53 protein-coding genes and 2 pseudogenes (1 of these 55 running past the window's edge) are annotated in these 57,671 nt (G+C 45.7%); 19 read left to right on the top strand and 36 right to left on the bottom strand.

All coding sequences use genetic code 11. From position 1 onward, the window contains the following. From flgK to NA59_RS06575, 6 genes are all read right to left on the bottom strand, one after another. A protein-coding gene (flgK, locus tag NA59_RS06600; RefSeq protein WP_044409867.1) for a flagellar hook-associated protein FlgK crosses the window boundary here: on the bottom strand, positions 1 to 890 show its 5' portion. It extends 1,165 nt beyond the left edge of the window; 890 of the gene's 2,055 nt are visible here — the first part of the coding sequence; the start codon lies at positions 888 to 890; the stop codon falls past the left edge of the window. A gap of 26 nt (positions 891 to 916) precedes the next feature. Next, a complete protein-coding gene (locus NA59_RS06595; protein WP_044409858.1) occupies positions 917 to 1,369 on the bottom strand; it encodes a rod-binding protein in 453 nt (150 codons plus the stop codon). Between the two features lies 1 nt (position 1,370). Beyond that, positions 1,371 to 2,474 (bottom strand): flagellar basal body P-ring protein FlgI, encoded by a 1,104-nt coding sequence (locus tag NA59_RS06590; RefSeq protein WP_044409855.1) that lies wholly within the window; start codon positions 2,472 to 2,474, stop codon positions 1,371 to 1,373. Between the two features lie 192 nt (positions 2,475 to 2,666). Then, a complete protein-coding gene (locus NA59_RS06585; protein WP_052501508.1) occupies positions 2,667 to 3,368 on the bottom strand; it encodes a flagellar basal body L-ring protein FlgH in 702 nt (233 codons plus the stop codon). Positions 3,369 to 3,397: 29 nt separating this feature from the next. Further along, on the bottom strand, positions 3,398 to 4,189 hold the full coding sequence (flgG, locus tag NA59_RS06580) for a flagellar basal-body rod protein FlgG (protein ID WP_044409853.1): 792 nt from the start codon (positions 4,187 to 4,189) through the stop codon (positions 3,398 to 3,400). A gap of 12 nt (positions 4,190 to 4,201) precedes the next feature. Further along, positions 4,202 to 4,945, bottom strand: a complete 744-nt coding sequence (locus tag NA59_RS06575; protein WP_044409851.1) for a flagellar basal body rod protein FlgF — start codon at positions 4,943 to 4,945, stop codon at positions 4,202 to 4,204. A 236-nt stretch (positions 4,946 to 5,181) separates the two neighbouring features. On the opposite strand from NA59_RS06575, the gene rnd reads away from it, so the two are divergent. Both rnd and NA59_RS06565 read left to right on the top strand, forming a co-directional pair. After that, a complete protein-coding gene (gene rnd, locus NA59_RS06570) occupies positions 5,182 to 6,276 on the top strand; it encodes a ribonuclease D (protein ID WP_052501507.1) in 1,095 nt (364 codons plus the stop codon). A gap of 111 nt (positions 6,277 to 6,387) precedes the next feature. Further along, positions 6,388 to 7,674, top strand: a complete 1,287-nt coding sequence (locus NA59_RS06565) for a 6-phosphofructokinase (RefSeq protein WP_044409847.1) — start codon at positions 6,388 to 6,390, stop codon at positions 7,672 to 7,674. A 31-nt stretch (positions 7,675 to 7,705) separates the two neighbouring features. Here the strand turns inward: NA59_RS06565 and NA59_RS06560 are convergent, their stop codons facing one another. The 7 genes from NA59_RS06560 to NA59_RS06530 all read right to left on the bottom strand — a co-directional run bounded on the left by NA59_RS06560 (position 7,706) and on the right by NA59_RS06530 (position 15,855). Continuing rightward, a complete protein-coding gene (locus tag NA59_RS06560; protein ID WP_157792560.1) occupies positions 7,706 to 8,047 on the bottom strand; it encodes a hypothetical protein in 342 nt (113 codons plus the stop codon). Between the two features lie 53 nt (positions 8,048 to 8,100). After that, positions 8,101 to 8,820 (bottom strand): LPP20 family lipoprotein, encoded by a 720-nt coding sequence (locus tag NA59_RS14295; protein WP_044409842.1) that lies wholly within the window; start codon positions 8,818 to 8,820, stop codon positions 8,101 to 8,103. Positions 8,821 to 8,873: 53 nt separating this feature from the next. Further along, positions 8,874 to 9,947 carry a hypothetical protein gene (locus tag NA59_RS06550; protein ID WP_044409840.1) on the bottom strand — a complete coding sequence of 358 codons (1,074 nt, stop codon included), beginning with the start codon at positions 9,945 to 9,947 and terminating at the stop codon, positions 8,874 to 8,876. Positions 9,948 to 9,975: 28 nt separating this feature from the next. Next, positions 9,976 to 11,337 (bottom strand): type 1 periplasmic-binding domain-containing protein, encoded by a 1,362-nt coding sequence (locus tag NA59_RS06545; protein ID WP_044409837.1) that lies wholly within the window; start codon positions 11,335 to 11,337, stop codon positions 9,976 to 9,978. Positions 11,338 to 11,343: 6 nt separating this feature from the next. Continuing rightward, positions 11,344 to 14,001: an aminopeptidase N gene (pepN, locus tag NA59_RS06540; protein WP_044409833.1), complete on the bottom strand. Its 2,658-nt coding sequence runs from the start codon at positions 13,999 to 14,001 to the stop codon at positions 11,344 to 11,346. A gap of 77 nt (positions 14,002 to 14,078) precedes the next feature. Then, the gene (gene pal / locus NA59_RS06535) at positions 14,079 to 14,654 is read right to left on the bottom strand and encodes a peptidoglycan-associated lipoprotein Pal (RefSeq protein ID WP_044409831.1); all 576 of its coding nucleotides are present in this window, start codon (positions 14,652 to 14,654) and stop codon (positions 14,079 to 14,081) included. Positions 14,655 to 15,099: 445 nt separating this feature from the next. Continuing rightward, positions 15,100 to 15,855, bottom strand: a complete 756-nt coding sequence (locus tag NA59_RS06530) for a cyclic nucleotide-binding domain-containing protein (protein WP_044409828.1) — start codon at positions 15,853 to 15,855, stop codon at positions 15,100 to 15,102. Positions 15,856 to 16,456: 601 nt separating this feature from the next. Here NA59_RS06530 and NA59_RS06525 point away from each other — a divergent pair. Then, positions 16,457 to 17,677 carry a PfkB family carbohydrate kinase gene (locus NA59_RS06525; protein ID WP_044409823.1) on the top strand — a complete coding sequence of 407 codons (1,221 nt, stop codon included), beginning with the start codon at positions 16,457 to 16,459 and terminating at the stop codon, positions 17,675 to 17,677. Between the two features lie 2 nt (positions 17,678 to 17,679). Here the strand turns inward: NA59_RS06525 and rlmB are convergent, their stop codons facing one another. The 3 genes from rlmB to NA59_RS06510 form a co-directional block, all read right to left on the bottom strand. Then, positions 17,680 to 18,408, bottom strand: coding sequence for a 23S rRNA (guanosine(2251)-2'-O)-methyltransferase RlmB (rlmB, locus tag NA59_RS06520; RefSeq protein WP_044409822.1), 729 nt, complete (start codon positions 18,406 to 18,408; stop codon positions 17,680 to 17,682). Next, a complete protein-coding gene (rnr, locus tag NA59_RS06515; protein WP_044409820.1) occupies positions 18,405 to 20,735 on the bottom strand; it encodes a ribonuclease R in 2,331 nt (776 codons plus the stop codon). Before rnr ends, rlmB begins: the two co-directional genes overlap by 4 nt. Before the next feature lie 123 nt (positions 20,736 to 20,858). Then, positions 20,859 to 22,244, bottom strand: coding sequence for a dihydrolipoyl dehydrogenase (locus NA59_RS06510; RefSeq protein ID WP_044409816.1), 1,386 nt, complete (start codon positions 22,242 to 22,244; stop codon positions 20,859 to 20,861). Positions 22,245 to 22,363: 119 nt separating this feature from the next. Here NA59_RS06510 and NA59_RS06505 point away from each other — a divergent pair, with 119 nt between their 5' ends. From NA59_RS06505 to NA59_RS06470, 8 genes are all read left to right on the top strand, one after another. After that, entirely contained in the window at positions 22,364 to 23,338 is a 975-nt protein-coding gene (locus NA59_RS06505) for a class 1 fructose-bisphosphatase (protein WP_044409813.1), read from the top strand. Positions 23,339 to 23,423: 85 nt separating this feature from the next. Continuing rightward, entirely contained in the window at positions 23,424 to 23,948 is a 525-nt protein-coding gene (gene ppa, locus NA59_RS06500) for an inorganic diphosphatase (RefSeq protein WP_044409811.1), read from the top strand. A 161-nt stretch (positions 23,949 to 24,109) separates the two neighbouring features. Next, entirely contained in the window at positions 24,110 to 26,914 is a 2,805-nt protein-coding gene (ppc, locus tag NA59_RS06495; protein ID WP_407701050.1) for a phosphoenolpyruvate carboxylase, read from the top strand. 33 nt (positions 26,915 to 26,947) lie between these two features. Continuing rightward, on the top strand, positions 26,948 to 27,199 hold the full coding sequence (locus NA59_RS06490) for a 2Fe-2S iron-sulfur cluster-binding protein (RefSeq protein ID WP_044409808.1): 252 nt from the start codon (positions 26,948 to 26,950) through the stop codon (positions 27,197 to 27,199). A 220-nt stretch (positions 27,200 to 27,419) separates the two neighbouring features. Next, the gene (glnA, locus tag NA59_RS06485) at positions 27,420 to 28,829 is read left to right on the top strand and encodes a type I glutamate--ammonia ligase (protein WP_044409805.1); all 1,410 of its coding nucleotides are present in this window, start codon (positions 27,420 to 27,422) and stop codon (positions 28,827 to 28,829) included. 141 nt (positions 28,830 to 28,970) lie between these two features. Continuing rightward, complete coding sequence (msbA, locus tag NA59_RS06480) at positions 28,971 to 30,734, top strand: lipid A export permease/ATP-binding protein MsbA (RefSeq protein WP_044409803.1); 1,764 nt, start codon at positions 28,971 to 28,973, stop codon at positions 30,732 to 30,734. Then, positions 30,721 to 31,671 carry a lysophospholipid acyltransferase family protein gene (locus NA59_RS06475; RefSeq protein WP_232504047.1) on the top strand — a complete coding sequence of 317 codons (951 nt, stop codon included), beginning with the start codon at positions 30,721 to 30,723 and terminating at the stop codon, positions 31,669 to 31,671. The genes msbA and NA59_RS06475 overlap by 14 nt, the downstream gene beginning before the upstream one ends. Before the next feature lie 5 nt (positions 31,672 to 31,676). Then, on the top strand, positions 31,677 to 31,970 hold the full coding sequence (locus tag NA59_RS06470) for a hypothetical protein (protein ID WP_083944995.1): 294 nt from the start codon (positions 31,677 to 31,679) through the stop codon (positions 31,968 to 31,970). Positions 31,971 to 32,042: 72 nt separating this feature from the next. Here NA59_RS06470 and rplS read toward each other — a convergent pair whose 3' ends face one another. The 12 genes from rplS to NA59_RS06410 all read right to left on the bottom strand — a co-directional run bounded on the left by rplS (position 32,043) and on the right by NA59_RS06410 (position 41,793). Further along, complete coding sequence (rplS, locus tag NA59_RS06465) at positions 32,043 to 32,387, bottom strand: 50S ribosomal protein L19 (protein ID WP_044409799.1); 345 nt, start codon at positions 32,385 to 32,387, stop codon at positions 32,043 to 32,045. A 57-nt stretch (positions 32,388 to 32,444) separates the two neighbouring features. Then, the gene (gene trmD, locus NA59_RS06460) at positions 32,445 to 33,185 is read right to left on the bottom strand and encodes a tRNA (guanosine(37)-N1)-methyltransferase TrmD (RefSeq protein WP_044409797.1); all 741 of its coding nucleotides are present in this window, start codon (positions 33,183 to 33,185) and stop codon (positions 32,445 to 32,447) included. A 3-nt stretch (positions 33,186 to 33,188) separates the two neighbouring features. Beyond that, the gene (rimM, locus tag NA59_RS06455; protein ID WP_044409794.1) at positions 33,189 to 33,707 is read right to left on the bottom strand and encodes a ribosome maturation factor RimM; all 519 of its coding nucleotides are present in this window, start codon (positions 33,705 to 33,707) and stop codon (positions 33,189 to 33,191) included. Positions 33,708 to 33,723: 16 nt separating this feature from the next. Next, positions 33,724 to 33,960 carry a 30S ribosomal protein S16 gene (gene rpsP / locus NA59_RS06450; protein WP_044409790.1) on the bottom strand — a complete coding sequence of 79 codons (237 nt, stop codon included), beginning with the start codon at positions 33,958 to 33,960 and terminating at the stop codon, positions 33,724 to 33,726. A gap of 162 nt (positions 33,961 to 34,122) precedes the next feature. Continuing rightward, the gene (gene tgt / locus NA59_RS06445; protein ID WP_044409787.1) at positions 34,123 to 35,235 is read right to left on the bottom strand and encodes a tRNA guanosine(34) transglycosylase Tgt; all 1,113 of its coding nucleotides are present in this window, start codon (positions 35,233 to 35,235) and stop codon (positions 34,123 to 34,125) included. Then, complete coding sequence (gene queA / locus NA59_RS06440) at positions 35,235 to 36,275, bottom strand: tRNA preQ1(34) S-adenosylmethionine ribosyltransferase-isomerase QueA (protein ID WP_044409784.1); 1,041 nt, start codon at positions 36,273 to 36,275, stop codon at positions 35,235 to 35,237. Before queA ends, tgt begins: the two co-directional genes overlap by 1 nt. A 156-nt stretch (positions 36,276 to 36,431) precedes the next feature. Continuing rightward, a complete protein-coding gene (locus tag NA59_RS06435; RefSeq protein ID WP_044409781.1) occupies positions 36,432 to 38,048 on the bottom strand; it encodes a flagellar hook protein FlgE in 1,617 nt (538 codons plus the stop codon). 21 nt (positions 38,049 to 38,069) lie between these two features. Further along, entirely contained in the window at positions 38,070 to 38,744 is a 675-nt protein-coding gene (locus NA59_RS06430) for a flagellar hook assembly protein FlgD (RefSeq protein WP_044409779.1), read from the bottom strand. Between the two features lie 10 nt (positions 38,745 to 38,754). Further along, complete coding sequence (gene flgC, locus NA59_RS06425) at positions 38,755 to 39,168, bottom strand: flagellar basal body rod protein FlgC (RefSeq protein ID WP_044409776.1); 414 nt, start codon at positions 39,166 to 39,168, stop codon at positions 38,755 to 38,757. A 2-nt stretch (positions 39,169 to 39,170) separates the two neighbouring features. Further along, positions 39,171 to 39,572, bottom strand: a complete 402-nt coding sequence (gene flgB, locus NA59_RS06420; protein ID WP_044409773.1) for a flagellar basal body rod protein FlgB — start codon at positions 39,570 to 39,572, stop codon at positions 39,171 to 39,173. 69 nt (positions 39,573 to 39,641) lie between these two features. Further along, entirely contained in the window at positions 39,642 to 40,835 is a 1,194-nt protein-coding gene (locus tag NA59_RS06415; protein ID WP_044409771.1) for a flagellar assembly protein T N-terminal domain-containing protein, read from the bottom strand. 4 nt (positions 40,836 to 40,839) lie between these two features. Then, complete coding sequence (locus tag NA59_RS06410) at positions 40,840 to 41,793, bottom strand: chemotaxis protein (RefSeq protein ID WP_044409768.1); 954 nt, start codon at positions 41,791 to 41,793, stop codon at positions 40,840 to 40,842. Between the two features lie 32 nt (positions 41,794 to 41,825). On the opposite strand from NA59_RS06410, the gene flgA reads away from it, so the two are divergent. From flgA to NA59_RS06390, 4 genes are all read left to right on the top strand, one after another. Then, positions 41,826 to 42,560 carry a flagellar basal body P-ring formation chaperone FlgA gene (gene flgA, locus NA59_RS06405; RefSeq protein WP_052501506.1) on the top strand — a complete coding sequence of 245 codons (735 nt, stop codon included), beginning with the start codon at positions 41,826 to 41,828 and terminating at the stop codon, positions 42,558 to 42,560. A gap of 229 nt (positions 42,561 to 42,789) precedes the next feature. Then, on the top strand, positions 42,790 to 43,095 hold the full coding sequence (gene flgM / locus NA59_RS06400) for a flagellar biosynthesis anti-sigma factor FlgM (protein ID WP_044409764.1): 306 nt from the start codon (positions 42,790 to 42,792) through the stop codon (positions 43,093 to 43,095). 29 nt (positions 43,096 to 43,124) lie between these two features. Beyond that, a complete protein-coding gene (locus tag NA59_RS06395; protein WP_044409761.1) occupies positions 43,125 to 43,580 on the top strand; it encodes a flagella synthesis protein FlgN in 456 nt (151 codons plus the stop codon). A gap of 30 nt (positions 43,581 to 43,610) precedes the next feature. Continuing rightward, complete coding sequence (locus tag NA59_RS06390; RefSeq protein ID WP_044409759.1) at positions 43,611 to 44,180, top strand: PilZ domain-containing protein; 570 nt, start codon at positions 43,611 to 43,613, stop codon at positions 44,178 to 44,180. 132 nt (positions 44,181 to 44,312) lie between these two features. Here NA59_RS06390 and clpA read toward each other — a convergent pair whose 3' ends face one another. Genes clpA through NA59_RS06375 form a run of 3 tightly spaced genes read right to left on the bottom strand, consistent with a single transcriptional unit; the run spans position 44,313 to position 47,728 of the window. After that, positions 44,313 to 46,544 (bottom strand): ATP-dependent Clp protease ATP-binding subunit ClpA, encoded by a 2,232-nt coding sequence (clpA, locus tag NA59_RS06385; protein WP_044409757.1) that lies wholly within the window; start codon positions 46,542 to 46,544, stop codon positions 44,313 to 44,315. Positions 46,545 to 46,562: 18 nt separating this feature from the next. Further along, positions 46,563 to 46,877, bottom strand: a complete 315-nt coding sequence (gene clpS, locus NA59_RS06380; RefSeq protein ID WP_044409755.1) for an ATP-dependent Clp protease adapter ClpS — start codon at positions 46,875 to 46,877, stop codon at positions 46,563 to 46,565. Between the two features lie 41 nt (positions 46,878 to 46,918). Continuing rightward, the gene (locus NA59_RS06375; protein ID WP_044409752.1) at positions 46,919 to 47,728 is read right to left on the bottom strand and encodes a DnaJ domain-containing protein; all 810 of its coding nucleotides are present in this window, start codon (positions 47,726 to 47,728) and stop codon (positions 46,919 to 46,921) included. Between the two features lie 121 nt (positions 47,729 to 47,849). Between NA59_RS06375 and NA59_RS06370 the strand changes: the two genes are divergently transcribed. From NA59_RS06370 to hflD, 3 genes are read left to right on the top strand one after another with little or no spacing between them, the layout of a single operon-like run. Further along, positions 47,850 to 48,404 (top strand): pseudouridine synthase, encoded by a 555-nt coding sequence (locus NA59_RS06370; protein ID WP_044409749.1) that lies wholly within the window; start codon positions 47,850 to 47,852, stop codon positions 48,402 to 48,404. A 29-nt stretch (positions 48,405 to 48,433) separates the two neighbouring features. After that, complete coding sequence (gene mnmA / locus NA59_RS06365; RefSeq protein ID WP_044409746.1) at positions 48,434 to 49,546, top strand: tRNA 2-thiouridine(34) synthase MnmA; 1,113 nt, start codon at positions 48,434 to 48,436, stop codon at positions 49,544 to 49,546. An 8-nt stretch (positions 49,547 to 49,554) separates the two neighbouring features. Further along, entirely contained in the window at positions 49,555 to 50,226 is a 672-nt protein-coding gene (hflD, locus tag NA59_RS06360) for a high frequency lysogenization protein HflD (RefSeq protein ID WP_044409743.1), read from the top strand. A 123-nt stretch (positions 50,227 to 50,349) separates the two neighbouring features. On the opposite strand, the gene NA59_RS14290 is transcribed toward hflD, so the two are convergent. From NA59_RS14290 to NA59_RS06335, 5 genes and pseudogenes are all read right to left on the bottom strand, one after another. Beyond that, positions 50,350 to 53,001 carry an ATP-binding protein gene (locus NA59_RS14290; protein ID WP_052501505.1) on the bottom strand — a complete coding sequence of 884 codons (2,652 nt, stop codon included), beginning with the start codon at positions 52,999 to 53,001 and terminating at the stop codon, positions 50,350 to 50,352. A gap of 122 nt (positions 53,002 to 53,123) precedes the next feature. Further along, entirely contained in the window at positions 53,124 to 54,035 is a 912-nt protein-coding gene (locus NA59_RS06350) for a chemotaxis protein CheV (RefSeq protein ID WP_044409740.1), read from the bottom strand. A gap of 17 nt (positions 54,036 to 54,052) precedes the next feature. Next, on the bottom strand, positions 54,053 to 56,422 hold the full coding sequence (locus tag NA59_RS06345; protein ID WP_044409737.1) for a methyl-accepting chemotaxis protein: 2,370 nt from the start codon (positions 56,420 to 56,422) through the stop codon (positions 54,053 to 54,055). A 64-nt stretch (positions 56,423 to 56,486) separates the two neighbouring features. Continuing rightward, entirely contained in the window at positions 56,487 to 56,915 is a 429-nt protein-coding gene (locus NA59_RS06340; RefSeq protein ID WP_052501504.1) for a rhodanese-like domain-containing protein, read from the bottom strand. 68 nt (positions 56,916 to 56,983) lie between these two features. Beyond that, positions 56,984 to 57,358, bottom strand: a pseudogene (locus NA59_RS06335) (thioredoxin family protein); the annotation flags it as partial. A gap of 86 nt (positions 57,359 to 57,444) precedes the next feature. Here NA59_RS06335 and NA59_RS06330 point away from each other — a divergent pair. Continuing rightward, a pseudogene (locus NA59_RS06330) lies at positions 57,445 to 57,671 on the top strand (IS5/IS1182 family transposase); the annotation flags it as partial.

Below are 57,671 nucleotides of genomic sequence, written 5' to 3'. Positions count from 1 at the left end.
TTTTGGGCGCGGTCTAATACGTTTTTACGAAAATCGAGCACACCACCCAATTGACCGGGCCCAATTAAAAGGTCCGTAACCTGTCGCTTTTCGCCGTTAATGTTAATAAACATTTCTGTTCGGTTTTCATGTGCGTAATCACTTGGGGCGGCAATCAAACTGGTTAGATTATTATCTGTTAAGAGCGGAACACGGGCGTTAGCAGAGTAAATATCAATCGAACCATCGGGTTGATTAAAGGTTTTGACCCCAATTAAATTAGATAACTCCATTATCGACTGCTCACGCTTATCTAGCAAGTCGTTGGGCGGCTGAGTGCCTCGGCTTTCGGCTTTAGTGACTTCTTGGTTAATCATCTTGATTGTATTGAGATGATCATTAATCGTTTTGGTCATGTCTTGAATTTGCAGGTTGGTTTGCTGCTGGGTTTCGCCTAGAATGGTGGTCATGTTATTGATATGACCCGTCAAGCTCCGCGCTTGGTCGAGTACATGCTCACGATTCACCCGTGAGGTGGGCAGATCAGCAAGATTTTGCAGCGAGTCAAAATAGCGTTGCATGTATTCTTGCACGCCTTGATCATTACTGGCAACAATGCCTTCGACTTGCTTGGCATAGGCAATCGCTTCTTCATAGCCTTTGACCAACCCATTACTGGTGAGGAGCTGTTTTTGAATATGGTCAGCATACATACGCTCAACAGTGGTCACCTTAGAACCGCCGCCTAAAATGGTATGCCCGCCAATTACATTTGGCGAGTTACTTTCTAGTATCGCGCGCTGTCGGCTATAACCCTCTGTGCCCACATTGGCGACGTTATGGCTGGTGACTTCAAGCGCTTTTTTAAAGTTATTGGCGGCTATACTGCCAATCGTTAACATATCTGCCATGGTTTACTCTCTTGGCGAATAATGTGTTATTCGCTGCGTGTACTCAGCAAAGGGCGAGCCATTAAGGCTTGCTGGGTATTTATTGATTGTTGTAGCGGCTTAGCCTGTTCCGTCTGCTGCGCTTCCCGCCAACGATCATAGTCTTCTGGCTTGATCGTCGGGTGTTTCTGAGAAAGCTGCTCTACAATCATATCGGCCAAACCGAGCGAACCTTTAGAAGAGAGGTCTTGAGCGAGCTGTTTATCATACATATCGTAGTAAATATCGGCTTGACCGCCATCCAACCAGCCCTCATCGAACTTTACTTGACGGGAGTTTTTTAATATCTGCTCTAAAAACAATGCCTCAAACTGCTCCGCAACTGGACGCAGCACCGCTTCCTGATCTTCACGGGCTTGACGTTTTAGTTCGTTGAGCCCTTGTATATTGGTGTAAATGGTATGGTCTTGCGGACGCACTGCAAAATGATTGTCTAACATATTAAATCACCATCAGCTGGGCACGCAAGGCACCCGCTTGTTGTAGGGCTTCTAAGATGGCAACTAAGTCGCTGGGAGCGGCGCCGACTTTGTTGACCGCATCGACTAAGGAGTCCAAGGTCACCCCCGAGTCAAATTTAAACATTCTGCCATCGCCCTGCTGTTCGATATCAATATCGGCATTTTGTTGCATAGCCGCTTGCCCACCGGCAAAGGCACCCGGCTGCACCACTTCTTCACGCTCCGCAATTCTAACCGTCATCCCACCATGGGTGACAGCCGCAGGGCTCACGCGCACCGTTTGTCCAATCACAACCGTGCCGGTGCGTGAGTTAACGATCACGCGCGCTGCACTTTCGCCCTGTTCAACCTGTATATTTTCGAGTACCGATAAAAACGAGACTCGCTGATCCGGAATTCTAGGCGCAAGCACTTCAATAGACCCACCCCCGAGTGCGCGCGCCGCCCCTTCACCGAGTAGTTGGTTAATCGCTTCGGTCATATTGTTGGCCGTAGTAAAGTCGGCACGATGTAGATTTAACACCACAGTTGAACCTAAATCAAACCCGGTATTTACCGCGCGCTCAACAATTCCCCCATTCGGCACACGCCCAACACTAGGTACATTAACCGTGACTCTGGAACCATCACGCCCACTCGCGTCCATACCGCCCACAATCAAATTACCCTGTGCAAGCGCGTAAACTTGATTATCAACCCCTTTAAGCGGTGTCAATAACAAGGTACCGCCCTGCAGACTTTTTGCGTTACCCAACGAGGAGACGGTAATGTCAATGGCTTGACCCGGCTCTGCAAATGCCGGCAAGGTGGCGTGCACGGCCACGGCGGCGACATTTTTGGAGTTGGTTCTGACACCAGGCGGCACGTTAATACCAAACTTATTGAGCATGCTTATGAGACTTTGCTCTGCAAAGGGGGTATTATCACCCGACCCATTTAACCCCACCACTAAACCATAACCCACCAGCTGGTTATCGCGCACGCCGGCAACACTTGCCAAATCTTTTATGCGCGAGGTCGCGAGGGCAATACTGCTCCAGGTCATTAAAGCGATCAAAACAAATAGGGCTTTTTTGCTTAACATGCTGTCCTCAGAAAGTAAAATGGGAATGTATTTAAAATTAAAGCAGGTTATATGCCAAACCTAAAAAGAAAGCGCCCAGACTGTACAAAGCAGGCTGGGCGCTTAAGAAGAAAAAACCGACTTGCAAAAAGGAGAGTATAAAAACAAGCCGGGTCACGTTTTAGGCCTTTATTTGAAGTTCGTCAACTCCATTTAAAGCGGCCAAAACTTTGACAAAAAACGTGTCATCGCACCCGGTCTTGCGGTATCACCCGCAATGCCTGTGTCGCGATATATAAGGCGGACATCGGCCACCTTAGAAGAATCAATACTGTTATCGGGTTTAATATCTTGCGGACGCACAATACCCGCAAAACGAATCACTTCTTCACCATCATGTACCGTGATCCATTTTTCACCCCGTACCACCAGGTTACCGTTTGGAATCACCTCAATCACCGTCACCGCGACAGAACCGGATACAGAAGAGTTTTGTTTAATATCACTGTTACCTGAGAAACTGTTACTGGAACCATAGCCTATACCGCCGGTACCCAGTGCGCCCGCAATATCAGCCGGTCCACGCCCTAAAAAATTAAGCGGATTGGTAACACCAAAGTCAGCATTATTATTACGGTTAAAGCTGGCCTGATCATTTTTATTGGCGTTAAACTTTTCGGTTAAAACAATGGTAATAATATCGCCAACGCGATGCGCGCGCGCATCATCAAACAGGGTCATGGCTTGTGCACTCTGATAAAGTGACCCGTTAGCCGGCCTGGGTGCTTGCGCCAAATTCATTGGATAACTTGGCTCATAATTGAACGCTTCCAGCCGTTCCGGGGTGCTCGAGCAGCCTTGTAGCACCAATAACCCAACCAAGGACAAGCCAAATGCGATACGTCTTGTTTTCACTCGTCTAGCCTCCTCGTTATTTATCTCTTTTAAACGTTATTATTCAAGTATTGCATCATGCCGTCTGCCGCTGATACCGCTTTGGAATTCATTTCATAGGTGCGCTGCGCTTCAATCATGCCAATCAACTCTTCTACCGTATTGACATTAGAGGCTTCTAGCGCCCCTTGGATCACCGCGCCAGCATCCTCATTGTTCGGGTTATTTACCACCGGCGCACCACTGGCGATGGTTTCGTAATACATATTCTGCCCGACGGACTCTAAACCGGCAGGATTGATAAACATCGCAATCTCTAACTGACCGAGGTTAATCGGCGCGGCCACACCCGGCTCTTTAGCCAGAATCGTGCCATCTCGCCCAATTGCAATTTCGGTAACATTAGGCGGCACCTGAACATTGGGTTCTAGCAAATAACCTGATGATGTGACAATATCCCCGTTTTGATTCAGCTGAAATGAGCCGTCACGGGTATACATAATATTCCCCTCGGGATCAAGCACCCGAAAAAACCCTTTACCATCAATCGCCAAATCCAGCTGATTATCGGTAATCATCAAATTACCTTGTGTGTGAATCTTTTGCACACCAACCGCTTTAACCCCTACACCTAGCTGCAAGCCTGAAGGCAAGGTATTGGCCTCATCTTGCCCGGCTTGTGCGCCAGGCATGCGCACATTTTGATAAAGCAAATCATCAAATTCAGCCCGCCCCGCTTTATAACCATAAGTATTGGCATTCGCCAGGTTATTTGAAATGGCGGCCAAACGAAATTGCTGGGCTTCCAAACCGGTTTTCGCTACATAGAGTGCTCTATTCATCTCAGGTCCTCACTATCTAATTGATAGTAGTTTATCGGATGCACCGGCATGGTCTTTACTGGTTTTCATCATCTTGACTTGCATCTCATATTTTCGGGTTAATTCAATCATGGTCGTCAAGGCCTGAATGGTATTCACGTTACTGCCTTCTAGCGCACCACTGATAACACGAATATTGGTCTGCCCCAACTCCTCATTGCCTGGGCGCTGACGAATAAAGCCATCCAACCCCTTTTCAAGCTGACGATGATCTGGCTCAACCAATCGTAATTGATCGATCACCACCACTTCATTCGCCGGCGCACCGGCGGGTACAACGCTAATTGTGCCATCATGGCCGATTTCTAGATAATCAACCGGCGGCAAAACAATCGGCGCACCCGCTGCATTCAACATCGGATGACCATGCACATCTAACAACTGTCCGTCTGCCGCAATCTGCATACTCGCTGAACGAATATAAGCTTCATCCCCTGCCGGTGTCAGTATCGCCATGTAGCCATTTTCTTTGGTGGCGACATCCATAGCTCGCCCGGTTACCTTGATAGGCCCTGCGGTAAAATCTGTCGCGGGACGCTCATCCAGCGAATAGGTTCGCGTATGCCAACCTGGGCCTTCCATATGCTGCGCCCGAAATTGGTTAAAATCCTGTTTAAAGCCATCCGTGGTTGCATTGGCTAAATTGTTTGCATTATTCGCCTGCGACAGCATGGCCTCTTTCGCGCCACTCATCGAGACATATAGCATACGATCCATGCAACAGGACTCCTTTGTTTATTTAATGTTAGCGATAAGCAACTTAGTGAAACCAACCTTGTGTGTTAGCGATCTCATTGCTTGACGAAATTCTTAAAGCAACCACCATGCCAAAAAACCATTTAGATCAAAAAAGACACCCGAGCCTGCAAGCTTAACCTACCTCTCGCTTTTTTCTATCATCTTGCAATGTAAATCATCTTGCTTAAATACATCACAAAGCCTAAACTTGCGCTATGAACTATACAACCATTACGCATAGCGACGCACTGCTCAAGATCTGCGACCATTTGGCTAACCAGGCCTGGTTAGCTATTGACACTGAATTCATTAGAAAGGACACCTACTATCCTATTCTGGCACTGGTACAAATCTGCACAGCCGAAGATGAACTTATTTTAGTGGACCCGCTGCCGATCGATGACTTATCTCCCTTGTGGCAGCTGATGGCGAACCCGAAGATATGTAAAGTATTTCATTCAGCAAGGCAAGACATTGAAGTGCTTTTTCAATTAGGCCAAACCATGCCGCAAAACCTGTTCGACACTCAAATTGCGGGGGTGTTTTTAGGCTATGGCGATATGGCAGGCTTTGCACGCGTGGTTGAAGCTGAGTTTAGCGTGATACTAGACAAGAGCATGAGTCGCACTAATTGGCTCAAACGCCCGCTTTCAGAGGCACAAATCCAATATGCTTTGGATGATGTACGCTATCTAGCCCCTTGGTATCGCAAACTACAGAACACGCTAACGGATGAACAAAAGCAAGCACTCCATGACGACATTCAACAGATGTTGCAACCCAGCCTGTACACCATTGACCCCGACCAGGCCTGGTTGAAAGTTAAAGGCACCAAGGGCTTTAACGCTAAACGCTTAGGCCTGGTTAAAGCGCTTGCTGCTTGGCGTGAAGAACAAGCCGTTAGGCAAAATTTGCCGCGAAAGTGGGTCATTAATGATGAAGTGATTGTCAGCCTAGCCAAGCGACCGGTAAAAGAGATTGAAAGCTTGTATAAGGTACCGGGCATCAGTGCGTCTATCGTACGCCAGTATGGTAAACATTTAATTGAACAACTAGACCTGGCGTTTGCTCACCCCGAATATTGGCCTAAAAAAAATAACAGCGCGCCACCTCCCACACTGGATGAATTGGAATGGCTGCAACGCGCACAAGATTTTGCACAGCAAGTTGCTCAAGATAAAGGCATTTCGCCGCATAATCTATACAACAAAGCCGCCCTGCTGGCGCTGCTTCGGCAACAACCTAATGAGCTAGAGAGGGGTTGGCGAAAGCGCATACTCAGCGACCCACTCAAACAACATCTTAGCTAGGCGCCTGTCGGACGTGTACGTTCAACAGCCTCCAGATCCTACCAAAGTCATTTTTTGTTCATCTAGATATTTTATAATGCTTGAACATTTATTATAAACTGGAAAAAACCCATGATTAAATCAGCAAATAATGTGCTTTATGCACAAGCGGGCGGCGTATCGGCTGTTATTAATGCGAGTGCGGCGGCCGTGTTTGAAACGGTCAAACAACACCCTGGCGTATTTGGTAAAACCTATGCGGCACTGAATGGCATTAAGGGGTTGTTAGACGAGGCGCTTGTAGATATTGATTTACTTAACACGCCGGAAATTGAGCGGTTAAAGCACTTACCTGGTGCCGCCTTTCAGGCCTGTCGATTTGATCTTGAGTCAGAGGCGGCACGTCCAGATCAATATGCACGTATTTTGGCAATTTTTAGCCATTATCAAATTGGTTATTTTTTCTACAATGGCGGCAATGGCTCGATGTTGACCGCACAAAAAGTGGCCGACTATTGTTGCCGCCACGGCCACCCTGTAACCTGCATTGGCGTAGCCAAAACCATCGATAACGATTTGGCGCTGTCGCATTGTAGCCCTGGGTTTGGTAGCGCCGCTAAATATCTTGCCACTAGCTTTTTTGAAGCAACACTCGATATTCAATCCATGCACCCTACCTCAACCCGCTTCTTTGTTCTCGAAACCATGGGACGAAACACCGGCTGGCTATCATTAGCCCCCGCACTGGTAAAACAAGCCTTACCCGACTTACCGCTGATTATCTTGCCGGCTGAACGCCCTTTTCAGCGCGCCGCTTTCTTAAATAAAGTGGCCCAGCTGATTGAACAAAAAGGGTATTGCGTTTGCGCTGTCTCCGAAGGCATTAAAAATGAAGAGGGGCAATATATTTCCGTGGAAGGGATTGAGCATGCACATGGCCATACCTTTACTCAACTCGGCGGCGTCGGTGAAAAACTCGGGCATCTTGTAGCCAAAGCGCTTGGGGTTAAAACGCACAGCGCCAACCCAGACTATCTGCAACGTTCTGCCAGTCATCTGATTTCGCTCACCGATTGGCAAATGGCCTATGGTGCCGGCGAAGCGGCGGTTAAAGCCGCATTAAGAGGTGAACAAGGGGTGCTCCCAATTATTATTAAAACATCAGACGCTCCGTTTAGTTACACCTTTGAGTCTGTCGCCTTAGACACGGTTGCGGAGCTTGAAAAAACCGTACCCGATGCCTTTATAACCGAAGATGGCATGGGGGTAACACAAGCAGGCATTGACTATCTACTCCCCTTGATCCAAGGTGAATATCCGATTCCATTCAAAAACGGGATGGCCGACATTTCACCTTTAAAACTCAATACCTTGCCTAAACAGCTCGCAGCATTTAACCCCGATACATCACTAGAATAACCGCCTGCCAAAAGGGTGCGCACAGCACCCGCTAGGGATAAGTATAAAGTCGATCTGTAAAACGGTTGGAATACGTATTGGAGTAACTATTGGAATAGTGCGCCTGACCAGCAGGGATTGTATACCTGCCGGTTGATGAGGACGGCGATGTGTAATTCATTTGATCTTCTAACATATTTAGGCGAGATACAATCGACTTGATTCTCGCCTCATTGTCTTCAGACGTTTGTATTTGGTTCACTTGCTGGGCTTTAAGCTCATTCATTTGCCGCTCAAATTGCGACAATTTGGTTTCAAATACGTTCACTCTAGCTGAAATACTGCTAGCCTGGGCAACAGATTGCCAGCCAAAGCAGAGCGTTAACGATCCCATTATCACCACTTTAGCCAGCATGTATCACCTCTCGTTATGGATTAGCCACGCGGCTATCGATAACTGTCCGCGTCGTAACAATTGATACCCATGGTACAGGTTTCCATGGGTTCTAAAATCATTCGTCTTTGATTGTTGTTAGAGTATACAAAAACATCTTCAAAAAATCCACGATCAACGAACACTTCTAACACGGTTTCATAGTTATTATCGGCCATTGGCGTAATACTGACAATACGCGCACCGCGCACAACGGCATTTACACGTGCTCTAAAACTATCACTCTGTGCCGTTAAAGTCGCTACAGATGTATTACTGTCAATCTTAATACCGTAAATCTGCTCCGCTAACGAACGATAAGCATCCAACTTAGATGCACGAATGGCCATCAGTCTGCGCTGACCATCAGTAAAACCTTCAAAGCCGTTTTCAGCACCGTAACCCACACCGGTAATTTTAATCTTTTCCTGGGGAGCAGGTTCCTGTACCAAGATACGCGCGGGCATCATCTCTTGACGTATGACATCTTGCCTTACGACGCGCTGATCAGGTTTTGCGGCTTGGTCCGCCGCACGCTGCTGACGAATCAACTCGGCGGCCAAACGTTCAATATCTTTATCAGACAAGTTTAGCCCCGCCGTTTCTTGCTTACTCGCCATCAACGCACCATTTTGATTATAGCCGCTGTTTGCTTCATTCATTTTAGGGTTCTGTTCACAGCCCGCCAACGTGATGACACTCGCTAAGCTTAGTACCATTATTTGTTTTTTCATTCCTTGCTCCAGATCTACTCATTAAACTTTTAAAAATTTATCAAACATCCGGGCTAGGGGTACACACCGGACCCAGCAGGCTGATACATTAAACCTGTGGGCGCTTGATAACGATAATTATGCGTAGGCGCCGACTGAGGCCTTTCAATACCAGCGCTTTCTTTTTCATCTTTTTTTACTGACTTATCTGGCGTTGACACAGATAACTGCTGTTCAAGCATGTTTTTTTCAATATCCTTAACAGATTTAAGCACCGTCCCCTGCTGCTGCTGCAAACTCGTTACACGATTATTAACTTCGACAATACGGCGCTGAGCAAGCGCAAGACTTCTGGTTATACTATCGACTTTATCCTCTAAACCTTGAGATACTTGAGCCGCTACCTGAGGGCTAGGCGTAGGCACGGTGGCAACAGGTGCAGGCAAGATACCGCCACGTTCAACTACCTGCCCGCCTTGAGCACTTTGGTTAACAGCAATCATATCGGCACTCAATTGCTCAACTTGGAAACTTAAGGCATCTAATTTACGATTTAAATCTCGCAAGGCTTTTTCATTTGACTGTACGGCGATACGGGCAATTTCAGTTTCTTCTTTTATTTCTGTTACTTTTTCATTTAGTGCGGCATCAGTGCCAGAACTAAATGCGGCCATCGCCGCAAATACAATAGCTACAATCAGCAATATAATTAAGCCTACACCAAAACCTATTATCATTTTTTTAATAGCGTCCATTTCTTCCACCGTTAATTCATCTGTTGTCTGGGATGCTTGCGAGCGACGAGATATAAAATCGTCGGCATCATTATCACTCAAGGATTGCACAGCGGCAGCGGCCGCACCGGCGGCCACCGCTGGCGCTACCGCTGCCGCAGGAGAAGGGGTATCATCTAACCCCAGCATGGCATTTAATTCTTCGTCTTCAGCCGTTTCCTGCGACGACTCAGGCTCGCTATCCTCTGCGGGTGAGGTCACATCTGGCTCTAGCTGCTCCACATCAAGATCAAGATCAAGATCAGGTAGGTCGCCATCTTGCTCCGCCTCATCAAAATCAAATTCCGCTTCATCCAATAACGCATCGATGCTATCAAGATCATTCGGGTCAATGGTTGTGTTTGCTTCTGCCACGGGCACGTCCAATCAAATGTCTAAAAATCTAAGGGGTGATATAAATCTTTTCGAGCGCCACTGGCGTTAACTGACCCTTATCCAATAAAATTAAGCTCGGTAAAAACTGATAATGCCCAACAGCATTAACTGACATTTCACCCATTTCAGTCGTCACGCTATAGGGCAAAGGCTGCTCAGCGGTTTCCACTAGTTTTACCAATGCCTTGGCTAAAGCACGAAACAGACCAACTTCTGAATTTAGATTGTCTTGATCAGCTAATGAAACCCATTTCTGTGTTAAATGCGCGGGAAACAAAGCATAGGTGGATTGCCAGCTCGACTGCCTATTTCTAAAGTGCTCAACACTGGGGCTTTGAGTGGGTATCCATAGAAATGGCGATGTGCGTTGATAAAAATCCAGCAAGGGCTTTATTTGTAACGCTGATGACTGGGGCATCACACCAATCACCAGGCGCTTATCCGCACGCACATAAGGGGCGGTTTCAATCGTACGCCCTAATGTCGAATGTAACCAGTTTTGACGAACAACGGACTGATTGACACCCAACATCGCCGATACCGATCGATCGACCCCCTGCTCCAAATAAAAACGCTCTATCAACGCACCAGAAACACCACGTTGCTGATAAAAGGCCTCCACATCCTGCATCAACTGATTCGCTTGCGCTGAGCGGTCTGTTAGCCATGCAATACGCGTCACATCTAACCGGTCAAGGATTGGAGCCAAATACTGAATTTGAGAAAAACTATTCGAGGCTAAAGCACGCACATAAGGCAGGTGGGTGGCAAGAGGGGTAAAGCTGATCGCTGGGATTTGAGGGTCAAGCGCATAAAAGGGTTCGGCTTTGTGTTTTTCCAGTGGCCCAATAATGAGGCCTGGGTTAAATAACTTAACCAACGCCCAAAGCGCTTGCACATCCTCATATAAATCGGTATCAATAAGGTGAACACGTCGCCCACTAAATTCGCGCTCAAAGACCTCAGCCATCACACGCGACGCATCCGAAATGGCTGATGACAACGGCAGCAATAATACAATATCACGCGCATACCGCGCGCTACGAAACTGGGACTGCTCTACCTGCTCTACCGCCAAGGCTTCAAGCTCTCGATTCAAAAAGTTCCATCTCGCTTGAAACTCAGCCGGCACAACTTGATTTGATAATTCATGCATATTAATTAAAAACCGACCGCGCTCCCCATTGCGTAGCGCGATTTCGGTTCTTAACAATAAAATTTCAAAATCTAACACCGCGAGCCGCTGTTCTACTGATCGCTCAGTATCGGCAAAGCTTGCCATAGGCAAGCAAGCAAGGTTAAAAGCCAAGACGCCAAGCACCAGAGCTGGCATAAAACATCGCTGTTTAAGCAACAGGATTAGGTTCATAATCGCCTATTCCAATAATGACTTCTCCAATAGCTCATAGACATCTTTTGACTTAACCTTCTCTTTAAGCATGTGAAGTTCAGCCAGCATCAACGCTTGACGCACGGCATCAAAGCGGCGCCACTGGGTCAAGGGAGTTAACATTCTGGCGGCAACCTGTGGATTAATGGTATCCAGCGCCAGCACCACCTGTGATAACCAAGCATAAGCCGCGCCATCTTGACGATGAAACCCAGCATGATTCAGTTTTGAAAACACCCCAACCAAACTTCTTACTCTATTGGGGTTCTTTAAACTAAATTTCTCGTGCTTCATTAACAACAGGATTTGCTCAAAGTTATCGGCACGTTGTGCGCTTGCTTGAATACTAAACCATTTATCCAATACCAGTGGCTCATTCTGCCAGCGCTGATAAAAATCCGCTAAGGCTTGGTTTGCTAATGGGTGGTTATGGTGTGAAAGCCCTGCCAGTGCAGCCTGCACATCGGTCATATTGGCTTGAGCTTGATATTGTGCATACGCACAGGCTAACATTGCCTCATCCTCGATCAACACTAAATACCCTAAACAAGTATTTTTCATTAAGCGTCGCGCAATGGCTTGCTTGTTATAGCTATAGGCCTCATCGGTATGACAGTGCTGATACACACGATGCAACAAGACTTGATAGCGTGAAGCAAGGCAAATCTTCATTTGTTGATAGGCTTGCGTCAGGGCTTCTATATTCACCTGCTGATATTGCTCAATAAGATAGTTCATATCCGGCAAGGTCAATGCATAAGCCTGTAACGCCAAATCCGTCTGATCGTCTGCCATCACCTGAGCCAACAAATCACCAAACACCTCTGCATAGGCAAGACCTAAGCGATAAGGCTTGTCAGCGGCCATGGCGTCAACATTCCGCATTAGATCGATCAGCGCTAAGCGCTGTGCCGCCTCCCACTTATTAAAGCTATCCGTGTCATGACGCGCTAAAAAGGCCAGATCGGGTTCCTGGTATGCATAATCCAACTTCACTGGGGCACTAAAATCACGCAGTAACGACAAATAGGGTTGTGCACTCAGGCCTGTAAACTCAAATACTTGCACAGACTCAGACACCTGTAAAACATAACTCATCTCATCTTCTTTAACACGCGTTTGCGTTACCGCTGTCAAGGTAGGCTTGATGGGGTCACCCGCCGGGTTCAAGAATCCAATTTTAAGGGGTATCAACAAGGGTTCAAACGCATCTTGCTGGGCTAAAGACTGGGTGCAGGTTAATTGCAATAAACCTTGGTCTTCATCAAATTTTGTTTCAACCCTTAAGGTCGGGGTCCCCGCTTGCGTGTACCAAGCTTGCATTTGCTGAAGATCAACCTGGTTAGCATCGGCCATGGCTTGACGAAAATCTTCAACCGTAACCGCCTGCCCATCATGTCGCGCAAAATATAAGTCCATGCCTTTACGAAAACCGTCACGTCCCAACAGTGTTTGATAAAGCCGCACGACTTCAGCCCCTTTTTCATACACGGTAAGGGTATAAAAATTGTTCATTTCAATATAGGATTGGGGTTGAATAGGGTGCGCCATCGGCCCAGCATCTTCAGCAAACTGGTAGCTACGTAAACGCCGAACGTCCTCAATCCGTTTAACCGCAGGTGATAAACGTTCTGCGGTAAACTCCTGATCACGAAAAACGGTTAAACCTTCTTTCAAGGTAAGCTGAAACCAATCTCGACAGGTTACGCGATTGCCCGTCCAGTTATGGAAGTATTCATGCGCAATAACCGCTTCTACACCTTCATAATCAACATCGGTGGCGGTCTGAGGGTCAGCAAGCACAAATTTTGAATTAAACACATTCAAGCCCTTGTTTTCCATCGCCCCCATATTAAAGTCATCAACCGCCACAATCATATAGATATCGAGGTCATACACTAACCCAAATCGCTGTTCATCCCAATGCATTGCCTGCATCAATGAGTCCATCGCATGTCGACATTTCGGCAAATGCCGTCTATCGGTATAGATTCGCAACACAATGTCTCGCCCATCTGCGGCATGATAGCTATCCTCTAGATACACTAAATTACCGGCCACTAACGCAAATAAATAACAGGGTTTTTTAAATGGATCCTGCCAAACGGCATAATGCTTGCCATCGAGCAAGTCACCCGACTCAACCAAGTTACCATTCGAGAGTAAAACCGGATAACCCTGTTTGTCAGCGATGATTTTAGTCCGGTAGATACTCAATACATCAGGACGATCTAAAAAGTACGTAATACGCCGAAAGCCTTCTGCTTCACATTGGGTACAAAAATGACCCGATGATAAATACAAGCCCTCAAGTGCGGTGTTTTGAATAGGGTGGATTCGAGTCACGATCTCTAACTCAAAATCCATAGCTTCAGGTAGTAGTTGTAAGTATTCGTCTGTTTGTTCATAATCAGCCAGCGTCAACACCTTGCCATTCAGACGAACCGAAACAAGCTCAAGCCCTTCGCCATTCAACTTCAATGGCTCCCTACTGCTCTTTGTCGTTGTAGGTTGGCGTGTTATTTTCATTGTGTTAGTTACAAGGGTGTTTTCAGGCGCAAGCTCAAAACACACATCGACTCGCTCAATCAAAAAATCACTGGGTTTATAATCTTTTAAATAATTTACCGCTACTTGCTCCATGCCCTTCTCCTGGCGTTCCGCTAAAAATAAAAAAGCCCTCTAAATGAGGGCTTCTATCACGCTATGATTCACAACAATTAGTAAACAAACTCGGCACGACGATTTTTGCTCCAAGCTTCATTATTGCTTAGCTCGACTAAAGGCATGTCTTTGCCAAAGCTAATAACATTTAAACGATTTGGGTTGACACCTTCCGCGACTAATGCATCTTTTACCGCATTACCACGACGCTCACCTAGCGCAAGGTTATATTCACGAGTACCGCGCTCATCACAATGGCCCTCAATAGTTAAGCGTGCCTGGGGGTTTAACTCAAGGTAACGTGCATGTTTTTTAATCACTTCGGCAAACTCTGTTTTCAATTCTGAACGGTCAAAATCAAAATGTACACGCAATCCTTGTAAGCTCGCAAACAGTGCCGCTATTTCATCTTCCTTGGCCACCGTTTCGTCAACTTGCGTTACGGCTACTGGTTTTGCTGTCACCGTGGACCCGGCTGGCACAACAGCGGTAGAAGCCCCTGTTGTGGTTTGTGTTGATGTGGCGCTACTCACTACTTCCGCATCATCGGAGGTAGGGGTTGAACTACAACCTACTGCGAACACACCCATTGCCGCAACCAATAAAAAATTCTTAACACGAAACAAAGACATCACCCACTCCTTAGGTTTGATAAATTAACTGTTTGATTATAACAAAATTTAATTTAAATATTTTATAAATTCGCATGTTGCTAACGCAACACATGGGTACTCAACAAGCGAAAACAAAAAAACCCGACGCAAAGGCCGGGTCAAGCGGGCTACATTAGAAAACCACATAAAGCAGCTCTCCATCACTCAAACAACATTAAAACATAGCTTCACTTGTATCATCTTGATTAAAATCAATAAAAATGCAAAAAATAGGAAAATGATGGATATCCATGGATACCCCTGCAAATACCCGTCATTGGGAAGCGCCTAGCGACGCGGCAATCGCTCAAGGGCGTGCGTAGTCTGCAAGGGATTGCCACAGCCTTCGGCCTCGCAATAACGCGTAATTTTTTATATTATTTAGATGCGTTTACCCTGAGCCTACACGCCTGTGACGCGTGGTTTAGGCTTGTTTAACATCCAATACATCCGGTAAGCTTAAAACCTTTTCATCAGCCAATCTTGCCAAAGCCGCCATATCTAAAATCTGAATATCTTTTCGTCGCCAAGCAACAATATTTAACTCCATGAGCTTGGACAAGATACGAGAAAAAGTTTCAGGCGTTAGACCTAAAAACATCGCGACTTCTCGATGTAGCACACCAAATCTGAATTCAGTATGTTTGTAACCTCGACTCAAAAATCGGCGTGATAAATACCAAACAAAATAAGCCACTCGCTGATCGGCGTTACGTTTGGACAAAATCTCGGAGTGAATGCGCCCATCATTTAACCCACGACTCATCAAACACAATAACTGATGATTGAGCGCCGGAATTTGCAAGGCCAGGCGCTCAAGTTGGTCAAAGGGCAATAAACATACAGTGGTACTTTCCAGCGCCACAACATTACACTGGTGCATCAGATCTTGCAGACCATCCATGCCAATAACATCACCGGGTAAATAAAAACCTAAAATTTGCTCCTCACCTTGCTGCGTAATATTAAAGGCTTTGACCGCCCCCGCTTTAATTGCAAATAGCGTTTCAAAGGTTTGCCCTGCTTTATAAAGGTATTGCCCCTTGGTTACTTTTGGCGTCCTTTCGACAATCGAGTCTAATCGCATAATATCGGTTCTCATCAAACCCGTCGGAAAGCATATACGTTGTAGCCCACAACTACTACAGCCCGAACTAAAGGTTGTTTTTAGCTCATTCACACAGCGCCCTCTTTTATTTTTTATATATATTTTTTTAACAAATCGATAAGCTAGGATTCTAACGGTTAAGCACGCGCCTGTCACTCTTACTCGTGGAGTCTTTGAAATTAGACGCCTAAAATTTTTTATGGGCCTATTTATTTCTCCACTAGTGCACAAGCATTGACTAAAAATTAAGCGATGGCTTAGATTAAATCTAAAATAAACCACTTAGCACCTATTCAGGTTTTAAACCCACAGACTTATCCACAGGATTTGTGAATAACACAATACAGCAAAATACAGGATAAATTTCAAATTACACATACATTTCAAGTAGTTAGCAAATGTCAATTCCAATATTTAACCTGTTTGCAATAAATTTACAAAATGTTATTCACCTCTTGACAGCCCCTGCAATAAGGGCTATGAACTTTCTAACACCCAACACGAAGGATGGCGCGCGCACGAAACCAATTCGCTGATTTTATCAACTCCCGATATTGTTAGACGTCAACGACAAGCCTCCAAGGCTCAGGGCAAACGAGAAAAGAAGTGTGCATACATTTATGCTAAAATTGATTCATTTTAACGCGCTTTTTATTTATTCATGGGCTAAAAAATGGCTAAAATTCTGGGCATTGGTAATCTCGTATTAGACACCTTATTATTTTGTGAACACTACCCTAAAGAGGATGCAGAGGTTCGGGCGCAACAACGCCAGTTTAAGTTTGGCGGCAACACCGCCAATAGCTTATACGTGTTGAGCCAACTCGGCCATCAAACGGCGATTGTCACCACCTTAGCGACGGACGATCAAGCCAAGCATCTAAAAAAAGCACTCGAACAACAGCAAATTGATACCCAGCATGTGCAGCGTTTTATAAAAGGCGCGACCCCCACCTCCTATATTACGATTTCACAGCAAACGGGCTCGCGCACCATTACTCATTACCGCGACCTGCCTGAGTGCGATTTTGAGCATTTTGCTAAAATTGAAATTGAGGACTATGACTGGCTGCATTTTGAAGGGCGAAACCTGGAGGCATTAGGTGGAATGCTAAATATTGCTAAAACTTTTTTGAGCCACCAACCCATTTCACTGGAAGTTGAAAAACCTCGCGAGGGCATCGAGGGATTATTTGAGCAAGCCAACCTAATCATCTTTTCGCATCATTATGCAAAAGCCAAGGGTTTTGCAGAGGGTGCGCAACTCTTGCAAGCTATTCATCACCAGCACCCTGGCAAGCAGTTGGTCTGCACCTGGGGCGAACAAGGGGCTTGGTGCATGAGCCATCAAGGCGAGTTGCACCACCAGCCTGCGGTCAAGCTAAAAAAAGTGGTTGATACACTGGGGGCGGGTGATACCTTTAATGCGGCACTCATTCATCACTTAATTGCAGGCCTGGATTTGAAATCAGCGGTTGAGCAAGCCAGCCAATTAGCCGCCCGCAAGTGCCAACAAATCGGGCTTGATAATCTGCTTAGCCCACTGGTCACGCGCAAGCCGATTGCTAACCTTAAACACATTACTAGCGCCAGAGCAACCGTGGTTCCCGCGCCCGGATTAAGGCATAAGGTGGTGTTGATTAAGCATGACAACGAAATCAAAGCCTATGAAAATAATTGCCCACACCAGGATGTGCCACTGGATGAAGCGTATAAAATTGACATTAATCCGTTTGAAATGACGATGAAGTGTTCAGTGCATGATGCTTTTTTTAGAATTGAAGACGGGGTGTGTGTCGAAGGTCCTTGCTGGCGTGAGGAGCTCAAGCCAGTTGATATTGAAGTGGATAGTGAAACAGGGGCGATCTATCTTGCCGACATGAAAAAAGATTAGCTCTAAACCCCGCGTTGACGTAACACCTCGTAGAGCGCCACGCCTGTGGCGACCGATACATTCAGGCTTTCAACCTGCCCTTTCATCGGAATCGCCACCAATTGATCACAATGTTCGCGGGTTAAGCGCCGAAGGCCTGTGCCTTCCGCCCCCATCACCAAACCAACCGGACCTTTGAAATCAGCCTGGTAGAGTGTTTGGTCGGTTTCTCCCGCTAAGCCTACCAACCATAATCCCGCCTGCTGCAATTGAACCATAGTACGTGATAAGTTGGTCACCACCACTAAGCGCACGCTATCGGCGGCGCCGCAGGCGACTTTGCGCACTGTCGGGTTGACCCCCACGGCATTGTTTTTTGGAATGACTACGGCATCAACACCTGTCGCATCGGCGCTGCGTAATATCGCGCCTAAATTATGCGGGTCTTGCACTTCATCTAAAAACAAAATTAAGGCTTGAGGATTTGACTCGACCAATCCGATTAAATCATCTTCGTTAAAACGTGTTTGTGGCGACACCTCGGCCATGATGCCTTGGTGAACCGCGTCAAGCTTGTCAAACCGGGCTTTTGGCAGGGCATTGACCTTCACACCCAGCTGTTCTGCTTGCTGTTTAAGGCTTTGTAATCGCGGGTTTAAACGCCCTTCAATCACGCTGATGTGAAAAATTAGATGCGGTGACTGTTTTAACAATCGCTCAATCGCATGAATGCCGTAGATTTGGTCGCTCATTCAGTGGCCTTTTTGCTGCGAGAACGACTGCGTTTTTTATTGGCATAATTACGCGAGCGACGTTTTTTCTTTGGCTGTTCAGTCGCATCAGCTTCTGGCTGCGACGTTGGCGATTCTACCGACTCCGTACCACTGCTAGTTAACTGACGCACGAGCCTTAGATCAATTTTACGTGTATCTAACACTACCTGTGCAACCTGCACCTCAACACGATCACCCAAGCGATAAACCTGACCGGTCCGCTCACCTTTCAAACAGTGACGCACCGGGTCAAAATGGAAGTAATCCTCCCCTAACTCTGTAATATGAATGAGCCCTTCGATATAAAGATCATCCAGCTCCACAAACATGCCAAAGTTAGTCACCGATGAAATCACTGCTTGATACTGCTCACCAAGTCGATGTGATAGAAACTCACACTTTAAGAAAGTCACGGCATCACGCGTTGCTTCATCCGCACGGCGCTCGGTATCTGAGCAATGGCGGCCAAAACCTTCCATCGCGGGCGTGTCGTAATGAAAGCCCTCCGCGCCCTGCTTCAGCCAAGCATGACGAATCGCACGATGAATTAATAAATCAGGGTAACGACGTATTGGTGAAGTAAAGTGCGCATAGTGCTCAAAACTTAAGCCAAAGTGGCCTTTATTTTCAGGCTGATAAACCGCCTGATTCATACTGCGCAGCATCACAGTATTCACAAGATGCTGGTAGGATTGTCCTTTAACCTGCTGCATCACTTGATCAAAATCATGCGCTGTCGGGTCATCCCCTCCCCCCAGCTGTAGACCAAAGTCAGCAAGAAACCCTTTTAGTTTTTTAAGTTTCTCTTCCTTTGGCTGTTCATGCACGCGATAGAGAATCGGGATTTTATGGTGTTTTAGATAGCGCGCTGTGGCAACGTTTGCCATTAACATACATTCTTCAATCAGTTTATGCGCTTCATTGCGCACCACCGGCACAATCTTATCGATTTTACGATCACCGTCAAATACCATTTTAGTTTCAACCGTATCAAACTCTAGCGCACCCCGTTCGGCACGCGACTTAGCCAGCACTTGATATAGTTCATTTAAGGTTTCTAAATGCTCAACCATCGGTGCGAAGGTTTGGCGGTACTCACTTTGTGAGTCGGTTAAAACATCATGCACCTGATTGTAGGTTAATCTGGCTTTTGAATTCATTACTGCCTGATAAAACTGCGTACGCTCAAGCTGACCTTCTTCACCAATATACATATCGCACACCATACAAAGCCGGTCAACATGCGGATTCAGCGAGCAAAGTTCATTAGACAACTTTTCAGGCAACATGGGAATCACACGCTGTGGAAAATAAACCGAGTTACCGCGCTTATAGGCTTCTTTGTCTAGCTCGGTACCTGGCTTAACATAATGCGACACATCCGCAATCGCAACAACAAGACGCCAACCGCCTGTTTTGCGACGCTTGGCATAAACCGCGTCATCAAAATCACGTGAGTCATCACCATCAATCGTAACCAAGGGCAAATGACGCACATCCTTACGTCCTTCTAAGTCGGCCTCGGTGACCTCATTAGGTATCACATCCAGCTCACTGATCAATGCCTCAGGCCACTCATTCGGAATACCAAACGCATGAATGGCGGTATCAATTTCCATACCGGGTGCCATATAATCGCCCATCACTTCAACAATGCGACCAATCGGCCCGTGACGCTTTGAAGGCTGCGTCAGGATATCCACCTTAACGATCTGACCCTCCTGCGCGTCCATAATGCCATCAGCGGGCACGAACACATCTTGAGTGATACGATTATTGTTTGGATGCACCCAAGCCAGACCGTCTTCTATATGCACACGACCAACAAGCTGAGTTGAGTTGCGTTTAGTGACTTCCACAATCGCCGCTTCTTTACGACCTCGCTTGTCTTCGCCGACAATCGAGGCAATGACTTCATCGCCATGCAGCACCTTATGCATTTCTTGCGCCGAGATAAACAAGTCAGGCTCATCACTATCACAACTTAAAAAACCAAAGCCGTCTGGATGCCCCATCACCTTGCCCTTGACCAAATCCATCTTTTGGATTAGACAAAATAAGCCTCGGCGATTCTTCATTAATTGACCATCTCGCAACATCGCTTTTAAGCGACGTGACAAAGCTTCAAAACGCTCCTCATCATCTTCATCTACACCCAAGCCAGCGGCAAGCTGGTATTGGCGCAGGGGTTGATTGACCTCTTCCATAAACGCAAGAATAAACTCGCGACTCGGTACAGGGTTTTCATATTTTTCAGCTTCACGATCAGCAAACGGATCCGCTGTTTGATTTGTTTCTTTAGTCACTCGATTCCATCTTAAATTATTGGCCCAGCCAAATAGTAATTCATAACATTTGGGCTCAAAATCACTGCTTCTCAACCAGGCCTGGTTGTTATTACGCGTCTAATTATAACAGACTTCCGTATTTCAGCTCACTCCATCGGTTTTGAGTTTTGCATTTAATTGTTTTAATACCGACGCCACCGCTTCTTCGAGAACCGGGTGGTAAAAAGGCATCTGCAAAATCTGTGCCACAGTCATGCGTTGCTGCACACACCAAGCAAGCAAGTGTGCCAAATGCTCCGCTTGAGGCATCACCAACTCACCGCCTAGCAGTTGGCCTGACGCACTATCTGCAAACAAACACAACAAGCCGTGATCTTGATCCATCACAATGGCACGACCGTTATTGCAATGCAAATCAAACGCAGCCACCTCTATTTTTGCAGGATCAAGCGCATCAAATCTATCGCCAAAATAGGCAGCACCCGGCTCGATAAAGCTAATACCTAAAGGCGTTTTGCGTGGTATTGACTGCACATGAGGAAACCCCACGGCATTCAACGCCGCTATCTTACCCTCATCACCGGCTTCATGCAAAATTGGACGGTACCCACTGGCATCACCCGCAATAAAAACCGGCAAATCTGCAACCTGCATCGTTTCTGGGTTAAACGGCGGCATACCCAGATCATTTAACGCCACATTTAAATTTTCCAGGCCTAATTGATCAATATTAGGCGTTCGACCCATCGTTACCAATACCGCATCGACTTCAAAAATTGCGTCGCCACGCCGCACCTTCGCACAATGCGCATCGACATCAACATCAACGGACTGATTTAAATAGATAGCGAACTCGGATGACATACATTCTACCAACTTCGCCGATGCCTCGGGGTAACGCAGGCCACTTAATGTATCACTCGCTTCAAAACCGATTACGTCAACCCCCAAGCGTGATAAAGCCTGACCCAATTCAAGACCGATTACCCCTAAGCCCACCACCGCAACACGCCTTGGCAGCGTCTCCAGCTCAAATACTGTATCACTGGTGAGCAATCGCTTGCCCAGCTTTTCACGCCAAGTCGCTGGCACCACTGGACGCGAACCTGTACCAATAATAATACGCTCTGCCTCAATCAATTCACCGTTTACTTCCAAGCGATGAGGGGCAACAAAGTGAGCCGCACCCAAAATAACTTTGTCCGCGGGCAAGGTCTCCACTGTGCCTGCATTAATACCCTTAACAAAACGATCACGAAAACGACGCACTCGCTGCATAACGGCCGCATGATCAATAGTTAAGCCCGCTACGCCTTTTACACCGACTGCACCTGCACCTTTTGCATGAAAAAAATGATTAGCGGCATGAATCATCGCCTTTGAAGGCATGCAACCTACCCGTGCACAAGTCGTGCCCCACTCACCCAGCTGAATTAAAACATAATCATCGGTTTGTTCTTTAATAATATCTAAAGCCGTTAACCCGACGGTTCCAGCGCCAATAATGGCATAACGCACCTTTCTCATGCGAGCACTTCCTTTTTTTCACGCGATTAAAATAAATATACCACCCTACAGAAAACTTGTAATTTTACCCGCTTAGCGGTAAGCTAACACGATTTTTACACAAACGAGAGAGCAAATCCATGATTCGTCTACATGAAGTCTTAAAACGCGATGAAGTTAACAGTGAACTAAAGCAAGTGATCAGCCATGTCATGATCGCTTGTAAAGAAATCTCCCATAAACTAGGTCAAGGTGATTTAGCGGGTATTTTAGGTTCAAGCGTGAATGAAAACGTGCAGGGTGAAACCCAAAAATTACTTGACGTCGTTTCAAATGATCTTTTGAAAAATATTTTAACGGAAGATAACTGCGTTAAAGGCATCGCGTCTGAAGAAGAAGACTATACTGTTGCTGGCACAAGCACCGGTCGTTACCTTGTGCTATTTGACCCACTAGATGGCTCATCAAACATTGACGTAAATCTATCTGTAGGCACGATCTTCTCGATCCTTGAAGCACCTGCGGATGAGCGCCAAGGTGATGACCAAACGATTTACCTACAAAACGGTCGCAAGCAAGTCGCGGCAGGCTATGTACTTTACGGCCCATCAAGCCTTTTAGTACTCACCACAGGTAAAGGCGTTAACTTCTTTACCCTTGACCGTCACATTGGTGAGTTTGTATTAACGCGTGAACAAGTGACTATTCCAGCGGATACGAATGAATTTGCCATCAACGCGTCCAACCAGCGCTTCTGGGAAGATGGCATGAAGTCTTACGTTAGCGACTGTCTAGCGGGCGAAACCGGTGCCCTAGGCAAGCGCTACAACATGCGCTGGGTTGCATCAATGGTTGCCGAAGTTCACCGCATCCTGGTTCGTGGTGGTATCTTCATGTACCCTTGGGATAGTCGTGAGCCTAACAAACCAGGCAAGCTACGCCTCATGTACGAAGGCAACCCAATGAGCATGATTGTTGAACAAGCGGGGGGCTTATCAACGACTGGACGTGAGCACATTATGGATGTAGAACCAAAAGACATTCACCAACGCTGCCCCGTTATGCTGGGCTCGAAAAATGAAGTCGAAAAAGCGATGGGTTATCTAAAAGATTAATCGATTTTCTTTTTGCAATGTTACCACCCGCCTAAGCGGGTGGTTTTGTTTTAACTTAATTTTTTAACTTTACAAGGAACGCACCATGGGCTACGCCGCTGTAAGCGCAGGTCAAGACCTGCCAAATGACATTAATGTGATTATTGAAATATCTGCTTTTGCTTCACCCATTAAGTATGAAGTCGACAAGGACACCGACCTGGTTTGGGTTGATCGTTTACAGGGTGCCACGATGGCCTACCCAGCCAACTATGGCTACATCAACCAAACCCTTGCGAATGACGGCGATCCGGTTGATGTGCTTGTCGTCACCCCTCATCCTTTAATGGTAGGCTCCGTTATTCGCTGCCGCCCAATCGGTGTATTAAAAATGACCGATGATGGTGGCGAGGATGCTAAAGTTATCGCGGTACCCGTCAATAAACTGACACCGATTTATAAAGACATCACCGCTGTTGAGCAGATTCCATTACTTAAAGAGCAAATAGAGCACTTCTTTAAACACTACAAAGATCTTGAACCTGGAAAATGGGTCAAAATTGATGGATGGGAAGATGTCGAATCTGCTAAAAAAGAAATCCTAGACGGCGCGAATCGCTACCAAGGATAATAACAACACGCTTAACCCGTGTTAACCCGAATACTTAGATTCGCTTTATTCGATTCATAGGCACTCGGGTTAAAAATCCCCTCCCCCATCAATCCGCCTATAAACCTGCTTCTCAAATCTGTTATAATCCTTCACACTTTTTTCAAAAAAACGAGATGGCTATGGTTACAATGACGACTCACGATCCACAAGACAAACTTTTACGCGCACGCGTAAAGCTGCTCGGCAAGCTACTGGGCGAAGTAATAGAAAGCCAAAATGGCACGGACATGCTAGAGGCTGTCGAAAAACTGCGCAAAGGCTATATTTCACTTCGCAAACAAGATGATCCGGCCCTTCGCGCTGAACTCCAAGCGTTTATCGAACAACAAACACCCAAAGCACTGATTATTATTATTCGCGCTTTTAACCTTTACTTCAGCTTAGCCAACCTCGCTGAAGAAGAACACCAATACCATGCTCGCCAAAGCAAATTAAAATCTGAAGAACACTTATGGATGGGCTCCATGCTTGAAACCATTGGTCAATTCAAGCAAGATGGTATGAGCGCAGAACAAGTAAGCTTACTCCTTGGCAAGCTGAATTATGTGCCCGTATTTACAGCCCACCCTACCGAATCCAAACGTCGGGCGGTAATGGAAAACCTACGCCGCATCTTTGTCACACTCGAAGATTTTAACGAAGCCGATCATTTTGAAAACAATTTTGCACGCAACGAAGTGATTAATAAACTCAAATCACAAATTCAAGTGCTATGGAAAACAGATGAAGTGCGCCACACTAAACCAACGGTCAGTGACGAAATTCGCAATGGCATCTACTATTTCCGTCAATCCTTATTTCAATCTGTCCCCAAGGTGTACCGTTTTATGGAACGCGCACTAGAGCGCCATTACCCCGAAGCCAAGATTGAAACGCCGACCTTTTTAACCTTTGGGTCTTGGATTGGTGGCGACCGCGACGGTAACCCATTTGTGACACACGAAACCACCGAACAAGCACTCTTTCTTCAATCACGCGCTGTGATGTATGAATACAAGCGTCGCTTGTTTGAACTGAGCGCGATACTCACTCACTCTCGCTATATTGCCAAGATTGATCCAGAACTGGTCAACCGCGCTAGTATTGTCGATGTTGATCTACTTGAGCTGGTCTTCCATAAGCGCTCAGAACGCTTCAAAGACGAACCTTACCGTCGCTTTTTATATTTGATGCATGGACGGTTACAACAAAACCTCGACTACATCGAAGCACGGATAAACGGTGACCAGCGCGCACAAAAAAGTGGGTTTGCCTATCAAAATGAACAAGAGTTTCTGGCTGACCTACAATTAATTCATAGCTCGCTATGTGGCCACGGTGATCAGAGCATTGCCGATGCCGACCTAAAAGACTTGATAGGTCTAGTAAAAACATTTGGCTTCTATTTAATGCGCCTCGATATTCGCCAAGAGTCAACCGTGCATACGGAAGCCGTCAGCGACCTTCTCTCTCATTTAGGCATTGACTACAACAGCCTATCTGAAACGCAGCGACTTGAACTGCTGGCGGATCAAGTCAGCTCCCCCACAATTATTGACACGCAACACCTGGCTCTAAAAGAGATGACACGCGAAGTACTTGAAGTATTCAACGTTATTCGTGAAATGCGCAAAGAAATCAGCGAAAAAACCTTTAACAACTATGTTATTTCCATGACTCACGAAGCCAGCCACGTCATGGAGGTTTTATTCCTTGCCCACCAAGCAGGCTTGGCGGGCTATAACGCCGGCCAGCCTTACAGCGACATTCATATCACGCCACTGTTTGAGACCATCGAAGACTTGGGACATATTGTACCCGTCACCTCAGCGTTATTGAAGAACCCAACCTACAATGCACTGCTAAAAGCCTCAGGCAATCAACAAGAAATCATGCTAGGTTACTCCGACTCTGCCAAGGATGGCGGTAACCTATCATCAGCTTGGAGCCTTTATCAAGCACAACAACAAATCATGAAACTTGCCGATGAATGCGATATTGACTGCCGCTTATTCCATGGCCGTGGCGGCACAATTGGACGTGGGGGCGGCCCAACACACATTGCGATTTTATCGCAACCTACAGGTACAGTTCGCGGTGAAATCAAATTCACTGAACAAGGCGAAGTATTGTCTTATAAATACTCTAATGCCGAAACCGCAACCTATGAACTGTCGCTAGGCGTGACCGGCCTAATGAAAGCGAGTACCTGCTTGGTGCACCCAGTGACACCAGACAATCCGGAACACCTTGAGATCATGCAGCAACTCTCAACCGATGGTGAACAGGCTTATCGTGAATTAACGGATCATACTGAAGGGTTTTTTAAGTTTTTCTATGAAGCGACACCTGTGAATGAAATTGGCTTACTTAATATTGGTTCACGCCCATCACACCGCAAAAAGAACAACCTAACCAAGTCATCAATCCGTGCCATTCCGTGGGTTTTCGGCTGGGCGCAAGCACGCCTGACCTTCCCGGCTTGGTATGGCACAGGTTATGCACTCGAAAAATGGGCACAGGCTCACGGTGATACAAAGCTCAAACAAATGTATCAACAGTGGCCGTTTTTCCGTGCGCTACTAAGTAACATTCAAATGGCACTATTCAAAACTGAACTCAAAACAGGTAAAGAATATAGCGAAATTGCACAGGACCAGGTGCAGGCCGAGTTGATTTATACCATGATTGCCTCGGAACACCAACGCACGGTCAGCCACAGCTTACTGGTGAGCGAGAATCCTTATTTAATGGCTGAAACGCCGAGCAACGCCCTATCGTTAAAGCGTCGCAACCCTTATTTGGATCCACTCAACCATATTCAAATTGTGCTGTTAAAGCGTTATAAGTCAGAAGAGGTAAGCGAGCAAGAACGTGATAAATGGCTTAGCCCACTACTTAATAGCATTAACGCGATTGCAGCCGGGATGCGTAATACCGGTTAGTTTTAACATTTCATTTATTAAAAGGAGCATATCATGGCAACGATTACAGTAATCGGTCAAGGCACTTGCGAGTTTGACGGCGAGTTTTCCATGTTAGAAGCACTCGACAATCAGGGCTTTGACATGCCCTACAGCTGTCGTGGAGGCAATTGTGGGGCGTGTGAAGTAAAGTTAGTCTCGGGCAGTGTAGAAGAAATTCAAATGCCCGCTTATGACTGTGATAAAGGTTATATTTTAACCTGCAGCGTCATTCCAACATCCGATGTGGAAATTGAAACACCCTAAAACTGCACCAAAATAACACACGCACTTCCAAAACCGTGCAACACGAATCTCGTTGCACGGCTTAACCCAGAAAGACAAAAAGGATAAATTTCTTTTAATTTCAAACCACTAAACAAACAACGTTTAATATTTCAAATTTGGCACGCTTTACGCTATATCACAAATAACAATCATGAAAATGATTAACACCTAAATACAACACTAAACGAAGGATAAGCTTATGTCAGCACAAGCCATTATGGATTTAATCAAAGAAAACGATATTAAATACGCCGACTTGCGCTTTACTGATACTATCGGTAAAGAGCAACACGTTACAATCCCTGCCAAAGACGTGGATGAAGAGTTTTTTGAAGACGGTCAAAACTTTGACGGCTCATCAATTCGCGGTTGGAAAGGTATTCAAAGCTCTGACATGGTGTTGATGCCTCAAACGGACGGCTATTTTATTGATCCATTTTTTAATGACCCGACCATTATTATTCGCTGCATGATCGTTGAACCCTCAACACTTGAGCCTTACGAAAAAGATCCGCGCGGCATTTCCAAAAAGGCGGAAATTTATCTACAGTCTACCGGCATAGCCGATACCGCTTTCTTTGGTCCAGAGCCTGAATTCTTTATCTTTGACGATGTGCGCTGGGGTGCCGACATGTCTGGCTGTTTCGTCAAAATTGACGGCGAAGAAGCCGCAATGAACTCAGAAAAAGTCTATGAAGGCGGTAACATGGGGCATCGTCCAAAAGTGAAAGGTGGTTATTTCCCCGTTCCACCGGTTGACCAGCTTCACGAAGTACGCGCCGACATTTGCGCCATGGCTGAAGCCATGGGCTTAAAGCTTGAAGCACATCACCACGAAGTCGCTAACAACGGACAGTGTGAACTCGCTGTCGCGGGCAATACCTTGACCGCTAAAGCTGACGAAGTACAAATTCTAAAATATGCCGTGCATAACACCTGTCACTCACTGGGCAAAACAGCCACATTTATGGCTAAACCGATTGTAGGTGACAACGGTTCGGGCATGCATATCAACCAGTCGCTATCAAAAAATGGCAAAAACATTTTTGCCGGTGATGTCTATTCTGGCTTATCACAAGAAGCGATTTGGTATATTGGCGGCCTCATGAAGCATGCGCGTGCACTTAACGCCTTCACTAACCCAGGCACTAACTCTTACAAGCGTCTTGTTCCTGGCTTTGAAGCACCCATTTTACTGGCTTACTCCGGCTCTAACCGTTCGGCATCTATCCGCATTCCGTACGCACCCTCTGAGCGCGCACGTCGTGTGGAACTACGCTTCCCTGACCCTACCGCTAACCCTTACTTAGCGTTTGCGGCTTGCTTAATGGCGGGCCTTGACGGCATCATGAACAAAATCGATCCGGGCGCGCCTGCAGAGAAAAATATGTATGACCTACCACCAGAAGAAGAAGCGAGCTACACAGCTTTGTGTGCTTCTTTAGAAGAAGCCTTGGCGGAATTAGACAAAGACCGTGACTTCTTAAAAGCCGGCGGCGTATTTACCGATGAAGTGATTGATTCTTACATTAAATTAAAAATGGAAGAAGTAACACGCATGCGTGCCACCACGCACCCCATCGAGTTTGATATGTACTATTCTTCTTAATTTTTCATTAATCCCCAAACAAAAAACCCGCTCAAGCGGGTTTTTTGCTTTTTATCAACCAGGCCTGGTTGTTCAAACTGGTCAGCGGTGCCATTAAAGGTTAAAATACACCCTTTATTTTTTGGTTAAACACGCACGCCTATGACACCTCGGTCACCTGCACTATCTGACCCTAAAACCTGGCAACTTTATAAACGGCTTCTAGGTTACATCAAACCCTATAAAGCGATGATTGCGCTTACCCTCTTTGCTTTAGTTGTCATCGCGATTACCGAGCCTGCGATGGCCGCTATCCTAAAAGAGCTGGTTGATAAAAGCATGATCGAACAAGATCCGGACAGCTTCGTCCTCCTGCCCTTAATGTTAGTAGGTATCTTTTTTATCAAAGGCGTGGGCGAATATGTTTCAAAAGTCAGTAGCCACTGGATTGCAGAACGGGCGATCCTCGCCATTCGCAATGACATGTACCAAAAAATGCAACACCTGCCAATGGCTGAGTTTGGGCGCTACTCTGTAGGGCAACTCATGTCTAAGATAACTTATGATGTACAACAAACTAGCAATGCACTTTCTCAGGCTTGGATAGTTTTAATTCGCGACAGCTTAATTTTAATTGCCTTGCTTGCTTACATGCTTTACATATCCGTCTATTTAACGCTTTTTATGTTAATTGTCGGCCCACTGCTTGGACTCATTATTCGCCAAGCCAGTAAAAAAATGCGCACCCACAGCCGTAGTATGCAAGGCAACATGGGGCTGATGACCCATTGCCTCGAAGAAGGCTTAGTAGGGCATAAAGAAATAAAAATATACAACGCTGAAAACTACGAACAGCAACGCTTCCATAGTGCGGCAAAACAATTATTTAAAAACAGCATGCGTGTTACGCGCGTTTCAGCGCTTAACTCCCCCTTAGTTCTATTCATTGGCTCTATTGCGTTAGCAGGGGTTATTTATGTCGCGATGAAACTGTCTAGTTTTCAGCAACTCACACCGGGCGAACTCCTCTCGTATATCACCGCCATGGCACTCACGTTTGCACCGCTTAAACGCCTGACCAATATCAATATCATTGTGCAAAAAGGCATGGCCGCCGCCGAAAGTATTTTTGCCCTGCTTGACAGCCCAATTGAAACAAACAAAGGTCAAGCTAAACCCGCTATACATGGCAAAATTGAATTTAAATCAGTTAGCTTTAACTATCCCGACACAACTCAACCTGCACTCGTTAATTTCAGCCTACTCATTCAAGCCAACAAAACTACTGCGCTTGTCGGACATTCAGGTAGCGGTAAGAGCACGCTAGTTAACCTGATCGCCCGGTTTTATCCGTTTGAACAAGGCGACATCCTTCTTGATGGGTACCCGATTGAACAGATTGACCTGCACTACCTACGTAGTCAAATTGGCTTTGTCAGCCAGCAAGTTGTGCTTTTCAACGACACCATTCGCGCCAACATCGCTTATGGACATAGTGAGTATGATGAACAAGCCATTATTAACGCCGCTCAATCCGCCCATGCTTGGGAGTTTATCGAACAACTGCCTGCAGGACTAGATACCCAAGTTGGCGAAAATGGCGCTAAACTATCTGGCGGCCAGCGTCAACGGATTGCTTTAGCCCGCGCATTTCTTAAAAATGCACCTATTTTGATTTTAGATGAAGCCACCTCTGCACTCGACAATCAAAGCGAAGCACTAATACAACAAGCGATGGATAAGCTTCGTCAAAACCGCACAGTCATTATCATCGCGCATCGCTTAAGCACAATTGAAAATGCCGACCAGATTGCTGTTATTGATCAAGGCCAATTAGTAGAGCTAGGCGACCATACAAGCTTGTTAAAAGCCAACGGTGCCTATACTCGTCTTCACCAGCAAGGAATCAGCGATGAAAGCCTCTGAAGCAATGAAGTTTCGACCCCAGTATTTAGCGCCGAAATACTGGGGGATCTGGCTAGGGGTTGGGCTATTAAAAATACTCAGCCTACTCCCACGCGCTCTTCAATTCAAACTAGGGGCCGCCGTCGGTCGCCTCCTGTATCACATGGCCAAACAACGCCGAAAAATAGCCATCGCGAATATTCGACGCGCGTTTCCAGCGTTAGATCGCCAGCAACGCAACACACTGGTTAAACAGAACTTTGAATCAATGGGCATAGCCTTTGTTGAAATGGCAATGACCTGGTGGGGGGACCATCGTAAACATATCAACCAACCTAAAATAAAGTCCTGTTTTCACTACAAAGGCTTGGCGCATCTAGACCAAGCAAAACAAGCTGGCAAAGGCGCTCTCTTGCTGACCCCACACTTTACTCATGTTGACATGACTGGACTTCTTGCCTCTTTCGTAACCGACCTACATCCGGTATATAAGCCCAATAAAAACCCTTTAATTGATCATTTAATCATTAAAGGCCGCACACATGGCCAACCACCTAAACTGCCGATTGATTACAAGGATACTCGCCGCCTCGTTAAAACACTGCGCGAGGGTAAAAATATTGGCTACTTGCCCGATCAACGCTACCGAGGTAAAGGCCATTTAAATGTTCCTTTTTTTGGATTTGAGGCGAAAAGTCATAGTGCCACCTCAAAACTCGCTAAAATGACCGGATGCATGGTCATCCCTTCACTTGTGCGGCGTAAGGGCATGCAGTATGAACTTGAATTTTTGCCTGTGCTAGACAACTTTCCAAGCGGAGATGATTTTGCTGATACACTTCGACTACACCAACTTTATGAACAAGAAATTCGCCACAACCCAACCCAGTACCTGTGGGTTCACAACCGCTGGGACCTAACTAAACAAGAAATTGACACACTTAACCAAGAGGATTAAAAAAGATGAAACTAACACCGATGAACAAATTACTTTTAACCTACGCCGTAATCCTTGTGCTTGGGATGAGCTCTTATTTTACCGGAGTGGTCTATTATGCCAATGTCGCGGGATTTATTGGCGCGATGGGATTAATGCTCGTCTTTTTCAAGGACAGACCAGAGTTAGAAGAGGGTTCAACGGAAGAATTAGCTGACAAAAAAATGCGTCGTTATTGGTACCTCGTGTTTGGTACGGGATTATTTTTTAGTTTATTATTTGGCAGCTTATGGAACCATCAAATGGGCGGGATGGTTTAAACCCGCTTTCTTTTACTGCATAAAAAAACCGCCTTCAAGGCGGTTTTTTTATGCAGTAAAAGAAAGCTAAAATTATAGCTTTTCTTTGATACGCGCGGCTTTACCCGATAGGTTACGCAGATAGTACAGTTTCGCACGACGTACATCACCACGACGCTTAACAGCAATGCTGTCAACCAATGGGCTGTAAGTTTGGAAAGTACGCTCAACACCTACACCGTATGAAATCTTACGAACGGTGAATGCTGAATTTAAACCACGGTTACGCTTTGCAATAACTACACCTTCATAAGCCTGTAAACGCTCGTTAGTGCCTTCTTTTACTTTAACCTGAACAACCACAGTGTCACCTGGGCCAAATGTAGGAATTTCTTTAGTCATTTGTTCAGCTTCAATACGCTTGATGATATCGCTCATCGTTAAGCTCTCCATTTCACTGAAGTGTCTTTCTAATTATTGGACACTTCAAAACTGCTATTCCACTAACTTAAGTCGAGCATCGAGCTGACGACGCTGCTCAGAGGTTAGTGCCATTTTTTCTATTAAATCAGGGCGGCGTGCATGGGTGCGCAACCATTGTTGCTGCTCCCGCCAAGCGTCAATTTTTTTATGATGACCTTCAAGCAATACCTTCGGTACGCTCAGTCCATCAACTTCCTCAGGTCGGGTATAGTGTGGGCAATCCAACAAACCTTGCGAAAAAGAATCTTGCTGAGCAGACAGATGATGCCCTAACGCACCTGGCAGCAATCGTATTGCCGCATCCATCAACATCATCGCCGGTAACTCGCCGCCACTGACAACAAAATCACCGACACAAATTTCTTCATCAACAAAGCGTTCAATTACACGCTCATCCACCCCCTCATAGCGTCCGCACAACAGCGTAAGCTGAGGCTTGGCAGCGAGTTCAATCACCTTCTGCTGGGTTAAAGGCTGGCCTTGGGGCGATAAATAAATCACATGGGACGTTTGCCCAGCAAGTGATTGCGCTATCGCTTCAAATGCCTGCTTTAACGGTTGATAAAGCATTAACATACCCGGCCCGCCGCCATAAGGACGATCATCAACCGTATTATGGCGATCCGTAGTATAGTCGCGTGGATTCCAAAACTGCAGTTGATATAACTGATTTTGTAAAGCTCGACGACTAATACCCTGCTCTGTTAATGCCGCAAACATAGGCTCAAACAGTGTGATAACATCAAACCGCATGCGCTAGTCTTGCTCAACCTCTTCAGGCTGCCAATTCACTTTTATCATTTGCTGTTCCAAATCTACATCAAGGATATAGTTGTCCCAAACAAAGGGTATCAAATGGCTGGCTTCACCCTTCACTCGCATCACATCATGTGCGCCAGTTTCTAATAGCTCAGTGACCTTACCTAGCAAAACACCCTGCAAATTTTCTACCTGACAACCGATTAAATCAGTCCAATAAAAACCGCTTTCATCGTCAGGCAGTTGTTCGCGGGTCACCGCTATATCTGAACCCATTAACTCACGCGCTTGTTCGCGCGAATTGATGGTTTCAAGATGCGCCACAATGGCTTTTCCGCCTTGTGGTGCATGGGAGTCAATGACTTTCATCTCAACCCATTCGCCCTGGCGCTTTACCCACCAGGGCCGGTAATGCAAAATATTACCCAAGGGGGATGTGTGTGAGAAAACCTTCACCCATCCCTTGACGCCATACACGCCATTAATTCGGCCTATTAATAACTTTTCGTTGCTCATATTAGGCCGAAAGCAATTAGGCTTGTTTTACAAGACTTTTAACGCGGTCACTCATTTGCGCACCTTGCGCAACCCAGTGATCCACTCTCGCCTGATCAACACGAAGACGTTCTTCGTTGCCACGGGCGACAGGGTTAAAAAAGCCAACTTGCTCGATAAAACGACCAGTTACGGCGTTACGGCTATCTGAAACAACCATTTTATAAAATGGACGTTTTTTTGAACCGCCACGTGCTAAACGGATTACTACCATTATGATCTCCTTAGATTATTTGATCAGGCGATGATGGGAAACCCCACCAACAAATTCTTCTAGTTTAAACATTTGCTTGAAATTTAATTAAAAAGCAAGCAAGCCGGCAATTATACACGAGCGAAACCTCAAGTGTAAAAATTTAAAGCAAATTAACCCGGGTTAAAGCAATGGCACATCTAAGCCGCGTGCGGCATAAAACTCGGCGACAAACTCATCGAATCGCTGGTCACTAATCGCTTGGCGAATATCGCGCATCAAGGTTTGATAATAATGCAGGTTGTGAATCGTATTTAGCCTTGCGCCTTGGATTTCACGGCATTTATCTAAATGGTGTAAATAAGCACGCGTATAGTTCTTACAAGTATAGCAATCACAGTGTTTATCTACCGGCTCTAAACTGGTTTTATTCACCGCATTACGAATTTTCACCACACCCTCATGTGTGAATAAAAATCCATTACGCGCGTTGCGAGTTGGAATCACACAATCGAACATATCGATGCCACGACGTACCGCCTCAACAATATCTTCTGGCTTGCCAACACCCATTAAATAACGGGGTTTGTCTTGCGGCAACAAGGGTTCGGTGGCATCGAGCACCCGCTTCATGTCTTCTTTTGGCTCACCTACCGATAAGCCGCCAATCGCATAGCCATCAAAACCAATTTGCTGAAGCTTTTCCGCCGATTCTTTTCTTAAATCGGCATACATCCCCCCCTGAACGATACCAAACAAGGCCGAAGGATTATCGCCATGTGCGTCTTTAGAACGCTGCGCCCAACGTAGGGACAAGCGCATCGACACATCGGCTTCGAGATGCGTCGCTGGGTAAGGGGTACATTCATCAAAAATCATGACAATATCCGAACCTAAATCGCGCTGAATCTGCATCGACTCTTCTGGCCCCATAAAGATTTTAGAACCATTGACAGGATTCGCAAAGGTTACGCCCTCTTCGGTGATTTTTCGCATTTTACCCAAACTAAACACCTGAAACCCGCCTGAATCAGTGAGAATGGGGCCTTGCCAATGCATAAAATCATGCAAATCACCGTGTAGTTTAATCACCTCTGTACCTGGGCGAATCGCCAAATGAAAGGTATTGCCCAAAATGATTTGCGCACCCGTTTGGGTGGTTTCTTCGGGTGTCATACCCTTAACCGAACCATAGGTACCAACAGGCATAAAGGCGGGCGTTTCAACCGTTCCACGCTCAAATTTCAATCGCCCTCGGCGCGCACGCCCATCATTGTTATCTAATTCAAATTTCATTATTTTCCATTTCTCTGTGTGTTTTGTTTAAAGACCAGCATCGCATCACCATAACTAAAGAAGCGATATGCCTGCTCAACTGCATGACGATAGGCATTCATGGTATTCTCATAGCCAGCAAACGCACTTACCAGCATAATTAAGGTGGACTCAGGTAGATGGAAATTGGTGATTAATAGATCGACCTGCTGAAACACATAACCGGGTGAAATAAAAATATCCGTTTCTCCAGTAAACGGCCGCAACTCACCCTGCACCGATGCCGTCTCTAAACAGCGCACCGATGTGGTACCCACCGCAATTACTCGACCGCCAGCTTGACGCGTTTTGGCGACTTGGGCCACCAGGCCTGGTTGTACTTCGAGCCATTCTGAATGCATTTTGTGCTCTTCAATCTTATCCACCTGCACAGGTTTAAAAGTTCCAGCACCGACATGCAGGGTGACAAAACCAATGTCCGCGCCCTTTTGTTTAATTGATTCGAGCATCGCGTCATCAAAATGCAGCCCAGCTGTCGGAGCGGCCACCGCACCGGGGCGTGTTCCATACACCGTTTGATAACGTTCTTTATCCACTTGCGCCTCTTCGCGCGCAATGTAAGGCGGCAAAGGCATATGGCCGAATTGCTCCAGCCATTCTAGTGGCGTTTTCGTTGAATCAAACACCACTTCAAATAACGCGCCCTGCCGTCCGACTACCTCAACTTCAAACGCTTGTTCAATAATGAGCTTGGTACCCGGCTTTGGTGACTTAGAGGAACGAATATGACACAGTGCTTGGGAATCACTGACAATGCGCTCAATCAGCAACTCAACCTGACCACCGGTTTGTTTCTTGCCAAACAAACGCGCGGGAATTACCCGGGTATTGTTAAACACCAGCAGATCATTCGGTTGAATAAAATCCAATAAATCAACAAACTGCTTATCCAAGCAGTTTTGACCTTCTAGCACGAGCAAGCGGCTAGCGCGTCGCTCTGCGGCGGGTTGCTGGGCAATCAATACCTCGGGCAAATCAAAATAAAAATCTTGGCGTTTCAACGAGCTGTCCTGACTGTTGTTGATAAAACGCGTATTTTGACCGATTTAGCACCAAACTGCCAGCACTTAACCGGGATATTCCAAAAACAAAAAAGCCGGCCATCTAAACAGATGACCGGCAAGACCAGAAACCAAATAACACTATGAAAAATTATATTACAAATTTAAGATGGTTCTTGTTAATTCCTGTGACGTAGAAATCACCTGCGCACTGGCTTGGTAGGTGCGTTGCAACTGAATCATTTTCACCAGCTCACCGGCGGTATCCACGTTGGAGTACTCTAATGAGCCCGCCTGAATAGCACCTACGACACCCGAACCGGCTTTCGAAATCTGTACAGGCCCTGAACCAAAGGATTCAGCGTACATTTGACCGCCCAGCTTTTCCATCGCATTCAAGTCATTAAAGTTACCCAATGCCAATTGCGCTACCGGAATCGAGCGGCCATTAGAATAGCGGGCTTCGATAATGCCCTCACGACTGGTTGTAAGCCCCACCAGATCACCAATTTTAAAACCGTTTTGCGTCACACCGCGCAACAGGTTATCGCCAGCAAACTGGGTCATTTCAGCAAAATCAACTTTAATCTCAAACGTTTGAGGTTGACCAACGATTTCACCACCTAACGGGTCTGTTGCGCCATTGAGTGGGTTAATTAAAAAGTTTAAGGTAGGTTGTCCATCGACTCGCGTCCAAGGATCTGCAGTTGGATCAAGCGGATCGCCCAAATCAGTTGAATTAATTGCTTCACTGGATACGGGCGCACCCACAGGAAGATTGGCTAATACACCGCCTGTTTGATAGTCAATAGGCTGATAGGCACCTAAATATTGTCCGTTTGTATCGAATCGTAACTCATAAACTTGACCGCTTAAAGGATTATTAGCTGGATCTTCTATCAAGGTACCATCAGGTGCCGCTAGCTGACCCGTTAAATTGCCCTCTTTATCAGAAACGGTATACTGCACCAACCAAGAGGTGTACTTAACGCCCTGGCCTGCGCCTACTGGACTGCCATCTGCAGCTGTTGTTGAAGCGCCCTCTGGCACCACGTCGCGTTTATAAAAGTTAGCCTGCAACACATGCTGCCCACCCAAACTGTCATAAATAGTAGTCGGATAAGTGAAATCAGGAAATCCTTGATAAGTCCCGCCTGCTGGATTGAGCAAGCGTTGAAGGTTATTGGTTGCACCGACCGAGTGGTCATCTGGATCGCCAGCGACCGCTGCGGCAGTCCCATTCGGGTCGACATTTCGTAAGGCTTCGCCGTCCACATTAATATTATAGGTCATTTCATCAGTGGCTCTGGGTGTTTTATTTAGGTCCGCTAAATTAATTGCGCCCAGTGCGGTATCAAAAACTGGCCTGGTTTCGGTTGATAAATCTGGATTCAAATTAAAGCCCAACAAATTATTGCCGACTTGGTCGGTTACAAAACCTTCTTTATCCAGTTTAAATGACCCGTTTCGCGTATAGATATTGCTGTATTTTCCAGATTTATCTTCTAAAATAAAAAAACCTTCTCCATCAATGGCCATATCCAGTTCGCGCCCTGTTGCCGCAATGGTTCCCTGAGAAAAGTCTTGCGTAATTTTTTCAACACGCACACCATTGCCCGGTGAGTTCTGGGAGCCGGAAAACATATCGGCAAATTCTGCCCGTGAGGACTTAAAGCCCATGGTTTGGGCGTTGGCAAGGTTGTTTGAGACTACCGATAGCCCCTGTGACATCGCATTGATACCACTTAATGCATTTAAATCGTAAGCTGACATGGCGCTTCCCCTAAACTAAAATTAACTAATTTCTCTTACCGCGTCCATTTTGACGCGCTCACCGGTTGACAGGGTTAACATCATGCTACCGTCTTTCTCAACCGACACACTTTTTACTGAGGTGCCTACAAAACTATCTACCGCTTTTATTTCGCCTTCAGCATCATAACCAAAGGCTACCAATCGATAATCCCCCCCAGCCACATCGATGCCTGCATCATTTTTACCATTCCAGCTCACGGTCGTTTCACCACGTGCTAGACTTGGATAATCCAGCTCTCGCACGACACCTGATGAGTTTGTAATCACCAACTTAACATCAGTGAGCGGTTGTTCGGTATTTAAACGAATTGTCGAGGCTTGACCTGCTTGATGCGAAATCATCTCCCCTTGTGCGACCACATTTTTACCAATCATGCTAGAGGCCTGCATAATTTGTAGATTTTGAAAACCCATCGTCATGGCCATCACCGAACTATTAAGCTGGGTTGTCGCCTCTAATTGACTCATTTGGGTTAGATCACTCACAAAGGCGGTCGGGTCCATGGGCTGAGTCGGATCCTGGTTCATCATCTGGGTGGTTAACAACATCAAAAAGTCTTTTTGACCCATCACTTTTTCAGGTGCAAAAGCCGCCGGGTTACCCGCCTGCTGCAAGGCTTCGGTTTTCGTTTGTGTACTCGGAAAAATATTCATCTGTTAACTCCTAGCCCTTGCCTAATTGAATCGTTCTTAACAAAAGCTGTTTTGAGGTATTCATCACTTCCACATTGGTCTGGTAGGTTTGTTGAGCGGACATCATGTTCGCCATCTCCTCAACCACATTGACATTCGGTCGAAAAATATACCCCTCTTCATTCGCCATAGGGTGATTAGGGTTATACTCCATTTTTAACGGTGCCGGGCTTTCAACAATTTCTTTTACTCTCACACCATTAACAGGCTCACCGGTTCGTTGGTCTAGAATGGTTTGGAAAACCGGCTGTTTGGAGCGATAGGTTTCATCTGCATTCGAGCTAATGCTATCGACGTTAGCCATATTTGAAGCCACGGTGTTCAATCGAATCGTTTGAACATGCATGCCTGTACCGGATATATCCATAATATTAAACAAAGACATGATTATTCTCCTTTAAGCGCACCGCTAATGCTTTTAATTCGACTATCTAAAAATTCCAAGGTCGCTTGATAGTGAAGCGCATTTTCGGCAAATTTTGCCTTCTCTATATGCGTCTCTACCGTATTGCCATCTAACGATGGCTGAGTGGGCATCCGGTATTTGAGATAGTCACGGGTTGATAACTCGGCAAACCCCTCTAAATGGCGCGCGTTGGTACGCTGCATGTCCGGTTTAAACCGTGTATCTGCGCTTAATGACACCTCGTGAATCGCTTTACGAAAATCAATATCACGTGCTTTAAAGTTAGGTGTATCCGCATTCGCTAGATTATTAGCTAGCACTTCTGCACGATCACGACGCACTAACATCGCGGATTCATGGATACCAAATATGGAATTAGACATGGAGTTGACCTCGCTATTACTCTTAAAAACCTATAAGCAATAGCAGTGCCAAGAAAGAAAAGTGATGTATTACCAAGAACGGGCTACATCGCCAATTTGTATTTCAGCTTTTTCAGCAACCAAACGGCCGACGGCAAACTTAGGTAAAATACGGGTAATCTCAATAAACCCCGCAGGCGCCTCATCCATACCTAACACGCGCCCCTGAAAGCGCACCGGATTACCTGCTCGGCTGTATATCGCCAACTGATCGCCGACCTGAATGCCTGACTGATCGGCTAAAAACATGACATACTCCCCATTGCGCACATCAATAATCTGCGTCTCTAACATTTCACACTTTAAATGATCAATGACTCGCTCGACCTGCTGGGCTAAGATTTTATCAAACGCTTGACCAGTATGTGTTCTAAAAAAAGCCATTGAACCAAAAGGCTTGTCACGTCCGACACGCGGTTCCCCTTCCATTTCAATGCTTTCAAGGTGTTGGCGAACAATACGCTGCTTGTTTAAATCAACCAGATACCACTCAACCTCAACATAACGCCTATTATGTTTGGCATCGTAATTATAAAAACGACGAACACCGTCTAAAAATCCACGCCCCTCACTGACACTGACCACTGAACGTATCACACTCAACAATAAGAACTGCCCCCCCGTTTGATCTTGAATCGGCAGCAGCACGTCTTGTGACAAATTGGGGGTCACCATAGTACCCGGGTGAAGCCCTTGGGCATATTCAACCATTTCCAGATTACGATAACCGGCGATATTTAAACGGCGAAACAGCTCTGCTTGATAGCCCGGCAATAAATTCGCTATATCTCGCCCTTCGTAAGTATTCTCTATCACCACAGGCGCAACCACCAAACGGTTTTGATACTGGGTCCCAACCAGATTACCGCAAGCACTCGGGTCCGCCGTTAAACACACATAGAGCACCACCTCATATTCATTCGTCTGCTCATTGTAAAATTCATCCACTAAACTAAAGCGCTCAACTTTGCTGCGGGTAGTAAAGCGGCTGGCTTGGTTTTGAAGTGCAAAATTCTCCATGTCTGAGCGTGCATTGATTTCAAGGTTTGATTGCATGCTCGCCAATTCAATCGCATTACGTATGGCCATCTGACGCGCAAACGCACGATCATCGGTTTGCATACTCGCCACACCCGTGACCTCAATACACCCTAGGGCGTTGACCGACATGGGTATCATCGACAGAATCCAAAACACAACCGAGGCATAACCCGCACGCTTCATAGGCTTACCCTCGCACGGCCTCTAGGCGTTTCACAATCTCAACGGCCAACTCCTCAGAGTGCCACTTGGATAAAAACTTATTAGCGCCTACTTTTTCTGTCAACTTTTCATTAAACCCACCGCTTAGTGATGAGTTCAACACAACATATAAATCCTTTAACCTATCGTCTTTTCGAATATTAGTCGTGAGCGTGTAACCGTCCATTTCAGGCATCTCAATATCCGAAATGACCATTAAAACGCGCTTAGACACAGGCAGCACACTACCCTGATCCGCCTCATCTGCCCATTTCTTTAATAAATCCAACGCCTTTTTACCGTTATTGACAATAACATGCTTTATTCTTAGCTTTTCAAATACATTTTTTAATTGGGTTCTTGCAACAGTTGAATCATCCGCGGCCAAAATAAAATACTTTAAACCTTCTGATTTATCGGCATTGGCTTCAGCAAAATCATCCGACATTGCCGCCATTGGCCCAGACACTTCAATCAAAACCTTCTCCACATCCACAATTTCAACAATTTGATTTTGGGCGCGTGTAATACCGGTTAAATAATTCACATGCATTAATGAGTCAGGCGGCGGCAATATATCCTCCCAGCGCAAATGAATAATCCGATCAACATCTTCGACCAAAAACCCTTGAATAGAGCTGTTAAACTCGGTCACAATGGTTAAGGATTCGGACAATTTATCTTTTGCGACAGGCTCCAAGTCCAACGCCATTGCTAAATCAATAATGGGCATAGTGAGGCCTCGAATATCTGCCACACCCACTACGCGTGCATCCGATTTAGGTACAGGCGAAATTTCAGGTGTACGAATCACTTCACGCACCTTAAAAACATTGATGCCAAAAAGCTGTTTACCCTTAATGTTGAACAACAGCAACTCCATGCGATTCATTCCGGCTAGGGACGTTCGTTTATCAACACTTTCTAGAAAACTCGACATCTTAAACTCACCTTATATTACAATGAACAAATATGGCCATATCTGTATTATTAAACAACACGCGAACGAAAATAGCGAATGGCATCTATATTATTTTATGTGGATGGCTATTTTTATTTTCTAATACGCTCTATGCACTCGAAAATCAGTCTCTTGACGCCATTCATCAAGCGGTATTCGATCATCTAAAGCAAAGTTTAGACCAAAGAATCATTGAACCCAAAATAAACATTCGCCACCTCTCCCAAAACCTCACGCTCCCGGCCTGTACAACCCCACTCTCACTCAGCAACCGTAGCCAAAATTTGCTATTTGGCAGACAAACCGTGTTGGTAGAATGCACAGAGCCGAATTGGCGTGTTTTTGTTAGCGCTGAAATAGACGGCAATGTCATGGCGGTCGTTGCCAAGCGCGGGATTGTTCGCCAAGCCTTTATTCAGCCTGAAGACATCGAACTCAGGCCTGTTGGCTTAAGTGAGGTGCGGCGCGGCTGGCTTGAAGAATTAGACAATGTACAAGCGATGCGTGCAAAGCGCGCCATCAGACCTAACACGGTCATCACCTTACCCATGCTCGACATTCCTTACTGGGTCATCGAAAAGCAAGAAGTTAATCTTATCACACGTGTCAGCGGCCTCGAAATACGTACCACAGGTGTGGCACTGAACAATGGCATGGCACAAGAACAAGTCGAAGTTCGCAACACACAATCCAATATTATAGTAAAAGGCATAGTTATTGCTCCTAACACTGTATTGGTTCCATAAGGCTTTTTAAACCGGGACGTTTAATAATGTGTCACACACAGCTATACACCGACACAACCATGGGGGTTCTATCGGGAACCGATACCCTCCGCGAGAACAGATGAAGGGCATTGAAACTAAATATAAAAAAGCCAAATAAAAAAGCTAAAGTTTTGGCTTTTTTGCCGTTAAAGTCTATAGAAAAGTAAAACTTGTTGCTAAAATAGCACAAAATCATGAGGGTAAGGTCATGGACATTAAAAATTTAAATAGCAACCTTGTTAACAATACCAGGTTGAATGAAAATAGCAGAGCGGTTGAAAAAACAACCGCCAACGCAGAAAATACAGTAAAAGCACCGACAGATAAGGTAACACTCACACCGCTCTCTAGCCAAATTCGTGATATAGAGAAGCGTGCGCATACGGCTGATACCTCCAATGAGGCACGTATCGCTGAGCTCAAAAAATCAATTAATGACGGCAGCTATAAGATTAACGCCGATAGCATTGCTGATAAATTAATTAGAACTGAGCTATTACTTGCTCGCGCTTAGCCGCTGAAAAGCCGAAAAGATTAGGCGATATGTCATCGAACACCACTCAAAACCTTACCCTCAACCTTGAAAAGCTGGTCGATGACTTAACCCAATTTAAACAGCTGCTGCAGACAGAGCACGAACTGTTGCAGCAATCAAAGCTTGACGAGCTCAATGCGCTCACCGATACAAAAAACCAGTATCAAATTGAATTGAACACATTTACAAAAGCATTAGCCGCCGACCACCCTGGTGTGTTTTTAAACAAAGATAGCGAAACAATAACCACCCAAACCGACCGCCATCTAATGAAAACGATTGACAAACTAACACGCGAATGCTTTGAAATAAACCAACAAAATGGCATGATACTCGCCGCGTTAGAAAACGTAAACACAGGCCTGATTCATCAGCTTTTTCAAGCGCCTGACAACGTAAGCCTTTATGGCGCAAGCGGTAAAACCCGAACGAGTGATTTCAGAAAAAATCTGGGAAAAGCATAATTTTCTTTTACTAAACAAAAGTGCAGGTCTATGTCTCACGAACAGCGTAGTTTTTTTCGTCTTGATGTCATGCTTCCTTGTAGTTATCGTGTACTGACGGCACAAGAAGCTCAAAACTTTGAATTACCGACTGATCCAGATAGCAGCTTTATAGAGCGCTATTTTATGGACAACCTCGTTAAGTTAGATGAAAAAATCGATGAGTTGATTGCCCAAATTGGGACAAAAAGTACGCTCATCGCCAGCGTATTAGCGGCGTTAAACAGCAAAGTTAACTTTATGCTACAAACAATTGATGAAGATCAGCTCACACACAACATTCCTCAGCGAATGGTTAATCTGAGTGCGGGAGGCTTGTCCTTTGTTATTAATGAAGAGCTAAATGAATCTTGCTTTGTCGATGTATTGCTGCGCCCTTTAAAAAATGAGCACCCGATTTTGGCACGCTGCAAAATTGTTAAAATCATTCCAGTAGGCGACACCAAAAAGGTCGCATTAGAATTCACTGGGCTCACCGAAGAAGACCGAAGAAAACTGGTGTACTTTATTCAAATAAAAGAAGTAGAGCTCGCCAATAAACAACGCGATACAACCAGTTAAAGCGCACGCAGCCCGCAAGAGATTGCCACGGCCTTCGGCCTTGCAATGACGCGTGATTTTATATTATTTAGCGCCGTTTCCCTGGGTGGGTGGAATGCGGGGCATGAATAGCCCCGTTTAAACACCATCAAACTAACCACATTTAACGTCAAGCTTATCTTCAACTAAATCAATCACCGCTTCGCCACCATTCTGCAACTCACCAAACAAAAGCTTTTCAGCTAGCGGCTGCTTGATTTTTTCTTGAATTAACCGGCTCATTGGACGCGCACCCATTAATGGATCAAACCCTTTTTTTGCCAGCCATTCACGTGCCGCAACCGTTAAAACTAGGCTGACTTTTTTCTCCAACAAACTTTGCTCCAACGCATAAATAAACTTGTTAACTACCGAAGCCATTGAGTGCTCTGACAAGCGATTAAACTGAATCACCGCATCTAAACGATTACGAAACTCCGGTTTAAACTGCTTTTTGAGCTCCGCCTCAAAATCCATACTGTGATCTTGCTCAGTAAAACCGATGCTAGCACGACTCATCTGCTCTGCACCCACATTGGAAGTCATAATGAGCACAACATTACGAAAATCAACTTTACGCCCATTGTTGTCGGTTAAGGTACCATGATCCATTACCTGCAATAATAAATTATAGACATCGGGGTGCGCTTTTTCGATTTCATCAAGCAACACGACCGAATGTGGCTGGCGATTTACGGCCTCCGTCAGCAATCCACCTTGATCAAACCCCACATAGCCAGGGGGCGCACCAATTAAACGCGAAACCGTATGACGCTCCATATACTCAGACATATCAAAACGCACCAACTCAACACCCAAGTGCTTGGCAATTTGTTGGGTTAATTCTGTTTTACCAACACCTGTGGGCCCGGCAAATAAAAAACTGCCCGTAGGCTTGTCTGCTGTTGCTAAGCCTGAGCGCGCTAGCTTAATCGCTGCCACAACCTGCGCGATCGCATGATCCTGGCCAAACACGACGCGTTGCAAACTGGCCTCAAGGTCAAACAACTTGTCTTTTTCTTTTTGCGTGATGTTGGCAATGGGAATACGGGCAATATTTGCCACTACCTGCTGAATCTCGGGCACCCCAATTTGTTTACGGCGACGACTGGCCGGCATTAAACGCTGTTTTGCGCCGGCTTCATCAATCACATCAATCGCCTTATCAGGTAAATGGCGATCCGTGATGTAGCGTTCCGCCAACTCAGCCGCCGCCTTCAGTGCAGGCTGTGTATACTTCACCTCATGGTGCGATTCAAACTGCAGCTTCAAGCCTTTTAGAATTTCAAACGTTTCATTGACGGTGGGTTCACGCACTTCGACCTTTTGAAAACGGCGCGCTAACGCGCGATCCTTTTCAAAAATACCACGGTATTCTTCATAGGTCGTCGCGCCAATACAGCGTAACTTTCCATTCGCTAAGGCTGGCTTCATCAGGTTAGAGGCATCCATTGCGCCACCCTGAACAGCCCCTGCCCCAATAATCGTATGAATCTCATCAATAAACAAAATAGCATGCGGCTGCTTCGCCAGCTCATTTAACAATGCCTTAAAACGCTTCTCAAAATCACCTCGATAACGCGTACCTGCCAGCAACGCGCCCATATCTAAACTATAGACCACTGCATCAGCCAAACTATCGGGTACATCACCATGCACTATTTTATGCGCCAAACCTTCCGCAATCGAGGTTTTACCCACCCCAGGCTCCCCCACCAGCAGCGGGTTGTTTTTGCGCCGACGACTGAGTATTTCTAAAGTACGGTTCAACTCCCAATGACGCCCAATCATAGGGTCAATACGCCCTTCCAGGGCTTGCTTATTCAAGTTCACACTAAAATGCGTCAACGCAACCTCAGAATCCACCGACGGCTCCGCTTCACCAGACGGTTCTGATTGGTAAAAATCTTCATCTTGTGATGAGATCACACCGTGAGATAAATAACTCAGCACATCCACACGTTGCACCTGATTCGACTCTAAAATAAACACCGCTTGCGAATCCGGTTCAGCAAACATCGCCGCCAGCAAATGCACCCCGATTACTTCATTATAGCCATTCGACTGCACCATATAGATAGCACGCTCAATCACGCGCTGAAAGCTCATCGTTGGGTGAATATCCTGCTTACCTGGATTCATATCCAAGGGCTGCTCACCCAGAAAGTCTTCTAACTGCTGTTCAATATCTTCAACACGACCACCACATGCCGCGACCACCTCATGAACATCTGGCAACGTCAATAACTCAAGCAACAGATGCTCTAGCGTCACAAACTCATGTTCATACTCATGCGCCATTTCAAACGCGTTACTCAGTGACATCTGCACGGATTTACTTAACATAGACTTTACTCAATCAGATTATTCGGCTTCAATTTGACACATCAACGGATGTTGATGTTGACGCGCATATTGGTTCACTTGAAAAGCTTTGGTTTCAGCCACTTCACGACTATACACACCACACACCCCTTTACCTTTTTGATGCACGGCAAGCATGACCTGTACAGCCTCTTCCTCGCTCATCACAAAAAAGCGTATTAATACATCCACCACAAAATCCATCGGTGTAAAGTCATCATTTAACAAAATGACTTTATAACGCTTGGGGGGCTTGGCTTTTTGCTTAACAGGCTCGAGAACTAGGTTATCATTGGTTTGATCAAAATGAGACATAATTTTTGTTTTTCAATATTTTTTGAATAATTAAACGCAGACTAAGCGGCAATCAATCGAGCATAAAGGTGACCGGCCAACCCGCGCTCATCCGATGGCAACCCCTTATTTTGCACCTTAATAAATTCGTTTTGATTATAGTTAGCCGGTACAACCAAGGTTAACGGCCCTACGGGCGAATCAAATTGCACTTTGCCACCGGCAACGAGTAAGCTTTTAGGCACCTTTACATCACCATACAAGTCGGCGCCCTGAAGCTTCCAACTTAAACTTTCTTGGCTAATATTAAAACTGACCAAGTAATCGCCTGGCTTGCCGCCAAATAGACCTTGATACCCCTTGCCTTGCAGACGAAATGTTTTTCCTTCAAATGCATGACGGGTAAATTTCATCTTTATTTTAAGGCCTGGAATGTAAAAATACCCCTGTTGAAGCAATCGAATGGCATAACGAAGTGTGAGCGGATAGCAAATAACACGATCCTTGCCGTTAATCGGTGCGCGTTTCCAATGACTGTGCGTCTGATGATAATCATGACGCTTAAACCCTTCATCAGTGTGTGCTTTAGATGCGCCATCTTCCGAAGAGGCCGGACGGCGCTGGAAGCCCGAAGCGCTGGCGTTAAACCGACTAAACGCACGACAGTAGGCATCACGATACTTACTCAACACCTCATAAGCTTCAGAAATCTCTTGAAACTTGAGTGTAGCATCAGGCATTTTGGATACATCAGGATGATAACGACGCGCCAACCTACGATAAGTGAGCTTAATCGTTTTTTCGCACGCTTGGTTATGCAAACCCAAAACGGCAAAATAATCTTTATTTGCATCAAAGTGTTGTGTGAACATGCTTTGAAAAGATTCCCTAGTTAGTCAAAAAACAATGTAAGTGACAAAGCAAAATAAATGCCAAAGCAAAACTTCATCAAATTTAAGGTGTGTTTCATTAATTTAAGATACAATTTGTACTATGCCAAATTTACTCTTATTTAACAAGCCTTTTGATGTGCTTTGTCAGTTTACCGATGACTTAGGCCGTCCCACACTCGCTGACTACATCAAGCAACCGGGTTTTTACGCAGCGGGACGCTTGGATCGAGACAGTGAAGGGTTATTGCTGCTCACGGATAACGGTCGTCTGCAGCAGCGCATTGCTGACCCTAAATTCAAACTACTTAAAACCTATTTGGTGCAGGTCGAGGGCGATATTGATGCGGCCGCGATTCAAAAACTGACCCAAGGCGTCATACTCAAAGACGGTTTAACCCGCCCAGCCCAAGCCACAAAAATCATTCAACCCAATTGGCTATGGCCACGCACCCCTCCCATTCGTGAACGCAAAACGATTCCTACAAGCTGGATCGAGCTTAAAATCCGAGAGGGTAAGAACCGTCAAGTTCGCCGAATGACAGCGGCGGTCGGGTTTCCGACCCTTCGGCTAATTCGTAGTGAAATAGGTGAGTTTAAACTAGGCGCGCTGCAACCTGGTGAAAGCCAACGCCTGAGCACGAATCTGTTAAAATAAACAATTAAATTTTAATAAGCCATAAACCTATGAACCAAAATACCAAAGTAATTGTGGGCCTGTCAGGTGGCGTTGACTCCTCCGTGACAGCCCTACTGCTTAAACAACAAGGCTACCAAGTCGAAGGTCTGTTTATGAAAAACTGGGAAGGTGATGATACTGATGACTATTGCCCAGCCGCCGCTGACCTACAAGATGTGTTTAGTATTTGTGAACAGCTAGCCATTCCTTTGCATATTGAAAACTTTTCCAAGGACTACTGGGATCGGGTGTTTGCGCATTTTTTAGCAGAATACCAGGCCGGCCGCACCCCTAACCCCGATATTTTGTGCAATAAAGAAATTAAATTTAAAGCCTTTTTAAACCATGCATTACAACTTGGGGCGGATAAAATTGCCACCGGTCATTATGCACGTGTTACACAGGCAAGCAACGGTGAATACCAGCTACTCAAAGGCCTTGACCCCAACAAGGATCAAAGTTACTTTCTGTACACACTTCAACAAAACGCATTAAGCAAAACCCTGTTCCCTGTCGGTGAGCTGCAAAAGCCCGCTGTCAGACAACTGGCTGAACAAGCAGGCCTGGTTGTCCATAACAAAAAAGACAGTACCGGTATTTGTTTTATTGGTGAACGTAAATTCAAAGACTTTTTACAGCGCTACCTGCCCGCACAGCACGGCGAGATTATTAAACCCGACGGCACGGTCATTGGCCAACACGAAGGCTTGATGTACTACACATTAGGTCAACGAAAAGGCTTAGGTATTGGCGGCGGCCACGGTGAAACTGATGCACCTTGGTTTGTAGCCGATAAAAACCTTCGCACTAATCAACTGATTGCCGTTCAAGGTGAAAAAGACCCACTACTCTATCACTGCGCACTCATCGCACACCAATGTGACTGGACAAATGGGCAAACACCCGACTTAAACCAGCCACTCAAAGCAAAAATACGCTATCGCCAACAGGCGCAGCCTTGCCAAATTAAACAAGCTCAAGATGGGAAGATTTGGGTTGAATTTATTGAACCACAGAAAGCCATTACTCCCGGTCAATCGATTGTTTTTTATCGCGACCAGGCCTGCCTAGGCGGCGGCGTTATTGCGCAGCGCGCTCACCACCTATCTGAATTACACTAGAGGAAAATATGTCAACATATACAGACCAAGATCGCACGCTTGCATTGATCGGCATATATCAAGCATCCAAACTGGTTTTTGATATTGCCACTACAGGCAAACTAGATGAAACGGCCTACCACACTTGCATCAATAGTTTATTTTCTGAAAACCCGAGTAACACACTCGATGTGTATGGCGATGATGTAATGAACATTCAACTCGGTGTGCGCACACTACTTTCACAAATGGGTTCAAGTGACGCCGAAGATATGCGCAACCTTGAAATCACCCGCTACGCGCTTAGCGTGATTTTACTGGAACGTAATCTCGTTAAAGAAGATGGCGCGCTCGACAAGGTGGCGCGCACACTGGAAACGGCAAAAACACAGCGCGCGCATTTTGGTGACTTTCATGAAAATGTGATTGCATCGATTTCACGCGCCTATACCGAAAACCTCAGCCATCTCAATCCACGAATCATGGTTAAAGGGCAACATGGCCATCTACAAAATCCGCAGAATGCGAATAAAATTCGCGCGCTGCTACTTGCAGGCATTCGCTCTGCGCTACTATGGCGACAAGTCGGAGGCTCTCGCTGGGGGTTAATTTGGAGTCGCAAAAAATATCTACGCAGCGCACAAGCATTAAACAGAACAACGCCCAGAGATCCCACTGAATCCCTATTCCGCAAACACTAAGCGCCTATCGCGCTTAAACTGTCCGCTTGCGCGGGCAGGTTAAGCCTAAAAACAAGACAAAAGAGACAGGCGCTTAAACCTGGATATTTCACAAACTTCACGCGAATGTATCAAACATCCGGGTTAAAAAGCTGTATCTGGATCTAACCAGTGATGTAGCTTTTCCGACAATATTTTAGGGTTTATCGGTTTGGCTACATAATCGTTCATTCCACTGGCAAAACAACGCTCCTGATCTCCCTCCATTGCGTTGGCGGTGAGCGCAATCACCGGCACATCCTTATTGATACCCGCTGAAGCACGCAGCGCTTGAGTGGCGCCGTAACCATCTAAAATCGGCATCTGACAATCCATTAGCACCAAGTCATAATGCTCGACTGCAAGCTTATCCAGTGCTTCCTGACCATTATTAGCCACATCCGGGGTTAAAGCTAACTTTTTCATTAATGCCAAGGCTAGCTTCTGGTTGACAAGATTATCCTCAACCAACAAAACGCGCGATTGCTCAAAAATTTTCTTTGGCTCAACCAGTTCAGACGCATCCTGCTGTTCGACTGAGAGAGTGCGCCCTGCGCTATTTATCCAATGAGACAAGTTACCGTACTTAATCGGCTTGATACGCATCTTAACACTCATGCGCTCCATTTGATCGCGCCACTCGCTGGCTTGCTTATGGCTCACCATCAGAGTAACACTTTGATGGTGCGCTTTGATATCATTGATTAAACTCAGTGGACGCTCATAAACACGTTCAACTTCACCCATATCCAACCAAACGGGAATAGCAGGATCCAAATTTGCTTCATTTAAAGCCACTAAATCAAATGGCATTACCTCAATATTTAATTGGGCAAACTGATGGATGTACATATCACGCAATCGATTGTCACGCATGACCCAGGCTAACTGAACCGGCGACACCATCCCTGGCAAACAAGGCCCGGCCTCAGAGGAATCACTCGGCAACGAGAAGTAAAAAATAGAGCCATTGCCCAAACTACTTTCCACCGCAATTTGACCGCCAAGTAACTCGACAAGCTGTTTTGAAATCGCCAAACCTAAACCGGTTCCACCAAAACCACGCGTTGAAGAACTATCGACTTGACTAAAAGCACCAAAAAGTTTGGCTTGACCCTCTTCAGAAATCCCAATGCCTGAATCAACCACCTCGAACTTAAGCGTGTCATCGGCCCCTTTTTTAACCGCTAAGTAAACCGCGCCCTGAGCGGTAAACTTAATACCATTACCCAGTAGGTTAATCAAGACTTGGCGCAAGCGAACAGGGTCTGTTTTAAGCCTAGCCGGCAAACTAGGTTCAATAAAATACCCAAGACTGACGTCCTTAGCTTGCGCACTCGGTGCAACCATGTCAATCACCCCGTCAAGCAAAGCAATCAGATCAACCTCTTCCATCGACACTTCAAGCTTACCGGCTTCGATTTTAGAAAAATCGAGAATATCATTGATAATGCCCAACAACGAATCTGCACTCGACTTAACCGTTAAGGTTAACTCTCGCTGCTCATTGGTGAGCGGTGTATCGAGCAATAATCCAGTCATCCCAATCACACCATTCATCGGAGTACGAATTTCATGACTCATATTGGCCAAAAACTCTGACTTCATTTTCGCAGACTGCAAGGCCTGGTCGCGTGCCTGCTCCAGTTCGTTTTGTACTTTCTTACGCTCTGTCACATCACGAATCACGCCAGTAAAGCGTCGCTGCCCCGCGTCCCATACCTCACTAACAGCTAAATCTATCGGAATTTGCCTCCCCCCCTTCGTCACCGCATCAACGTGCCGTGTAAAACCAATAACTTTTTGCTCACCTGTTTTTAAATAGTCCGATAAATAGCCGTCATGCGCCGAATGATGCGGTTCTGGCGTAATGATTTTGATATTCTGCCCTATCAGCTCTTCAGGTTTATAACCAAGCACCGATTCTACAGAGTGATTTGCTTCGAGAACCGTACCTTTATCGTCTATGACCAAAATCGCATCCACAACTGAGTCCATGATCGACTGCGTTTTTTGTTGTTGTCGTGTTGCTTCAGCCATCGCTTGCTTATTACGTCTTAACACCAACCCTAACATAAGCAGGGCCACAAGCGCCATCAATACCATGGCAATAAAGGTTTTTAACGCACTCGCTTCATTTTCTAAATGCAATGAAGACATCGGTCTGGTCACCTCTAGCACGCCCCGCACATCGCCAAGTTTCCAGTCTGTGCGCGGTGTACCTGGGTAGCTATTATGACAAGCCACACAAGACTCGCTTAAAGTGTCGGCTACCGCATAACGCAAAACCTGCGAGCCATCCTCCAGTGTTTCATAAGCACTAAAATAGCCTTCGGGATTATCACGCAAATAGTGCATCGCCTGCTGTTCAAACTTATCACGCAACCCGCCGCCTTCCCGCCAACTAAAAGGCAAGTCACTGTACAAGCGAACCTTATAATGGCTATTTTGTGACAGCTTTTCACCAAAATCAATCGCAAAAGTCGCCGGAAGTGGTATGCTACCGGGAATATTTAAATAGTCATGGGTAATGGGTACATGGTGCTGACGGACGGCCGGCACAATCGTATCGGCGTAAAAGTTACGAAACTGCGCGACAGACCCTGAAAAGTTTTTTGCATCCTCAATCGCCACTTGATGCAAATGTTGCTGTGAAGTTTTAATATGTAGCCAGAAAACGGACGAAATACCTACCACTAGCATCACAGCCAAAATAGGTGCCAAATAATCCACTAACCATAAATAAAATTTTTTCATTGTGTTAAGTCTGCGTTTGAATCGTCAAAAAAGATGGAGTAGCGCCTAGCTAAAGAAAAGTTAGACCGACAAGGAAACGCGCGCGCAACCGATTGCGCGGGTTTTCCTAGAGGTGCATTAGATTAATTTTTAAAATACTTTTTAACGATAGCTACAATTTCTTTAGTATCAATTTTACCAATAAACGCATCCGCACCCAGCTCCGCCGCTTGACGCTGTGAGTCACCGACGGTCATCGAGGAATGCACGACTACCGGAATTTTCAACCCCATCTTCTCCTTGATGGTTCTGATCACCGTATGTCCTGATACATTGGGCATTTCCAAGTCAGTAATCACCAGTCCAACTCGGTGACGATTTTCTTCAACCTCTAAAAACTGAATAATACCCGAACCATCTGGATACACCTGATGCTCGATACCTAGGTTTTCTAACACCGCTTTTACATAGCCGCGAATACTTGGCTGATCATCAGCAAATAAAATAATTTTATCTGAACGAATACCCAAGGAATCAACTTTTGACTCCTTCTCGAGATCGGTACCCGAAATCTCTGCAATCATCTGTTCAACATCCATAACCAAACAAAGCTGATCTTCTATACGGGTTTGTGAAACAATCTTTCGTGCATTTTTATCTGTTTGTTGAATTTCCTTCCAGTCCTTCTCCGCCACACCATGAATATAGGCCACCAACAGACCTATTGTTTGATGGTTTACTTCACAGACAATAATAACGCTTCGATCGGTTGATTGTTGCTTGTCATGCCCAAACCACTGTGCCGTATCATAAACACTGATATATTCACCACGTACCGACACAACACCCTTAAAGAAAGCCGCACCACTGGTGCCCGACATGGTGATCGGGTATTCTGATGCGTTTAATACCTCTTTAATTTTAAAAATATTCATTGCATAAAAAGGATGACGTGCAAACTCAGCGTCATGCTCATCAATCAACTTAAAGATCATTAAGCTCATCGAATTGTTTTTGCTTAAGTTAGCCGTTTTATCAATTGTATTTAAATCCATTACAACATGCTCCTAAATCAGTGGTTTCTCATATTATGGCTTAATTTTAATTGTCTTTCTGAATTAATTTTAAACTTCGCCATCATTTCACTCAATTCATGAGAGGCCGACTGCATTTGCTCAACCGAATCACGTGTTTGCTTAACCAGCTCGGCATTTTGTTGCGTAATGCTATCAAGCTGCACCACTGTTTGATTAACCTCACTGACACCTTGCGCTTGCTGTGCAGAAGACTGGGTAATTGATGAAACAATTTGTTGCATTTTTTCCGTTTCCTGGGTAATAGTTTCAAGGAAACCATTGACACTATCCACCTTCTTAACCCCCTGATCTACAGAGACTACCGCTTTATCAATTAACGCGCCGATATCCTTCGCGGCCTGTGCTGACTTGCCTGCCAAAGTGCGAACCTCACCCGCTACCACCGCAAAGCCACGGCCATGATCACCCGCCCGCGCCGCTTCGACAGCCGCGTTTAATGCTAAAAGATTGGTTTGGAATGAAATGGAATCAATCAAACTGGTGATATCTTGAATTTGTGCCGACACCGCTTTAATACCCTGCATCGCTTGCTGCGTTTCACTCATCGAGGCGTTGGCATCTTGCAACAATCTTGTTTGCTCATGCGCAATCTGGTTGGCTTGCTCCGTCGCTGTCGCGTTCGCATCTACCTGCTTGGCCGTATGATGCATGGCATCGCGTGTTTCAGCCAAAGACGCTTCTTGTTCATGTGTGCGCTGATCTAATGAAACCGTTCCCCCGGCCACTTCATTTAGCGCATCCAAAATATTAACAACAGCACGATTAACAATATTAATCGTGGCGCTTAAGTCCAGCATCGATTGATTAATCGCCTGCTTAGCTTGCGCAAGCGCAAATTGATATTCACCCTCAATTGGCTGAGTAAAATCACCTTTAGAAATGCGATCTGCCGCGCCCACCACCTGCGCAAATCCGCTCGATAAGTTAGCTATAGAGTCATTAATTGCTTGTACCAACACCGCCAATTCACCACTTGCCTCAACCGTCACTTGCGTTGAAAAATCGGACAGCCTGACTTTTGCCATGACCGCATTTATTTGGCTAAATGTGTGTGACAGGCCTTGGGTCAAGGCATTCATTTTTTGTTGAATCGAACCCTGAACACGCGGGTCGAGCACCACATTGAGATCACCTTGATGTAAGGATGACACCACCCTTTCTAGCTCCGCCATCGTAAAATGTACAGACTCGACCGATTCATTCAAGCCCTGGGCAAAATGTGCTAGGTCACCATGAAACGCCTGCTGATCCAATTTTTTCGAAAAATCACCTTTTGATACCGCCTCAAGCACCTGATTAGAATCACTGACCAATTTATCGACTAAGCTTAATACTTTATTGATAGCCTTGGCTGACTGCGCCACCTCATCATCGCCGCGAATGTGCAAGCGTTTTGATAAATCGCCATGCGCTTCAATTTCAGAGGCAATATTTCGCATTTGATTAAGCGGTTTCAGTTTAATCGAAACAAATAAGTAGGTCGCAATCACGGCCAATATCAACCAGCCGATAATCGCTAACAAGCCAATTAAAGTCGCATTACGCGCCTGAGCATAGGCCTGCGTTTCATCAGTAAAACTGGTTAAAAACCCAATCGCATTGCCCTTATAATCGCGAACCTCAGAACCTAATACCGTATAGACTCTATCTTGAAATGCCATAGGCTGCTTACTTAGTTGCCCAATCTTATCTCCAGCGATACGCGCAATAGACTGCGCTCCTTCACTGGCCGCGACAATCTCCCCAGCGCCAGATGTAAACACCCAGTGCTCGGCACCGGTTAAACGACTTAATTGTGTAAACGTGGCGCTTGGTAGACTAAAAAAATGAATCGCAGCAAAGGTTTTGCCCCGTTGGGTGAGTGGGAAGGCATAATGGTTTTGTAACTCACCTTGATAAATTTCTAAACCACTTTTGATCAAGGTCTGCTCCATCGCTTCTTGCACAATCGACAGCCCTAAGCTTTTACCTATCTCCTCCTTATTGCGCGAATAAAGAATCACACCTTGACGGTCCACAACGCGTAAACCACTGACTATCTCACTGGCGGCCAATCGATTTTCATAGGTAAAAGCATGGCGTCTAATTTCTTCGAGGTTACGATCTAATACCGCATCAAACAACAATCTGTTTCGGGTTGCTTGGGTTAGGTTTTCACTTAATCGCAAGGTACCATTGGCACTCATTCTAGCCACCAGACCCGACTGAGATTGAGCACGCTCTTGATAAATTTGCTGATTAGCACGCTGCTCTTCAAAATGACCCAGTGTATAAAGAATACCGGCGGTCACCAGTACCGCACCTACCGCAAACGCGGCTAATTGATTTTTTAAACTAAATAACATAAACGCTCCCCTAATCTATAATTAACAACACGCGACCGCTTCACATTAATGCACAAAATAACACTTATTCAAACGGACTGCCTGTTGTTAACCATTCAGGGTAGCCTAAACGAAAATAATAAACATTTGTAAAACCCCAACCTACAAGATCGCGCGCCAGATGCGCTGCACGATGACACGCCTCGGCATTACAATAAGCTACGATAGGCGCCTCTTTCGAGCCGGCAAAATTCAAAACGGTCTGCGCATTATAAACAGGCCGATTACTCTCCATGTGCAAGGCACCGGGTATACGACCTGCCTCCCAATCCGCTACAGAACGTGGATCAACAAAAAAAGCGCCCTCTAGCCACAACGCCCTCGCTTCCGATCCGGTAATGCTTTTCGCACCCTGTACACTGACCGGAGAGGGGTTCGCTAGGCTAACTTGCCCAAACCCCAGAAATAGGAAACCTACCAGCAGCATCCAATAATGTTTATATTGTTTTTTCATTTTATATCCTCCATGCTTTGATATAAATATACGCGGAATAACCCGCTCCAGCAACCGGTTTTTTTAACTTAATCCAATTTCCATTTAATCGAACAGCCTATTGATGGGATTTGTTCTAGTGGACCTTTTCCAGTTTTAGCAACTTGCTTCATCGCCTCAAATAAATCTCTTCGAGTACCTTCTGGCGCTGACACTTTTCTTGATGCATCAAAACGGCCCCTGTATTGCAATGTTAAGTCTTTTGATAACCCAAAAAAGTCAGGTGTGCAGACGGCTCCGTATGCTTTAGCTACGTCTTGTGTTGCATCAATGAGATAAGGAAATGAAAAGTGCATTTCTTTCGAAATGCTAATCATGTTTTCAGTAGCGTCTTCTGCATACAAAGACTGGTCATTAGACATAATGGCCACGGTGTTGATGCCATATTCATCTTTAAGTTCTCTAGGAGCCTGTCGGACTAATCAAACAATAATATGCTAAAAGACGATATGTGTTAAAATATGCCCATATTACTTATGAGATAAAAACAATGAGTCGCTTTCGCCCAATAGACCGCCTTAGCGGATATCTTCTACCGCCAACCTTAGATGAATGGCTGCCTGATGACCATCTTGCACGTTTTGTCGTCGAGGTCGTTGACCAGCTTGATTTAACCCAAATTGAAAACAGTTATGGTTTGCGCGGTAGTAGCGCCTACCACCCCAGTTTATTAATTAGCTTGTTGGTCTATGGCTATGCCACCGGTGTATTCTCCAG

This window comes from Thiomicrospira microaerophila (assembly GCF_000934765.1).
Classification (GTDB): domain Bacteria; phylum Pseudomonadota; class Gammaproteobacteria; order Thiomicrospirales; family Thiomicrospiraceae; genus Thiomicrospira; species Thiomicrospira microaerophila.
The sequence above is the reverse complement of the archived record's forward strand: the minus strand, read 5'-3'. Positions and strand labels throughout refer to the sequence as shown.

Bases quoted from the DNA above. Each gene is read 5' to 3' on its own strand.
- NA59_RS06340 (WP_052501504.1), bottom strand. From the start codon at position 56,915: ATGAAAAAACAATATAAACATTATTGGATGCTGCTGGTAGGTTTCCTA.
- NA59_RS06375 (WP_044409752.1), bottom strand. From the start codon at position 47,728: ATGTTCACACAACACTTTGATGCAAATAAAGATTATTTTGCCGTTTTG.
- mnmA (WP_044409746.1), top strand. From the start codon at position 48,434: ATGAACCAAAATACCAAAGTAATTGTGGGCCTGTCAGGTGGCGTTGAC.
- NA59_RS06430 (WP_044409779.1), bottom strand. From the start codon at position 38,744: ATGAATATTTTTCCGAGTACACAAACGAAAACCGAAGCCTTGCAGCAG.
- NA59_RS06490 (WP_044409808.1), top strand. From the start codon at position 26,948: ATGGCAACGATTACAGTAATCGGTCAAGGCACTTGCGAGTTTGACGGC.
- flgB (WP_044409773.1), bottom strand. From the start codon at position 39,572: ATGTCTAATTCCATATTTGGTATCCATGAATCCGCGATGTTAGTGCGT.
- NA59_RS14295 (WP_044409842.1), bottom strand. From the start codon at position 8,820: ATGAAAAAACAAATAATGGTACTAAGCTTAGCGAGTGTCATCACGTTG.
- ppa (WP_044409811.1), top strand. From the start codon at position 23,424: ATGGGCTACGCCGCTGTAAGCGCAGGTCAAGACCTGCCAAATGACATT.
- pal (WP_044409831.1), bottom strand. From the start codon at position 14,654: ATGTCTTTGTTTCGTGTTAAGAATTTTTTATTGGTTGCGGCAATGGGT.
- NA59_RS06590 (WP_044409855.1), bottom strand. From the start codon at position 2,474: ATGTTAAGCAAAAAAGCCCTATTTGTTTTGATCGCTTTAATGACCTGG.
- NA59_RS06560 (WP_157792560.1), bottom strand. From the start codon at position 8,047: ATGGGATCGTTAACGCTCTGCTTTGGCTGGCAATCTGTTGCCCAGGCT.
- rpsP (WP_044409790.1), bottom strand. From the start codon at position 33,960: ATGGTAGTAATCCGTTTAGCACGTGGCGGTTCAAAAAAACGTCCATTT.
- NA59_RS14290 (WP_052501505.1), bottom strand. From the start codon at position 53,001: ATGAAAAAATTTTATTTATGGTTAGTGGATTATTTGGCACCTATTTTG.
- NA59_RS06510 (WP_044409816.1), bottom strand. From the start codon at position 22,244: ATGAGAAAGGTGCGTTATGCCATTATTGGCGCTGGAACCGTCGGGTTA.
- clpA (WP_044409757.1), bottom strand. From the start codon at position 46,544: ATGTTAAGTAAATCCGTGCAGATGTCACTGAGTAACGCGTTTGAAATG.
- NA59_RS06470 (WP_083944995.1), top strand. From the start codon at position 31,677: ATGAAACTAACACCGATGAACAAATTACTTTTAACCTACGCCGTAATC.
- NA59_RS06370 (WP_044409749.1), top strand. From the start codon at position 47,850: ATGCCAAATTTACTCTTATTTAACAAGCCTTTTGATGTGCTTTGTCAG.
- flgM (WP_044409764.1), top strand. From the start codon at position 42,790: ATGGACATTAAAAATTTAAATAGCAACCTTGTTAACAATACCAGGTTG.
- ppc (WP_407701050.1), top strand. From the start codon at position 24,110: ATGGTTACAATGACGACTCACGATCCACAAGACAAACTTTTACGCGCA.
- NA59_RS06410 (WP_044409768.1), bottom strand. From the start codon at position 41,793: ATGTCGAGTTTTCTAGAAAGTGTTGATAAACGAACGTCCCTAGCCGGA.
- flgC (WP_044409776.1), bottom strand. From the start codon at position 39,168: ATGTCTTTGTTTAATATTATGGATATATCCGGTACAGGCATGCATGTT.
- NA59_RS06595 (WP_044409858.1), bottom strand. From the start codon at position 1,369: ATGTTAGACAATCATTTTGCAGTGCGTCCGCAAGACCATACCATTTAC.
- tgt (WP_044409787.1), bottom strand. From the start codon at position 35,235: ATGAAATTTGAATTAGATAACAATGATGGGCGTGCGCGCCGAGGGCGA.
- trmD (WP_044409797.1), bottom strand. From the start codon at position 33,185: ATGCGGTTTGATGTTATCACACTGTTTGAGCCTATGTTTGCGGCATTA.
- flgA (WP_052501506.1), top strand. From the start codon at position 41,826: ATGGCCATATCTGTATTATTAAACAACACGCGAACGAAAATAGCGAAT.
- NA59_RS06395 (WP_044409761.1), top strand. From the start codon at position 43,125: ATGTCATCGAACACCACTCAAAACCTTACCCTCAACCTTGAAAAGCTG.
- NA59_RS06435 (WP_044409781.1), bottom strand. From the start codon at position 38,048: ATGTCAGCTTACGATTTAAATGCATTAAGTGGTATCAATGCGATGTCA.
- NA59_RS06345 (WP_044409737.1), bottom strand. From the start codon at position 56,422: ATGTTATTTAGTTTAAAAAATCAATTAGCCGCGTTTGCGGTAGGTGCG.
- NA59_RS06505 (WP_044409813.1), top strand. From the start codon at position 22,364: ATGATTCGTCTACATGAAGTCTTAAAACGCGATGAAGTTAACAGTGAA.
- NA59_RS06545 (WP_044409837.1), bottom strand. From the start codon at position 11,337: ATGAACCTAATCCTGTTGCTTAAACAGCGATGTTTTATGCCAGCTCTG.
- clpS (WP_044409755.1), bottom strand. From the start codon at position 46,877: ATGTCTCATTTTGATCAAACCAATGATAACCTAGTTCTCGAGCCTGTT.
- hflD (WP_044409743.1), top strand. From the start codon at position 49,555: ATGTCAACATATACAGACCAAGATCGCACGCTTGCATTGATCGGCATA.
- NA59_RS06415 (WP_044409771.1), bottom strand. From the start codon at position 40,835: ATGAAGCGTGCGGGTTATGCCTCGGTTGTGTTTTGGATTCTGTCGATG.
- NA59_RS06350 (WP_044409740.1), bottom strand. From the start codon at position 54,035: ATGGATTTAAATACAATTGATAAAACGGCTAACTTAAGCAAAAACAAT.
- msbA (WP_044409803.1), top strand. From the start codon at position 28,971: ATGACACCTCGGTCACCTGCACTATCTGACCCTAAAACCTGGCAACTT.
- NA59_RS06565 (WP_044409847.1), top strand. From the start codon at position 6,388: ATGATTAAATCAGCAAATAATGTGCTTTATGCACAAGCGGGCGGCGTA.
- flgG (WP_044409853.1), bottom strand. From the start codon at position 4,189: ATGAATAGAGCACTCTATGTAGCGAAAACCGGTTTGGAAGCCCAGCAA.
- rimM (WP_044409794.1), bottom strand. From the start codon at position 33,707: ATGAGCAACGAAAAGTTATTAATAGGCCGAATTAATGGCGTGTATGGC.
- NA59_RS06525 (WP_044409823.1), top strand. From the start codon at position 16,457: ATGGCTAAAATTCTGGGCATTGGTAATCTCGTATTAGACACCTTATTA.
- NA59_RS06475 (WP_232504047.1), top strand. From the start codon at position 30,721: ATGAAAGCCTCTGAAGCAATGAAGTTTCGACCCCAGTATTTAGCGCCG.
- glnA (WP_044409805.1), top strand. From the start codon at position 27,420: ATGTCAGCACAAGCCATTATGGATTTAATCAAAGAAAACGATATTAAA.
- NA59_RS06575 (WP_044409851.1), bottom strand. From the start codon at position 4,945: ATGGATCGTATGCTATATGTCTCGATGAGTGGCGCGAAAGAGGCCATG.
- NA59_RS06390 (WP_044409759.1), top strand. From the start codon at position 43,611: ATGTCTCACGAACAGCGTAGTTTTTTTCGTCTTGATGTCATGCTTCCT.
- rlmB (WP_044409822.1), bottom strand. From the start codon at position 18,408: ATGAGCGACCAAATCTACGGCATTCATGCGATTGAGCGATTGTTAAAA.
- rnd (WP_052501507.1), top strand. From the start codon at position 5,182: ATGAACTATACAACCATTACGCATAGCGACGCACTGCTCAAGATCTGC.
- rplS (WP_044409799.1), bottom strand. From the start codon at position 32,387: ATGAGCGATATCATCAAGCGTATTGAAGCTGAACAAATGACTAAAGAA.
- pepN (WP_044409833.1), bottom strand. From the start codon at position 14,001: ATGGAGCAAGTAGCGGTAAATTATTTAAAAGATTATAAACCCAGTGAT.